This is a genomic window from Arenimonas fontis, from assembly GCF_008386465.1.
GTDB classification, from domain to species: Bacteria; Pseudomonadota; Gammaproteobacteria; order Xanthomonadales; family Xanthomonadaceae; genus Arenimonas; species Arenimonas fontis.
Map to the genome: position 1 here is coordinate 1 of NZ_VUOD01000008.1, position 55,919 is coordinate 55,919.

The 55,919-nt window shown below is 70.8% G+C and carries 51 protein-coding genes and 1 pseudogene; 28 read left to right on the forward strand and 24 right to left on the reverse strand.

Annotation, left to right across the window (positions count from 1 at the left end; translation table 11 throughout):
- Positions 1-245: 245 nt before the first annotated feature.
- On the reverse strand, positions 246-1,460 hold the full coding sequence (gene tyrS, locus F0415_RS10035; protein ID WP_149861088.1) for a tyrosine--tRNA ligase: 1,215 nt from the start codon (positions 1,458-1,460) through the stop codon (positions 246-248).
- 171 nt (positions 1,461-1,631) lie between these two features.
- On the opposite strand from tyrS, the gene F0415_RS10040 reads away from it, so the two are divergent.
- Together F0415_RS10040 and F0415_RS10045 are read left to right on the forward strand one after the other, a co-directional pair.
- The gene (locus F0415_RS10040; protein WP_149861089.1) at positions 1,632-2,936 is read left to right on the forward strand and encodes a peptidoglycan DD-metalloendopeptidase family protein; all 1,305 of its coding nucleotides are present in this window, start codon (positions 1,632-1,634) and stop codon (positions 2,934-2,936) included.
- Positions 2,937-2,940: 4 nt separating this feature from the next.
- Positions 2,941-4,065, forward strand: coding sequence for an anhydro-N-acetylmuramic acid kinase (locus tag F0415_RS10045; protein WP_149861090.1), 1,125 nt, complete (start codon positions 2,941-2,943; stop codon positions 4,063-4,065).
- Between the two features lie 7 nt (positions 4,066-4,072).
- Here F0415_RS10045 and F0415_RS10050 read toward each other — a convergent pair whose 3' ends face one another.
- The 3 genes from F0415_RS10050 to F0415_RS10060 form a co-directional block, all read right to left on the reverse strand.
- The gene (locus F0415_RS10050; RefSeq protein WP_149861091.1) at positions 4,073-4,354 is read right to left on the reverse strand and encodes a hypothetical protein; all 282 of its coding nucleotides are present in this window, start codon (positions 4,352-4,354) and stop codon (positions 4,073-4,075) included.
- 74 nt (positions 4,355-4,428) lie between these two features.
- Positions 4,429-5,730, reverse strand: coding sequence for an AmpG family muropeptide MFS transporter (locus F0415_RS10055; RefSeq protein ID WP_149861092.1), 1,302 nt, complete (start codon positions 5,728-5,730; stop codon positions 4,429-4,431).
- Positions 5,727-6,494, reverse strand: coding sequence for an exodeoxyribonuclease III (locus tag F0415_RS10060; RefSeq protein ID WP_149861093.1), 768 nt, complete (start codon positions 6,492-6,494; stop codon positions 5,727-5,729). Before F0415_RS10060 ends, F0415_RS10055 begins: the two co-directional genes overlap by 4 nt.
- 110 nt (positions 6,495-6,604) lie before the next feature.
- Between F0415_RS10060 and pyrE the strand changes: the two genes are divergently transcribed.
- Both pyrE and F0415_RS10070 read left to right on the forward strand, forming a co-directional pair.
- Positions 6,605-7,252, forward strand: a complete 648-nt coding sequence (gene pyrE, locus F0415_RS10065; protein WP_149861094.1) for an orotate phosphoribosyltransferase — start codon at positions 6,605-6,607, stop codon at positions 7,250-7,252.
- A gap of 16 nt (positions 7,253-7,268) precedes the next feature.
- Positions 7,269-8,006, forward strand: coding sequence for a DUF4124 domain-containing protein (locus F0415_RS10070; RefSeq protein ID WP_188310358.1), 738 nt, complete (start codon positions 7,269-7,271; stop codon positions 8,004-8,006).
- Positions 8,007-8,016: 10 nt separating this feature from the next.
- On the opposite strand, the gene F0415_RS10075 is transcribed toward F0415_RS10070, so the two are convergent.
- Genes F0415_RS10075 through coaBC form a run of 3 tightly spaced genes read right to left on the reverse strand, consistent with a single transcriptional unit; the run spans position 8,017 to position 12,063 of the window.
- The gene (locus tag F0415_RS10075) at positions 8,017-10,353 is read right to left on the reverse strand and encodes a phosphomannomutase/phosphoglucomutase (protein ID WP_149861096.1); all 2,337 of its coding nucleotides are present in this window, start codon (positions 10,351-10,353) and stop codon (positions 8,017-8,019) included.
- 28 nt (positions 10,354-10,381) lie between these two features.
- Positions 10,382-10,840 carry a dUTP diphosphatase gene (dut, locus tag F0415_RS10080; RefSeq protein ID WP_149861097.1) on the reverse strand — a complete coding sequence of 153 codons (459 nt, stop codon included), beginning with the start codon at positions 10,838-10,840 and terminating at the stop codon, positions 10,382-10,384.
- A complete protein-coding gene (coaBC, locus tag F0415_RS10085) occupies positions 10,837-12,063 on the reverse strand; it encodes a bifunctional phosphopantothenoylcysteine decarboxylase/phosphopantothenate--cysteine ligase CoaBC (protein ID WP_425457844.1) in 1,227 nt (408 codons plus the stop codon). The genes dut and coaBC overlap by 4 nt, the downstream gene beginning before the upstream one ends.
- Before the next feature lie 70 nt (positions 12,064-12,133).
- Between coaBC and radC the strand changes: the two genes are divergently transcribed.
- The 4 genes from radC (at position 12,134) to F0415_RS10105 (ending at position 16,467) form a co-directional block, all read left to right on the forward strand.
- Positions 12,134-12,808 carry a RadC family protein gene (gene radC / locus F0415_RS10090; protein ID WP_149861098.1) on the forward strand — a complete coding sequence of 225 codons (675 nt, stop codon included), beginning with the start codon at positions 12,134-12,136 and terminating at the stop codon, positions 12,806-12,808.
- A gap of 66 nt (positions 12,809-12,874) precedes the next feature.
- Positions 12,875-13,906: a hypothetical protein gene (locus tag F0415_RS10095; RefSeq protein WP_149861099.1), complete on the forward strand. Its 1,032-nt coding sequence runs from the start codon at positions 12,875-12,877 to the stop codon at positions 13,904-13,906.
- Between the two features lie 210 nt (positions 13,907-14,116).
- Positions 14,117-15,880 (forward strand): arginine--tRNA ligase, encoded by a 1,764-nt coding sequence (gene argS / locus F0415_RS10100; protein WP_149861100.1) that lies wholly within the window; start codon positions 14,117-14,119, stop codon positions 15,878-15,880.
- A complete protein-coding gene (locus F0415_RS10105) occupies positions 15,880-16,467 on the forward strand; it encodes an SPOR domain-containing protein (protein WP_342780505.1) in 588 nt (195 codons plus the stop codon). Before argS ends, F0415_RS10105 begins: the two co-directional genes overlap by 1 nt.
- 99 nt (positions 16,468-16,566) lie before the next feature.
- Here the strand turns inward: F0415_RS10105 and F0415_RS10110 are convergent, their stop codons facing one another.
- Positions 16,567-17,421: an NAD(P)-dependent oxidoreductase gene (locus tag F0415_RS10110; protein WP_149861102.1), complete on the reverse strand. Its 855-nt coding sequence runs from the start codon at positions 17,419-17,421 to the stop codon at positions 16,567-16,569.
- On the reverse strand, positions 17,418-19,307 hold the full coding sequence (speA, locus tag F0415_RS10115; protein WP_149861103.1) for an arginine decarboxylase: 1,890 nt from the start codon (positions 19,305-19,307) through the stop codon (positions 17,418-17,420). Before speA ends, F0415_RS10110 begins: the two co-directional genes overlap by 4 nt.
- Before the next feature lie 106 nt (positions 19,308-19,413).
- On the opposite strand from speA, the gene speE reads away from it, so the two are divergent.
- On the forward strand, positions 19,414-20,268 hold the full coding sequence (speE, locus tag F0415_RS10120) for a polyamine aminopropyltransferase (protein WP_149861104.1): 855 nt from the start codon (positions 19,414-19,416) through the stop codon (positions 20,266-20,268).
- Positions 20,269-20,304: 36 nt separating this feature from the next.
- On the opposite strand, the gene F0415_RS10125 is transcribed toward speE, so the two are convergent.
- Positions 20,305-20,643 (reverse strand): P-II family nitrogen regulator, encoded by a 339-nt coding sequence (locus F0415_RS10125; protein ID WP_149861105.1) that lies wholly within the window; start codon positions 20,641-20,643, stop codon positions 20,305-20,307.
- 166 nt (positions 20,644-20,809) lie between these two features.
- Here F0415_RS10125 and ubiK point away from each other — a divergent pair, with 166 nt between their 5' ends.
- From ubiK to F0415_RS10140, 3 genes are read left to right on the forward strand one after another with little or no spacing between them, the layout of a single operon-like run.
- A complete protein-coding gene (gene ubiK / locus F0415_RS10130) occupies positions 20,810-21,079 on the forward strand; it encodes a ubiquinone biosynthesis accessory factor UbiK (RefSeq protein ID WP_149861106.1) in 270 nt (89 codons plus the stop codon).
- Between the two features lie 17 nt (positions 21,080-21,096).
- Positions 21,097-22,614 (forward strand): YifB family Mg chelatase-like AAA ATPase, encoded by a 1,518-nt coding sequence (locus tag F0415_RS10135; protein WP_149861107.1) that lies wholly within the window; start codon positions 21,097-21,099, stop codon positions 22,612-22,614.
- Positions 22,615-22,638: 24 nt separating this feature from the next.
- Positions 22,639-23,046: a GFA family protein gene (locus tag F0415_RS10140; RefSeq protein WP_149861108.1), complete on the forward strand. Its 408-nt coding sequence runs from the start codon at positions 22,639-22,641 to the stop codon at positions 23,044-23,046.
- Positions 23,047-23,061: 15 nt separating this feature from the next.
- On the opposite strand, the gene F0415_RS10145 is transcribed toward F0415_RS10140, so the two are convergent.
- Positions 23,062-24,246 (reverse strand): putative peptide maturation dehydrogenase, encoded by a 1,185-nt coding sequence (locus F0415_RS10145; protein ID WP_149861109.1) that lies wholly within the window; start codon positions 24,244-24,246, stop codon positions 23,062-23,064.
- 134 nt (positions 24,247-24,380) lie between these two features.
- On the opposite strand from F0415_RS10145, the gene F0415_RS12620 reads away from it, so the two are divergent.
- On the forward strand, positions 24,381-24,650 hold the full coding sequence (locus F0415_RS12620; protein ID WP_188310360.1) for an NHLP-related RiPP peptide: 270 nt from the start codon (positions 24,381-24,383) through the stop codon (positions 24,648-24,650).
- A 24-nt stretch (positions 24,651-24,674) separates the two neighbouring features.
- Here the strand turns inward: F0415_RS12620 and F0415_RS10155 are convergent, their stop codons facing one another.
- The 4 genes from F0415_RS10155 to aceB form a co-directional block, all read right to left on the reverse strand.
- Positions 24,675-27,317, reverse strand: a complete 2,643-nt coding sequence (locus F0415_RS10155; protein WP_188310361.1) for a putative peptide modification system cyclase — start codon at positions 27,315-27,317, stop codon at positions 24,675-24,677.
- Between the two features lie 52 nt (positions 27,318-27,369).
- On the reverse strand, positions 27,370-28,398 hold the full coding sequence (locus F0415_RS10160) for a GGDEF domain-containing protein (protein WP_188310362.1): 1,029 nt from the start codon (positions 28,396-28,398) through the stop codon (positions 27,370-27,372).
- 96 nt (positions 28,399-28,494) lie between these two features.
- Positions 28,495-29,808 carry an isocitrate lyase gene (aceA, locus tag F0415_RS10165; protein ID WP_149861113.1) on the reverse strand — a complete coding sequence of 438 codons (1,314 nt, stop codon included), beginning with the start codon at positions 29,806-29,808 and terminating at the stop codon, positions 28,495-28,497.
- A 120-nt stretch (positions 29,809-29,928) separates the two neighbouring features.
- Complete coding sequence (gene aceB / locus F0415_RS10170; RefSeq protein ID WP_246149939.1) at positions 29,929-31,542, reverse strand: malate synthase A; 1,614 nt, start codon at positions 31,540-31,542, stop codon at positions 29,929-29,931.
- A gap of 130 nt (positions 31,543-31,672) precedes the next feature.
- On the opposite strand from aceB, the gene F0415_RS10175 reads away from it, so the two are divergent.
- Both F0415_RS10175 and F0415_RS10180 read left to right on the forward strand, forming a co-directional pair.
- On the forward strand, positions 31,673-32,632 hold the full coding sequence (locus F0415_RS10175) for a LysR family transcriptional regulator (RefSeq protein WP_149861114.1): 960 nt from the start codon (positions 31,673-31,675) through the stop codon (positions 32,630-32,632).
- Positions 32,633-32,906: 274 nt separating this feature from the next.
- Positions 32,907-33,713: a spore germination YkwD domain-containing protein gene (locus F0415_RS10180; protein ID WP_149861115.1), complete on the forward strand. Its 807-nt coding sequence runs from the start codon at positions 32,907-32,909 to the stop codon at positions 33,711-33,713.
- Positions 33,714-33,798: 85 nt separating this feature from the next.
- Here F0415_RS10180 and F0415_RS10185 read toward each other — a convergent pair whose 3' ends face one another.
- From F0415_RS10185 to arfB, 3 genes are all read right to left on the reverse strand, one after another.
- Positions 33,799-35,067 (reverse strand): mechanosensitive ion channel family protein, encoded by a 1,269-nt coding sequence (locus F0415_RS10185; RefSeq protein ID WP_149861116.1) that lies wholly within the window; start codon positions 35,065-35,067, stop codon positions 33,799-33,801.
- 74 nt (positions 35,068-35,141) lie between these two features.
- On the reverse strand, positions 35,142-35,723 hold the full coding sequence (locus F0415_RS10190) for a 1-acyl-sn-glycerol-3-phosphate acyltransferase (RefSeq protein WP_149861154.1): 582 nt from the start codon (positions 35,721-35,723) through the stop codon (positions 35,142-35,144).
- Between the two features lie 11 nt (positions 35,724-35,734).
- Positions 35,735-36,160, reverse strand: coding sequence for an alternative ribosome rescue aminoacyl-tRNA hydrolase ArfB (arfB, locus tag F0415_RS10195; RefSeq protein WP_149861117.1), 426 nt, complete (start codon positions 36,158-36,160; stop codon positions 35,735-35,737).
- A gap of 68 nt (positions 36,161-36,228) precedes the next feature.
- On the opposite strand from arfB, the gene F0415_RS10200 reads away from it, so the two are divergent.
- The 5 genes from F0415_RS10200 to plsB all read left to right on the forward strand — a co-directional run bounded on the left by F0415_RS10200 (position 36,229) and on the right by plsB (position 43,773).
- The gene (locus F0415_RS10200) at positions 36,229-38,208 is read left to right on the forward strand and encodes a UvrD-helicase domain-containing protein (protein WP_149861118.1); all 1,980 of its coding nucleotides are present in this window, start codon (positions 36,229-36,231) and stop codon (positions 38,206-38,208) included.
- Between the two features lie 126 nt (positions 38,209-38,334).
- Positions 38,335-39,246: a 5'-nucleotidase, lipoprotein e(P4) family gene (locus F0415_RS10205; protein ID WP_149861119.1), complete on the forward strand. Its 912-nt coding sequence runs from the start codon at positions 38,335-38,337 to the stop codon at positions 39,244-39,246.
- Positions 39,243-39,968: an orotidine-5'-phosphate decarboxylase gene (gene pyrF, locus F0415_RS10210; RefSeq protein ID WP_149861120.1), complete on the forward strand. Its 726-nt coding sequence runs from the start codon at positions 39,243-39,245 to the stop codon at positions 39,966-39,968. Before F0415_RS10205 ends, pyrF begins: the two co-directional genes overlap by 4 nt.
- A 239-nt stretch (positions 39,969-40,207) precedes the next feature.
- Positions 40,208-41,203, forward strand: coding sequence for a hypothetical protein (locus F0415_RS10215; RefSeq protein WP_149861121.1), 996 nt, complete (start codon positions 40,208-40,210; stop codon positions 41,201-41,203).
- 5 nt (positions 41,204-41,208) lie between these two features.
- Positions 41,209-43,773 (forward strand): glycerol-3-phosphate 1-O-acyltransferase PlsB, encoded by a 2,565-nt coding sequence (plsB, locus tag F0415_RS10220; protein WP_149861122.1) that lies wholly within the window; start codon positions 41,209-41,211, stop codon positions 43,771-43,773.
- 126 nt (positions 43,774-43,899) lie between these two features.
- Here the strand turns inward: plsB and F0415_RS10225 are convergent, their stop codons facing one another.
- Together F0415_RS10225 and F0415_RS10230 are read right to left on the reverse strand one after the other, a co-directional pair.
- Positions 43,900-45,984 carry a S8 family serine peptidase gene (locus F0415_RS10225; protein WP_188310363.1) on the reverse strand — a complete coding sequence of 695 codons (2,085 nt, stop codon included), beginning with the start codon at positions 45,982-45,984 and terminating at the stop codon, positions 43,900-43,902.
- A gap of 95 nt (positions 45,985-46,079) precedes the next feature.
- Positions 46,080-46,289: a YdcH family protein gene (locus tag F0415_RS10230; RefSeq protein ID WP_149861124.1), complete on the reverse strand. Its 210-nt coding sequence runs from the start codon at positions 46,287-46,289 to the stop codon at positions 46,080-46,082.
- Positions 46,290-46,373: 84 nt separating this feature from the next.
- On the opposite strand from F0415_RS10230, the gene ttcA reads away from it, so the two are divergent.
- The 3 genes from ttcA to F0415_RS10245 all read left to right on the forward strand — a co-directional run bounded on the left by ttcA (position 46,374) and on the right by F0415_RS10245 (position 49,015).
- Positions 46,374-47,240: a tRNA 2-thiocytidine(32) synthetase TtcA gene (ttcA, locus tag F0415_RS10235; protein WP_149861125.1), complete on the forward strand. Its 867-nt coding sequence runs from the start codon at positions 46,374-46,376 to the stop codon at positions 47,238-47,240.
- Between the two features lie 64 nt (positions 47,241-47,304).
- Complete coding sequence (locus tag F0415_RS10240) at positions 47,305-48,216, forward strand: recombination-associated protein RdgC (RefSeq protein ID WP_149861126.1); 912 nt, start codon at positions 47,305-47,307, stop codon at positions 48,214-48,216.
- Positions 48,217-48,247: 31 nt separating this feature from the next.
- On the forward strand, positions 48,248-49,015 hold the full coding sequence (locus F0415_RS10245; protein ID WP_149861127.1) for a M48 family metallopeptidase: 768 nt from the start codon (positions 48,248-48,250) through the stop codon (positions 49,013-49,015).
- 88 nt (positions 49,016-49,103) lie between these two features.
- Here the strand turns inward: F0415_RS10245 and F0415_RS10250 are convergent, their stop codons facing one another.
- Together F0415_RS10250 and hemH are read right to left on the reverse strand one after the other, a co-directional pair.
- A complete protein-coding gene (locus F0415_RS10250; protein WP_149861128.1) occupies positions 49,104-49,952 on the reverse strand; it encodes an alpha/beta fold hydrolase in 849 nt (282 codons plus the stop codon).
- Positions 49,949-50,959 carry a ferrochelatase gene (gene hemH, locus F0415_RS10255; RefSeq protein ID WP_149861129.1) on the reverse strand — a complete coding sequence of 337 codons (1,011 nt, stop codon included), beginning with the start codon at positions 50,957-50,959 and terminating at the stop codon, positions 49,949-49,951. Before hemH ends, F0415_RS10250 begins: the two co-directional genes overlap by 4 nt.
- Positions 50,960-51,096: 137 nt before the next feature.
- Here hemH and F0415_RS10260 point away from each other — a divergent pair.
- The 5 genes and pseudogenes from F0415_RS10260 to F0415_RS10280 all read left to right on the forward strand — a co-directional run.
- Positions 51,097-51,762, forward strand: a pseudogene (locus F0415_RS10260) (lipid-binding SYLF domain-containing protein); the annotation flags it as partial.
- Between the two features lie 75 nt (positions 51,763-51,837).
- Positions 51,838-52,077: a Sec-independent protein translocase subunit TatA gene (gene tatA / locus F0415_RS10265; protein ID WP_149861131.1), complete on the forward strand. Its 240-nt coding sequence runs from the start codon at positions 51,838-51,840 to the stop codon at positions 52,075-52,077.
- A 36-nt stretch (positions 52,078-52,113) separates the two neighbouring features.
- Positions 52,114-52,623 (forward strand): Sec-independent protein translocase protein TatB, encoded by a 510-nt coding sequence (gene tatB, locus F0415_RS12720; protein ID WP_246149940.1) that lies wholly within the window; start codon positions 52,114-52,116, stop codon positions 52,621-52,623.
- Complete coding sequence (tatC, locus tag F0415_RS10275; protein WP_149861132.1) at positions 52,620-53,360, forward strand: twin-arginine translocase subunit TatC; 741 nt, start codon at positions 52,620-52,622, stop codon at positions 53,358-53,360. Before tatB ends, tatC begins: the two co-directional genes overlap by 4 nt.
- A gap of 4 nt (positions 53,361-53,364) precedes the next feature.
- Entirely contained in the window at positions 53,365-54,054 is a 690-nt protein-coding gene (locus tag F0415_RS10280; RefSeq protein ID WP_149861133.1) for an RDD family protein, read from the forward strand.
- A 114-nt stretch (positions 54,055-54,168) separates the two neighbouring features.
- Here F0415_RS10280 and F0415_RS10285 read toward each other — a convergent pair whose 3' ends face one another.
- Positions 54,169-55,116 carry a hypothetical protein gene (locus F0415_RS10285; RefSeq protein ID WP_149861134.1) on the reverse strand — a complete coding sequence of 316 codons (948 nt, stop codon included), beginning with the start codon at positions 55,114-55,116 and terminating at the stop codon, positions 54,169-54,171.
- Positions 55,113-55,856 (reverse strand): glutamine amidotransferase, encoded by a 744-nt coding sequence (locus F0415_RS10290; RefSeq protein WP_149861135.1) that lies wholly within the window; start codon positions 55,854-55,856, stop codon positions 55,113-55,115. The genes F0415_RS10285 and F0415_RS10290 overlap by 4 nt, the downstream gene beginning before the upstream one ends.
- Between the last annotated feature and the right edge of the window lie 63 nt (positions 55,857-55,919).

Sequence of the window (55,919 nt, forward strand, 5' to 3'; positions counted from 1 at the left end):
CAGGCGCCCGCACAAATTTCCTGCGCACACTGTCAAAGATCCAACCCGCCAGGCCTTCGCCCACGGCCCGGGCATTTCGCCCGAGGGAGCCGCACATTATACGGCGCTTTCCAGAACCGTCAACACCGGAAACCGGTGTTTTCCGAGCCGTCCGGCGTCCCTTCAGATAAGGGCACCGACAGCGGGGCGCGAATCCTAGTCACGTCCCCCCGAGGGGCGCAAGCCCCCCGCGCCGTTGCGCGCTTTCAGCCGCCCCGGACCAGCCGAACCCGGGCAAAATTGCGCTTGCCGACCTGCAGCACGCCCTCGAAACCGGCCGTGAAGGCGCGCTGGCCGTCCTCCAGCACTTCGCCGTCGACGCGCACCGCCCGCTCCTTGAGCTTGCGGTTGCCCTCGGAATTGGAGCCGGCCAGGCCGGCCGCCACCAGCAGCGGAGCAATCCTCAACCCTTCGACCGGCACGGCGATCTCGCTCAGCGGCAATACCGAGGTGTCGCCCTCGCCGCGCACCACCGCATGCCACCCCGCCACCGCCCGCTCGGCTTCGGCCGCACCGTGGAAGCGCGCGGCGAGCTCCCGGGCCAGCCGCAACTTGGCATCACGCGGATTGAGCCGGCCGGCCGCCACGTCGGCCTTCATGCGCTGCAGCTCGGCCAGCGAGACCTCGAAGCTCAGCAGCTCGTACCAGCGCCACATCAGCCCGTCGCCGATCTTCATCGCCTTGGTGACGATGTCTATGGCCGGCTCGGCGATACCGATGTAGTTGCCCAGCGATTTGCTCATCTTGTTGACGCCGTCCAGGCCTTCGAGCAGCGGCATGGTCAGCACGATCTGCGGCGGCTGCCCGAAATGCTCCTGCAAGCCGCGGCCCATGAGCAGGTTGAACTTCTGGTCGGTGCCGCCGAGCTCGACATCGGCCTGCAGCGCCACCGAATCGTAGCCCTGCACCAGCGGATAGAGGAATTCGTGGATGGCGATGGATTGCTGCGCGGCGTAACGCTTGGCGAAATCGTCGCGTTCGAGCATGCGCGCCACGGTGTGCTGGGCCGCCAGCCGGATCATGTCGGCCGCGGACATCTTCCCGAACCACTCGCTGTTGAACCGCACTTCGGTACGCTCGCGGTCCAGGACCTTGAATACCTGGGCCGCATACGTCCCGGCATTGGCCAGCACATCCTCGCGCGACAGCGGCTTGCGGGTCGCGTTCTTGCCGGTCGGGTCGCCGATCATTCCGGTGAAGTCGCCGATCAGGAAGATCACCTGGTGCCCCAGGTCCTGGAACTGGCGCATCTTGTTCAGCAGCACCGTGTGGCCAAGGTGCAGATCGGGCGCGGTCGGGTCGAAGCCGGCCTTCACCCGCAGCGGCCGGCCGAGTTTCAGCCGCTCGGCGAGCTCTTCGGGCTTGAGTATCTCCTCGGCGCCGCGGCCGATGAGTTCGAGGGCGTGCTGCAGATCAGACATAGATGATGTGGAGGCGGCCGGGCGGGCGCGCCGGCGTTAAGTCGGGGTTAAAGGGACGTTAAACCTGGCGAACGGAAAAATCCAGCCGCAACAAGGGTTTGACGCACGATTTTCGCTCTGGTTATCGTACCGCGACTCCAGCCCCCGGGGACGACTCCATTGCACCAGCCCGTGCGCCAGCCCGCCCGCTCGCCCCTGTCCCGCTGGTCGCACCGGCACTGGCTGCTGGCCGGCCTGCTGGTCTTCCTGACTGCCCTGGTCGCCACCATCGTCCCCGGCCTGGCCAAGGCCACCCGCAAACCCCCGGCGCAGACCGGCCTGGCCACCGTCGAGCTGCCGTTGCCGGCCCCGGCGGCCCTCCCCGCCCCGGATGCCCGAGCGGCCGAGGAATGGCTGCCGGTGACCGTCGAGGCCGGGCAAACCCTGGGCGGCGTCTTCGAGGAGCTGGAACTGCCGGCCAGCCTGATGTACGAAGCCCTGGACGTGCCGGGCATGCGCGAGCCCCTGGTCCGGCTGCGGGCCGGCGCCGTACTGGAGTTCCAGCTCGGCGGCAAGGATGGCCTGCGTGCCTTGCGCTTCGAGCGCGACGAGGCCAGTCGGGTCGAGTTGCGCCGCCAGGAGGGCCGGTTCGTCGCCAGGGTGATCGAACGCCCGCTGGAAAGGCGGGTGATGACCGCCAGTGGCGAGATCACCAGCTCCCTGTATGCGGCCGGTCACCGCGCCGGGCTCGGCGACGCGGTCATCCACCAGATGGCCAATGCCTTCTCCTACGACATCGACTTCACCCAGGACTTGCGGGTCGGCGACAGCTTCAAGGTGATCTACGAAGAGATCTGGCGCGACGGCGAACGCCTGCGCAGTGGCGGCGTGGTCGCCGCCAGCTTCACCAACCGCGGCAAGGAGTTCACCGCGGTGCGCTGGGAACGCAACGGCAAGATGGAGTACTTCGACCTCGAGGGACGGCCGCTGAAGAAGAGCTTCATGCGCATGCCGATCGAGTTCGCCCGGATCAGCTCGCGCTTCAACCCGCGTCGCAAGCATCCGGTGCTGGGCACGGTGCGGGCGCACAAGGGCGTGGACTATGCCGCCGCCACCGGCACGCCGATCATGGCCGCCGGTGACGGCCGGGTCAGCTTCGCCGGCTGGCAGAACGGCTACGGCCGCACGGTCATCATCGATCACGGCAAGGGCGTCACCACCCTGTATGCGCACATGTCGCGGCTGGGCAAGCACAAGGTCGGCCAGCGTGTGCAGCAGGGCTCCATCATCGGCTATGTAGGCGCCACCGGCCTGGCCAGCGGTCCGCACCTGCACTACGAGTTCCGGGTCAACGGCGTTCATCGCGACCCGCTCACGGTCACCATGCCCAAGCCGGATCCGTTGACCGGCGCCGAGCTGGCAGCCTTCCGGGCCGCCACCGCGCCCGCCGTCGCCCAGCTCAAGCGTGTGGGCGGCGTGCAGCTCGCGTCGCGCTGAACCCATGGCTGCCGCAGAGACGGAGGCGCCCGATGGCGGCTGCTTCCTGGGCCTGATCTCCGGCACCAGCGTGGACGGCGTGGACGCCGCCCTGGTGCGCTTCTCGCCGGCGCCGCATGTCCTGTTCGCCCGCACCTACCCGCTGCCCGAGGATCTGGCGGCCGAGGTGCTGCGCCTGTCCCAGGCCGAGGCCCGGCTGAGCCTGGACGACGCCGGCCGGCTCGACACCCGCCTGGGCCAGGCCTTCGCGGCCGTCGCCAGGCAGGCTCTGGCCGAGGCTGGGGTGCCGCTGTCGGACGTGCGCGCGATCGGCTCGCACGGCCAGACCCTGCGCCACGACCCGCGCGGCGATGCCCCCTTTACCCTGCAGATGGGTGACCCGAACGTGATCGCCGAGGCCACCGGCCTGTGCACGGTGGCCGATTTCCGCCGTCGGGACGTGGCCGCGGGTGGCCAGGGCGCGCCGCTGATGACCGCCTTCCACGCCGCCGTCCTGCGCGCCGAAGACGAGGACCGGGCCGTACTCAACCTCGGTGGCATCGCCAATCTGACCCTGCTGCCGCGCCGGGGCGAGGTGGTCGGCTTCGACACCGGCCCGGCCAACGGACTGATGGATGCCTGGTGCCTGCGGCATCGGGGCCGGCGCTACGACCGCGATGCCGCCTTCGCCGCCGAAGGCCGGGTGGATGCCGCCTTGCTGGAACGCCTGCTGGCCGAGCCCTGGTTCGCCCTGCCCCCGCCCAAGAGCACCGGTCGCGACCAGTTCCAGCTCGACTGGGTGGGCGCCCGGCTGGCGGGAAACGAGGCACCTGCCGACGTGCAGGCGACGCTGTGCGAACTTTCCGCGGTCACCATCGCCGAGGCACTGCGGCGCACCCAGCCCGGCACCCGCCGCCTGATCGCCTGCGGCGGCGGCGTGCACAACCCGTTGCTGATGCGGCGCCTGGCCTACCACCTGCCCGGCATCGTGCTGGAAACCAGCGCCACGCATGGCCTGGACCCGGATTTCGTGGAGGCCGCCGGCTTCGCCTGGCTGGCCCGGCAAACCCTCGCCGGCCGCCCCGGCAACCTGCCTTCGGTGACCGGCGCGCGTGGCCCGCGCGTGCTGGGCGCGATCCATCTCGCCTGAACCGGCCTCACTTCTTCTTCCGGTCCAGCATGTAGGACGGGGCATCGTCCGGCAGGCTGTTGAGCGCGGCCATGGCCTCGGCGAAGGCCCTGGTTTCGTCGTCGCTCCAGGCCCCTGTCAGGCGAGCGATGTCCCCGGGCTCCGGCGGCGGCTCGGGCTCGACCAGGCCCAGAGCCTGCTTGAGCAGCAGCAAGATGACATCGTTGAGCGGCCAGCCCTTCTGCCGGGCGATCTCCTTGATGCGCTCGGCTACCCGCTCATCAATGTCGCGCAACAGGAAGTCGGCCATTGCCTTGCTGAGTCCGGGGGGTAGGACAGCATAAGCCAGAGGGGCGCTACTGCAAGCCTTGGCCCCGCGCCGGTTCAGGCTTCCGGTACGCGGCCGGCATCGCCCAGCGACCGGTCCACCAGCCCCGCCCGCAACATGAACAGGTACAGCAACACGCCCGGCATCGCCACCAGGGCGGTCAACAGATAGAACTGCACGTAGCCCATCGCCTCGATCAGGGCGCCGGCCGTGGTGCCGGTGACCAGCCGCCCGACCACGCTGGCCGCCGCGCTGAGCAGGGCGAACTGGGTGGCAGTGAAGGCAAGGTTGCACAGGGCCGACAGGTAGGCCACCACGACCACGCCGCCGATGCCGCTGGCCAGGTTCTCGAAGCCGATGGTGAAGGCCAGCAGCAGGTTGGAATGCCCCACCGACGCCAGCCAGGCGAAACTCAGGTTGGACACCGCCATCAGCACCAGGGCCACCAGCACGGAGCGCTTCATGCCGATGGCCGCATACATCATGCCGCCGAGGAAGATGCCGGCCAGCATGGCAAAGAAGCCGAAGCCGACGTCGTAGGTCGCGATCTCGTCGTTGCTGAAGCCCAGGTCGTTGAGCAACAGGCGCAAGGTCAGGTTGGCCAGGGTATCGCCGACCTTGTGCAGCAGCACGAACAGCAGCACCAGCAAGGCGCCACGTCGGCGAAAGAACTCCAGCAGTGGGCCGGCCACCGCGTCCCAGGCCTGGCGCAGCCCGCGCCGCGCCGACACCACCACGTGCCTGGCTGGCTCGCCCAACAACAGCCCGGTCAGCATCGCCGGCAGCGCGAAGCCGGCACACAGTAGGTAGGCGAGGGTCCAGCCGTGCCGTGCCGCCACGTACAGGGCCAGGGAACCTGCCGCCACCGAGCCGATGCGCCACCCGTACTGCGACATCCCCGAACCGACACCCAGTTGCTCCGGCCGCAGGGTTTCGATGCGGTAGGCATCTATGACGATGTCGAAGGTGGCGCCGGTCACTCCCACTGCCACGGCTGCGGCAGCGAACACCAGCAGGTTGGCATTCGGGTCAAGCACCGCCAGCCAGGCCACCGCCAGCATCACCAGCAGCCCGGCCAGCAGCAGCCAGGACACGCGCTGGCCCAGCCGCCCCAGCACGGGGAGACGGGCGCCGTCCACCACCGGTGCCCAGAGGAACTTCAGGTTGTAGGCGAGGAAAGCCAGCGAAAACGCGGTGACTGCCTTCTTGTCTATGCCGTGCTGGGCCAGGCGGGTGGTCAGGGTGGCGCCGATCATGGCGTAGGGGAAGCCCGAGGAGACACCCAGCGCCAGCGCGGCCAGCGGCTCGCGCTGCAGATAGGGCCGCAGGCCGGCCTGCAAGCGCCTGGCCAGGCTCACGCGTAATCCACCACGTAGGGGGCGTGGTCGCTGAAGCGCGGTTCGGGGTGGATCGCGCAATCCTTGAGCCTGTCGCGCAGCGAAGGCGTCACCACCTGATAGTCGATGCGCCAGCCGACGTTCCTGGCGCGGGCGGCGCCGCGCTGGCTCCACCAGGTGTAGTCCTCGCCCTCCGGACGCAGGTGCCGGTAGCTGTCCACCCAGCCACGCTCGTTGAAAAGGAGATCCAGCCAGGCGCGCTCCTCGGGCAGGCAGCCCGAGTTCTTCTGGTTGGAGCTCCAGTTCCGGATGTCCTTGCGGGTATGCACGATGTTCCAGTCGCCGCAGATGACGTAGTCGCGGCCGCTGACCAACCACTGGTCGAAGATCGGCGTGATCCAGTCCATGCAGCGGAACTTGAACCGTTGGCGCTCCTGGCCGGAAGAGCCGGAGGGGAAATACAGCGAGACCACGCTGAGCTTGCCGTAGCGCGCCTCGATATAGCGGCCTTCTTCGTCGAAATCGCTCCAGCCCAGCCCGGTCAGCACCTGGTCGGGCTCACGCCGGCTGTAGATGGCGACGCCGCTGTAGCCTTTCCTGGTGCTCGCGTCGCGGAAGAAGGCATGGTAGCCGGCCGGGCGCAGATCGGGCGCGCCCAGCTGATGTTCCTGCGCCTTGGTTTCCTGGATGCAGACGATGTCGGCGTCCTGTCCGGGCAGCCAGTCGAAGAAGCCCTTGCCGGCGGCCGAGCGGATACCGTTGGCGTTGAAGCTGATGATCCTCACGTGCCGTCCATGTCCGTGGCCCGCCGGCAGCTTAGCCCAAACCCCCGCGCCCGGGTGCGGCCGCCGCCGCCACTGCGGCACAATGGCGCCGGTCCAGCACGGTGCCTTCCATGCAGCCCCACCAGTCCCGCTTCCTCGACCTGGCCCTTTCGCGCCAGGTGCTGCGCTTCGGCCAGTTCACCCTCAAGTCCGGACGTGCCAGTCCCTACTTCTTCAACGCCGGCCTGTTCGATTCCGGTGCCGCCCTGGCTGCGCTGGGCGAGTGTTACGCCGACACCCTGCTGGCCTCCGGCCTCGGCTTCGACATGCTGTTCGGACCGGCCTACAAGGGCATCCCGCTGGCCACCGCCCTGGCCGTGGCCCTGGCGGCACGTGGCCGGGACGTACCGGTAGCCTTCAACCGCAAGGAAGCCAAGGATCATGGCGAGGGCGGCCTGCTGATCGGGGCGCCGGTGCGCGGCAGGGTGTTGGTAGTGGACGACGTGATCACCGCCGGCACCGCCATCCGCGAATCCGTCGGCCTGATCCGCGCCGCTGGCGGCGAGCCCTGCGGCGTGCTGATCGCCCTGGACCGGCAGGAGCGCGGCCAGGCCGGCGAGCGCTCGGCCGCCCAGGAGGTGAGCGACGAGTTCGGCATCCCTGTCCTGGCCGTGGCCAGCCTGGACGACCTGCTGGCGCACGCCGACGAGCGGCCGGACCTGGCCGCGCACAAGCCAGCCCTGCTGGCGTATCGTGAACGGTATGGAGTGCGCCGCTGAGCGCGGGAGGTTGCCCATGATCCGCAAGCTGACCGGCCTGAGCCTGATCACCGCCATCGCCGCCACCCTGCTGGCCGGCGCCGATGCCGGCGCCGAGGAGAAGAAGAAGCTCTATCGCTGGGTGGACAAGGACGGCAAGGTGCAGTTCTCCGACAGCCTGCCGCCGGAAGCGGTGGACCAGGCCCGCACCGAGATCAATGCCGAGAGCGGCCGCGCCACCGCCGTCGTCGACCGGGCCATGACGCCGGAGGAACGCGCCGCCTGGGAGAGGGAGCAGGCCGAGCTGGAACGGATCCGCAAGCAGGAGGAGCTGGCCCGGCAGACCGAGGAGGCGATGATCTCCTCGTTCCAGACCGAGGACGAACTGCGGGCCGCCTTCGCCGAGCGCATCGAGCTCAAGCGCCAGAACATCGAGGCCATCGAAGCCGGCATCGCCGGCCAGCGGGCCAGCCTGGCCCGCCTGCTGGTCGAGGCCTCCGAATCCGAACTCGCCGGTACCGCGGTGAACCCGCGCCATGCCCAGACCATCGCCGAGCTGCACCGCGAGATGGGCCGGCAGCAGCAGATGCTGATCGTGCGCGAAGCGGAACTGGCGGGAATGGACGCCCAGTTGGCGCACCTGCTCGAGCGTTTCCGCGAGGCCAAGGGCCTGCCCCCGGCGCCGGACGACGCGGCCGATGCGCCGGCCGCCGCGGAGCCGGCCGCCGAGCCAGCACCCGACGCCGATGCCGGTCCCGCCGGCGGCGCCGGCTGATCGCGCCGGCTCAGAAGGGAAGCTGCAGGCCCGGCTCCACCGCCAGCAGCTGCGCCCGGAACGTCTCCTTGATGCGTTCCAGCGCCTCGGCATCCTTGCCGTCGAAGCGCAGCACCAGCACCGGCGTGGTGTTCGAGGCCCGCACCAGGCCCCAGCCATCCGGCCAGTCGGCGCGCAAGCCGTCGATGGTGGCGATGCGGGCGCCCTCGAACTTGGCCTGGGCCACGAACTTCTCGATGAAGGCGTACTGCTGGCCCTCCTCGACGTGGATCTTCAGCTCCGGCGTGGAAGTGCTGCGCGGCAGGGTCTCGAACACCTCCTCCGGCGTCTCGCCGCGGCTGGACAGGATTTCCAGCAGGCGGGCGGCGGCGTAAAGGCCGTCGTCGAAGCCGTACCAGCGCTCGCGGAAGAAGAAGTGGCCGCTCATCTCGCCGGCCAGCTCGGCCTCGGTTTCGCGCATCTTGGCCTTGATCAGCGAGTGGCCGGTCTTCCACATCAGCGGACTGCCGCCGTGGCGCAGGATGTGCGTGGCCAGGTGGCCGGTGCACTTGACGTCGTAGATGACGCAGGCGCCCGGGTTGCGCTCCAGCACGTCGGCGGCGAACAGCATCAGCAGCCGATCGGGATAGACCATCTCGCCGCCGCGGGTGACCACGCCCAGGCGATCGCCATCGCCGTCGAAGGCCAGGCCCAGATCGGCTTCGACCCGCTGGACCACGCTGATCAGGTCCTTGAGGTTGTTCGGATCGCTGGGATCGGGGTGGTGATAGGGGAAACTGCCGTCCACTTCGCAGTACAGCGGCTCGACCTCGGCACCGATCGCTTCGAGCAGGCGCGGCGCCACGACGCCGGCGACGCCGCTGCCGCAGTCCACCACCACCCGCAGCTTGCGCTCGATCTGGATGTCGCCGGCGACGCGCTGGATATAGTCTTCGGTGATGTCGCGGCGGCTGACCAGGCCGGGGGCCGGATCCTGGTGCAGGCGGTTCTCGGCGATGCGCGCGTACAGGCCCTGGATGGCCTCGCCCGACAGCGTTTCGCCCTCGATCACGATCTTGAAGCCATTGTAGTCCGGCGGGTTGTGGCTGCCGGTCACCGACACGCAGGAACCGCTGCGCAGGTGAAAGGCGCCGAAGTACACCAGCGGCGTCGGCGCCAGGCCGATGTCGATGACCTCGCGGCCGGCATTGCGCAGACCCTCGATCAGGGCGTCGGCCATTTCCGGCGAGGACAGGCGGCCGTCGCGGCCGACCACGATGCTGCGCGCGCCCTGTTCGTGCATCACGGTGCCGATGGCCTGGCCGATCAGCCGGGCGGTGCCGGCATCCAGGGTCTGGCCGACGATGCCGCGGATGTCGTAGGCGCGGAAGATGCTGCGGTCGAGCGTGGCGGCGCGTACCGGTGCGGAGGCGGCGACGTGCGCGGCGTGGGCCAGTTCCGCCTCGGCGACCGCCTTGGCCTCCGCTTCGGCCTGTGCCTGCGCTTCCAGTTGTCCGCTGGCCTGCAGCTCACCCAAGGTCGGGGTCGGTTCGAGCGAGGCTGCCGCCGCGCCCGCCTGGCGCCGCGCCTGCAGGCGCGGCAACAGCGCCAGACCGGCCGCCGTCGCCAGGCACAGCAGCGCAAGTCCGGCCAGGCTCATCGTCCCCAGCCCGGCGTCGCCGGCGGGCGCGGCCGCGACCACGCGCATGTTCGTGCCGGGCAGGGCGATGGCGCCCAGCTCGGCCATCGGCGCCAGCGCCGCGTCGCCCGCTTCGAACACGTTGTAGCGGCCCTGGCGCAGGGCCAGGTAGGTTCCCGGCAGGGCCGCCGCCTGCAGCGGCGAGGTGAGGGTCTCCAGACCCAGGCGCACGTAGGCCAGACCGAGCACCTGGCCCTCGTCCAGCACCGGCACCGCCAGGCCGAGCTTCACCCCGCCATCGCGCAGCACGGCGATCTGCACCGCGTTGGCCTGCAGGGCGGCTTCCAGCAGGCCGAGCTTGCCGTAACCGAAGGCCCGGGGATCGGCGAAGCCTTCGGCCAGGTCCGGCGCATGCCACTCGACCGCCTCGACGCCGCTCCAGCCCTCGCGCATCACGCTGGTGGCGGTGTCCTGGTCGCCGCGGCGCAAGGCCGACAGCAGTTCCGGCCGGCTGCGGCGCTTCTCCAGCTCCGCCACGGCGGCCTGCAGGGCCAGTCCGACCTGGCCGGCTGCCTGGCTGCGCATCTGCTCCGCCTGCCCGGCCAGGGCTTCCAGCCTATGCGCCTGCCACGCCGACCACGCGAACCACAGCCCCACCAGCACCATCAACCCGGCCAACAGCCAGGCAGGCTTGATCGCGCCCAGCGCATTGCCGCCCTTGACCTTCATGCCCGTTCCTTCCCCCTGGAATGCCCGTTCATCGTACGCCGGTGTGACCGAAGCCGCCCTCGCCGCGAGCGCTTTGTTCGAACTCGTCCACCTGACGCAGCACCACCCTGGCCACCGGCAGGAACACCAGCTGGGCGACCCGGTCCCCGGGTGCGATCCGAATGGTAGCGCCACCGCGGTTCCACAGGCTCACCATCAGCGGCCCCTGGTAGTCGGCGTCGATCAGCCCGACCAGGTTGCCCAACACCAGGCCCTGTTTGTGGCCCAGGCCGGAGCGCGGCAGGATCGTCGCGCACAGGCCCGGGTCGCCGATGTGGATGGCCAGGCCAGTCGGCACCAGCCGCGCCTCGCCCGGCGCCAGTTCGATCGGCTGCTCGACCATGGCGCGCAGGTCCATGCCGGCGGCCTGGGCGGTGGCATAGTCCGGCAGCGGAAAATCCCGGCCCAGGCGCGGGTCCAGGCATCTGAAATCCACGGTGCGGTTCACTGCGCCTCCAGCCGGTCCGCGATCAGGTCGAGCAACTGCCGCGCGACCTCGCCCTTGGCGGCGCGCGGAATGTCGTGCCGGCCGCCGCGCCAGAACACCGCCAGCGCGTTGTCGTCGGTCTCGAAACCCTGGCCGGCACGGCCGACCTCGTTGGCGGCGATCATGTCCAGGCCCTTGCGTTCCAGCTTGTCGCGCGCGTAGGCCTCCAGCTCCTCGGTCTCAGCGGCGAAACCGACCACCAGGCGCGGTCGCTGCGCGTGCGCCGCCACCTCGGCCAGTACGTCGGCCGTGCGCACCAACTCCAGCACCAGGGTCTCGCCGGTCTTCTTGATCTTGTGTTCGCGCACCTGGACCGGGGTGTAGTCGGCCACGGCGGCGGTGCCCAGATAAACGTCCTGGCCCGGCGCCGCAGCCAGTACCGCCTCGCGCATCTGGGCGGCGCCGCGCACGTCCAGCCGGCGCACGCCCGGCGGCGTGGCCAGCGCGACCGGCCCCGCCACCAGGGTCACCTCGGCGCCCATCGCGGCGGCGGCGGCGGCGAGGGCGAAGCCCATCTTCCCGGAGCTGCGGTTGCCGATGAACCGCACCGGATCGATGTCCTCGTAGGTGGGACCGGCGCTGACCAGCACCCGCCGCCCGGCCAGGCGCGGCGGCGCCAGCGAGCCTTCCAGCGCTTCGACCAGCTGCATGGGTTCGAGCATGCGCCCTTCGCCCACCTCGCCGCAGGCCTGGTCGCCGGCACCGGGGCCGAGCACGCTGACGCCCCGGGCCTGAAGGGTGGCGACGTTGGCGCGGATGGCCGGATGCGCCCACATGAGCCGGTTCATGGCCGGCGCCACCAGCAGGGGCGCCTCCGTGGCCAGGCACAGGGTGCTGAGCAGGTCGTCGGCCTGGCCGTTGGCCAGGCGTGCCAGGGTATTGGCGCTGGCCGGCGCGATCAGCACCCGGGTCGCCCAACGGGCCAGCTCGATATGGCCCATGGCCGCCTCGGCGGCCTCGTCCCAAAGTGAGCTGCGCACCGGATTGCCGGACAGGGCCTGGAAGGTGGCGGCGCCGACGAAGCGCTGCGCCGCCCCGGTCATCACCACCCGGACCTCGGCCCCGCGCTCGCGCAGCCGGCGCACCAGCTCGGCCGCCTTGTAGGCGGCGATGCCGCCGCTGACGCCCAGCAGGATCCTTTGCCCTTGCAGTCCGGCCACCTGGCAGTCCTTACCCGTGTGCACGCGCCTAGCTTACCCGATGCCCCGCCGGCCACCGACCCCGGATCCCGCTCCCGCGCGGCAGGCTGATGGCATGCAGATCCGCGAATGGCCCCCGAGCGAACGCCCGCGCGAGCGCCTGCTGGCCGCCGGCGCCGGCGTGCTCACCGACGCCGAATTGCTGGCCCTGTTCCTCGGCTCCGGCCTCTCCGGAATGAACGCCGTGGACCTGGCCCGGCGGCTGCTGGACCAGGCCGGCGGCCTGCGCGGCCTGCTGGACCGGCCCCCGGCCCGGCTGGCCGAACTGTCCGGCCTGGGGCCGGCCCGGGCCGCCTTGCTGGCGGCGGCACTGGAGCTGGGCAATCGCCACCTGGCCCAGGGCCTGGCCCGGGGCGAGGCGCTCACCGATCCGGGTCGGGCCGGCCAATACTTGGCCCGACGCCTGCGTGCCCTGCCCTACGAGGTGTTCGCCTGCCTGTTCCTGGACACCCGGCACCGGGTGGTCGCCTTCGAGGAACTGTTCCGCGGCACGCTCGACGGCGCCGAGGTGCATCCGCGCGAAGTCGTACAGCGCTGTCTGGCCCACCATGCGGCAGCCGTGATCCTCGGCCACAACCATCCCAGCGGCAGCCCCGAGCCCAGCGCCGCCGACCGCGCCGTCACCGCGCGCCTGCGCCAGGCGCTCGGGCTGGTGGACGTGCGTGTGCTCGACCACTTCATCATCGGCGACGGCGAGCCCTGTTCCATGGCCAGGCTGGGCCTGCTGTGAGCCTGGCTGGGCCGGCCCCGCCGCTGCGTATACTGCCCCGGTGGCATTCCGCCGCCGGGAGCGCCCGTGATCCTCGGCTACGCCAGCCTGTATGCCGCCGATGCGGCCGAACGCATCCTGCCGGACCCGTCCTCGGCCCGGCGTTTGCTGATGGACCGGCGCCCCGACATCCCCGGGCGCATCGAAGCCGTGGTGGCCCGAGCCACCGCCGGCGAAGGCTCGCCCCAGCATGCCGACGCGGCCCTGCTGGGCCTGGCACGGCTGGGCCTGCGCCATGGCGGCTTCGGCGACGACCCGCACGACTACCACAACGAAGAGCATGTGCTGGAACTGGCCGAGCGCCGCCTCGGCCGGGTCATGGACCACCTGGGCGAAACGGCGCTGCCGGCTGCGGACTGGCTGGCCCTGCTGCTGTTCGCCGCCTGCCACGACCTGCGCCAGCGCGAGCGCTTCGACGTGCCGGGCCCGGTCGGCGGCAACGAAGCCGCCAGCATCGCCGAGACCTTCCGCATCCTCGACCGCTGCGGTTTCGCTCCGGACCGGGACCGCGACCTGTACGTGGCCCTGGAGCTGATGATCGCCGGCAGCACCTTCGACACCCGACCGGGAGCGCACGGCGACGGCGAGCAGGTGGTGGCCGCCGGCGGCGCCCTGGCCCGCAGCCTGGGCGTGTGGCTGGACGCCGAGCGCCCGGACTGGACCGGCGACCCGGCCGCCCGCCGCGGCGAGCGCCTGGCCCGCCTGGCCGCCGACCTTGACACCGCCAATGTCGGCGAGCCTTTCCCCTTGCTGGCCGGCAGCGCCTTGCGCCTGTGCCTGGAACGCGAGCGCCTGGCCGGCCGGCCGCTGGACAAGGCCGTCAGCGGCGGCCCCTGCCTGGATTTCCTCGGCCGCGGCCAGATGCATTATTTCTTCGAACTGCACCGCTTCTGCTCACGCGAGGGCCAGCAGGTGTTCGGCGCCGCCAAGGAGGCCAATGCGCCGGCGGTGCGCCGGGTCAGCGGGCAGTTGCTGGCCCGGTTCGAGGAGGTGCCGCCGGCCAGCGGACAGGCAGTGGTCGAGGCGTTCAGGGATCTGTGCGCCCGGGAGGCCGCCTGAGCCGCCCGGTCCGGAAAAAAAAGAAGACCGGCCCGGAGGCCGGTCCTGCCCCGATTCCGGCCTGGTGGCCGAACCGTCGAAACGCGTGGGAGAGATACGGTGTCCCGCCGTACGCCGGCCAGTATCGTCTCCCCGGGTGACGGTCGCGTGACAGCAGCGGCCGGCCGGGCCGGCTAGAATACGCGGCTCCCCTTTGCGGAAGCGGATCCAGTGAAAGAACACATTCGCGAACTGGTGGAGCAGGCCCTGCTGGACCTGCGCCGTCTGGGCCGCCTGGCCCAGGACCTGCCGACTCCGGCCTATACGGTCGAGCGCACCCGTTCACGCGAACACGGCGACTACGCCACCAACATCGCCCTGCTGCTGGCCAAGCCGGCCGGGATGAAGCCGCGCGAGCTGGCCGAGCTGATCGCGGCCACGCTGCCGGCCACCCAGCAGGTGCGCAAGGTGGAGGTGGCCGGGCCCGGCTTCATCAATTTCACCCTGGCGGCCGCCTGCCGGCTGGGTACGCTGCGGCGCATCTTCGAGCTGGGCAAGGACTACGGTCGCGCCCCGGCCGGCAGCCGCGAGTCGGTGACGGTGGAGTTCGTCTCGGCCAATCCGAACGGCCCGCTGCACGTCGGCCACGGCCGCGGCGCCGCCTACGGCGCCTCGGTGGCCAGCCTGCTGGACGCCGCCGGCCACAAGGTCCAGCGCGAGTACTACGTCAACGACGCCGGCCGGCAGATGGACATCCTGGCGGTGTCGGTCTGGCTGCGCTACCACGAGCTGGGCGGCGTCAACGTGCGTTTCCCCGACAACGGCTACAAGGGCGAGTACGTGGTGGACATCGCCCGCGAGCTGCGCAGCCGCGCCGGCGACAGCCTGCGCCGCAGCGCCATCGAGATCACCGACGGCCTGCCGGCCGACGAATCCCAGGGGGGCGACAAGGAAACCCATGTGGATGCCCTGATCGCCCGCGCCAAGCAGTTGCTGGGCGAGGCCGGCTACCGGCAGGTGTTCGAGGCCGGCCTGGCCTGGTGCCTGCAGGACATCCGCGACGACCTTGCCGGCTTCGGCGTGCACCACGACAACTTCTTCTCCGAACGCTCGCTGATGACCGACGGTTACATCGAGCGCGCCATCGGCATCCTGCAGGAGAAGGGCCACCTGTACGAGCAGGACGGCGCGTTGTGGTTCCGCGCCACCGCTTTCGGCGATGACAAGGACCGGGTGGTCCGGCGCGACAACGGCGTCACCACCTATTTCGCTTCCGACCTCGGCTATCTGCTCAGCAAGTTCGAACGCGGGTTCGAGCGTGCCATCTACATCTTCGGCGCCGATCACCACGGCTACGTCGCCCGTCTCAAGGCGGCGGCCGAGGGCCTGGGACTGGATCCGTCGAAGATCGAGGTGCAGCTGGTCCAGTTCGCCATCCTGTTCCGCGGCGGCCAGCGGGTGCAGATGTCCACCCGCGCCGGCAGTTTCGTCACCCTGCGCGAGCTGCGCGAGGAGGTCGGCGCCGACGCCGCCCGCTTCTTCTACGTGATGCGCGGCAACGACCAGCACCTGGACTTCGACCTGGACCTGGCCAAGAGCCGCAGCAACGAGAACCCGGTCTACTACATCCAGTACGCGCACGCGCGGATCTGCTCGCTGTTCCGGCAGCTGGCCGAGAAGCAGCTCGGCTACAACCGCAGCGCCGCCGAGGCGGCCCGTGCCCGCCTGGTCGAGCCACAGGAGGAACTGCTGCTGGACGAGCTGATGCGCTTCCCGGAAGTGGTGGAGTCGGCCGCCGACAATCGCGCGCCGCAGCTGCTGGCCAACTACCTGCGCGAACTGGCCGCCGCCTTCCACGGCTTCTACAACGCCCTGCCGATCCTCAACGCCGAGGAAGAACTGCGCAACGCCCGCCTGGGCCTGTCGAACGCCACCCGGCAGGTGCTGGCCAACGGCCTGGCCCTGCTCGGCGTGTCGGCCCCGGAGAGCATGTGATGGCGCGCAAGGGCAAGCACCAGGCGCGCCGCAACGGCAGCCGTGGCATTCCCGGCTGGGCCATGCTGCTGCTCGGCCTGTTGGCTGGCCTGCTGATCGCCGCCGTCTACCTGTTGCGCGACGACTGGGGCGAAGACCACCCGTCGTTGCCGCGTCCCGATCCGGAGGCCCGGCCGCCGGCGGCGGCGGCCCGCGAGGAGGTGGCGCCGGAGCCGCGCCGCACCAAATACGATTTCTACGACGTGCTGCGCGAGCGCGAGGTGGTGATTCCCGACGCCGAGCTCGACGCCCAGGCCCGTGCCGAGACGGCCACACCGCCGCCGCCAGGCAGCGCCGAACCGCCGGCGGAAGCGCAGGTGCGTTACCTGCTGCAGGCCGGCGCATTCCGTTCCGCTGCCGACGCCGAGGCGCTGAAGGCGCGCATCGCCCTCACCGGCGAGGTGGCGCGGGTGGAATCGGCCCAGATCGAAGGCGGCATGATCCACCGCGTGCGCTTGGGGCCCTACCCGAACGCCGCCGCCCTGGCCCGCGCCAAACAGGCCCTGGCCGGGCACGGCATCGAGGCCATCGCCATCAAGGCACGGTAAGCGGCGAACGCGGCCCGAAGCCGGCAATCGGCGCACATCCGCAGGCCTGCGGGCGACGGGGCCGCAGCGAGGAAGGCGGCCTCCGGGCCGCCTTCGTGTTTACGCCTCGCGTTTCAGCATGATCAGCGCCGAGGTGTCGGCCTCGGCCTGGCCGCGCTCGACCAGCGTCGCGTAATCGGCCTCGGCCAGTTCGACGGCCGGCAGGCGCAGGCCGACGCCGGCGGCGATGCCGCGGACGATGCGCAGGTCCTTGAGCAGGTGGCCGCACTTGAAGCCGGGCGTGAACCGGTTGGCCAGCATCGTCGCGCCGCGCTTGTCCAGGAACCAGTTGCCGGCGGCGCCCGCCATCAGGGTCGGCAGCAGCTTCTCCGGATCCAGGCCCAGCTTTTCGCCGAGGGCCAGGCCCTCGCAGACCGCCTCGTTGATGCCGGCCACCAGCACCTGGTTGACCGCCTTGGTGGCCTGGCCGGTGCCGCTGTCGCCCATGTGGGTGATGCGGGCGGCGTAGGCCTCCAGCACCGGCCGCGCCTTCTCCAGGTGCTCGGCCGCGCCGCCGACCATCACCGACAGCCTGCCGTTGCGCGCACCCTCGACGCCGCCGGACACGGGCGCGTCCAGGAAGCCGATGCCGTGTCCGGCCAGCAGCGCCTGCGCGCGCCGGGCCGTGTCCACCGACACCGTCGAGTGGTCCACCACCACCGCACCCGGCGCCAGCACGCCGGCCATGGCCTCGACCTGCTGCAGCACGTCGGCATCCATGGACACGCACAGCGCGACCACGTCGCAGCCGGCGAAACCGGCAGCCGACGTCGCCGCCTTCACGCCCAGCCGCGCCGCCAGCGCTTCCGCCTTGGTCTGGCTGCGATTGCCGACCACGGCCAGCAGGCCGCGAGCGGCCACGTGGCCCGCCATCGGCGCGCCCATGGCACCCAGTCCGATGAAGCCGGCCTTCATGCGTTCTCCTCGTGCAGGTAGGTGTAGCCGGTCAGGCCGGCTTCCAGGTCCACCAGCAGCCGGGCGGCCTCCACCGGCTCCAGGTTGGCGGCGTCCACCTTCTGTTTGTAGGCGGCGCGCAGCTCCTGCAGGTCGTAGCCGACGTAGTCGAGCATCACGTCGGTGGTGTCGCCCTTGCGCTGGCGGCTCAGGCTGTAGCTGCCGTCGGCATCGAGCACCACGTTGGCGGTGTCGGTGTCGCCGAACAGGTTGTGGATGTCGCCCAGGGTCTCCTGGTAGGCGCCGACCATGAAGATGCCCAGCCGGTAGCTCTCGCCCGGCCGCGGCGCGTGCAGCGGCAGCGAGGAATCCAGGGCCTCGGACTCGACATAGGTGTCCACGCGGCCGTCGGAATCGCAGGTCAGGTCGGCGATCACGCCGCGCCGTTCCGGCTTCTCGTCCAGGCGGGCGATCGGCACGATCGGGAAGACCTGGTCGATCGCCCACACGTCGGGGATGGACTCGAACACCGAGAAGTTGACGAAGTACTTGTCCACCAGCCGCTCGTTGAGCTCGTCCAGCACGTCGCGGTGGCTGCGTTCTTCGGCGGTGAGGCGGGCGCGCACGGCGTGGGCGACGGCGTAGAACAGGTCGTCGAGCATGGCCCGCTGCGGCAGCGTGAGCTGGCCGAGCGCGTACAGGGCCTGACCCTCGGCCAGGTGATGCTGCGCCTCGTGGTACAGCTCCAGCGGCGGCCGCTGGCCGAGCGCGGCATGGGTCTCGCGCAGGTGCCGCAGCACCGGCGGCTCGTCCGGCTGTTCGGGCGGCACCGCGCCTTCCGGCGCCGGCTCGACTTCCGATACGTTCACCACCATCACCGCGTGGTGCGCGGTCATGGCGCGGCCGGCCTCGGTGACCAGGCGCGGCGGCGTCAGGCCGTGTTCGGCGCAGGCCTCGGCCAGCGGCTGCACCAGGGTGTGCGCATACTGGTCCAGGCCATAGTTGATCGAGCAGAAGCCGCGCGAGCGGGTACCTTCGTAGTCCACACCCAGGCCGCCGCCGGAATCCATGTAGCGGATCCCGCAGCCCATCTTCGACAGCTCGACGAAATAGCGCACCGCCTCGCGCATGCCGTTGGCGATGTCGCGCACGTTGCTGATCTGGCTGCCCATGTGGAAATGCAGCAGGCGCAGGGCCGGCAGCATGCCGGCGGCGCGCAGGCGCTCGACCAGGTCCAGCACCTGGCGCGGCGAGAGGCCGAACTTGGCCTTGTCGCCGCCGCTGTTCTGCCACTTGCCGGCGCCGATCGAAGCCAGGCGCATGCGCACGCCCAGGCCGGGCTGCACGCCGAGGTCGCGGGCCTGCTCGATCACCAGGTCCAGCTCGCTGGGCTTCTCGATGACGATGAAGGTCTCCAGGCCCAGCTTGCGGCCGATCAGGGCCAGGCGGATGAACTCGCGGTCCTTGTAGCCGTTGCAGACCACCAGGCTGCCGGGCCGGGCCAGGCCCAGCACCGCCATCAGCTCGGGCTTGGAACCGGCCTCCAGGCCGAAGCCCTCGCCGCCGGCCGCCGCCAGGGTACCGGCGACGCCGCGGTGCTGGTTGACCTTGATCGGATAGACGGCGGTGTAGCCGCCGGCGTAGTCCAGTTCCGCCATGGCGCGGGCGAAGGCGGCCCGCAGCTTGCCCAGGCGGTCGCCGAGGATGTCGGCGAAACGCAGCAGCAGCGGCAGCTTCAGGCCCTCGGCGGTGGCGCGTTCGACCACCTCCGGCAGCGCCAGCTCCGGGCCGCCCGGACCGCGCGGACGCACCACCATGCGACCGGCGGCGTCCACGTCGTAGTAGCCCTCGCTCCAGTAGGGAATGGAGTAGGTGTGTCGGGCTTGGTCGAGCGACCAGGCGGGCATGGGCGTGCTTCCGGGTGGCGAGGGGGCCGCATTGTACCCCCGGGGCGGCGCCGACCGCGGGCCAAGGCTACAATGCGCCCCCTTTCAGGCCCCACCGGATCCAGCGATGAGCAAGCCCACCTGGCTACACGAGAACTTCGAGCACACCGGCTCGGCCTTCGGCCTGCGCGTGACCCGCAAGCTGGACGAGGTGCAGTCGCCCTTCCAGAAAATCGAGATCTGGGAGAGCACCGACTGGGGCAAGGTCATGCTCATCGACGGCGCGATGATGGTCACCACGCGCGACAACTTCTTCTATCACGAGATGATGGCGCACGCGCCGCTGTACACCCACGCCGATCCGAAGGACGTGGTGATCATCGGCGGCGGAGACTGCGGCACCCTGCGCGAGGTGCTGCGGCATCCGGGCGTGCAGCGCGCCGTCCAGTGCGACATCGACGAGCAGGTCACCCGCATGGCCGAGAAGTACTTCCCGGAACTGTGCGAGAGCAACAACGACCCGCGCGCCACGGTGATGTTCGACGACGGCATCGCTTACATGGCCAATGCCGCGCCGGAATCGGTGGACGTGATCATCGTCGACTCGACCGACCCGGTCGGCCCCGCCGAGGGCCTGTTCAACCGCGCCTTCTACGCGAACTGCCTGAAGGCGCTGCGCCCGGGCGGCCTGCTGGTACAGCAGAGCGAGAGCCCGCTGGCACTGATGGACCTCATCCTGGACATGCGCCGGGCGATGCAGGACGCCGGCTTCGCCAGCTTCCGCACCCTGCCCTTCCCGCAGCCCTGCTACCCGACCGGCTGGTGGAGCTGCACCATCGCCGCCAGGGAACCGCGCGACCTCACCCGCTTCCGCGAGGCCGACGCCGAAGCCAAACCCTTCGACACCCAGTACTACACCGCCGCCATCCACCGCGGCGCCCTCGCCATGCCGCCGATCATGGCGAAGGCGCTTGGGGAGTGAGTTCTTGGCCGCGGATATGCGCGGCCAATACCCCTCTCAAAGGGCATCGGCATCCAGTTCACCGGTGCGGATGCGCATGACGCGCTCGAGGCCGTAGACGAATATCTTGCCGTCACCGACCTTGCCGGTGTTGGCGGCAGCCTGGATGGCCTCGACGACACGCTCGACCTGGTCGTCGGTGACCGCGACCTCGAGCTTGATCTTGGGCAGGAAGTCCACCACGTACTCGGCGCCGCGGTAGAGCTCGGTATGGCCCTTCTGCCGGCCGAAGCCCTTGACCTCGGTGACCGTCACGCCCGACACCCCGGCCTCGCTGAGCGCCTCGCGCACGTCGTCGAGCTTGAAGGGCTTGATGATGGCCATGACCATTTTCATCGGCGGCGACTCCGGTGGGCTGCCCGGAAGAATACCCGGCGGCCGCCGGCACGGGGAGCGTTCGGACCGCGATTGCCGGATAATGCCCAAGCCCGGCGCCGGCGATTTCCGGCTCCCTCCGCGGCGGTGGCCGGCGACACTGGCCTCCCCATCCAGGACCGCGACCATGATCGACCTCGCCACCCTCGACGACCTCGCCCGCAAGCTCAGCGACCTGGTGCCGCCCGGCCTCAAGGACGCCCGCGCCGACCTCGAGCAGAACTTCCGCGCCACCCTGCAGGCCGGCCTGTCCCGCCTCGACCTGGTGACGCGCGAGGAATTCGAGGTGCAGCGCGCCGTGCTGCAGCGAACCCGCGAGAAGCTGGACGCCCTGGAGCGGCAGCTGGCCGTGCTCGAGGCCCGCGCCGCCCAGCGTCCCGACGGCGCCGCCCACTAAGCCTTCCCGGTTCCGCCATGAACCTGGCGCTGGCCTACAGCCGCGCCCGGGTGGGCGTGCACGCGCCGGAAGTCCGGGTCGAGGCGCATCTGGGCGGCGGCCTGCCCAATTTCACCCTGGTCGGCATGCCGGCAACCGCGGTGCGCGAAAGCCGCGAGCGCGTGCGCGCCGCCATCATCAACGCCCAGCTGGAATTCCCGCAGCGGCGCATCACGGTGAACCTGGCGCCGGCCGACCTGCCCAAGGAAGGCGGCCGCTATGACCTGGCCATCGCCCTCGGCCTGCTCGCCGCCAGCGGCCAGTTGCCGCTGACGGCGCTGTCCGAAGTGGAGCTGCTGGGCGAGCTGGCCCTCACCGGCGAGCTCAAGCCGGTGGACGGTGTGCTGCCGGCGGTACTGGCCGCCGCGCGCGCCGGGCGCCTGCTGATCGTGCCCGCCGGCAACGGCGCCGAAGCGGCGCTGGCAGGTGAAGGGCGGGCGCTGGTGGCGCGCACCCTGCTCGAAGTCTGCGCACACCTGCAGGGCCGCAAGCCGTTGCTGCCGGCACGGGCACCGGAGGGCCCGGCCACGCCGTCCTACCCTGATCTCGCCGACGTGCGCGGCCAGGCCACGGCCCGGCGGGCGCTGGAAGTGGCGGCGGCCGGCGGCCACGCCCTGCTCTTCATAGGCCCGCCCGGCTGCGGCAAGACCCTGCTGGCCTCGCGCCTGCCCGGCCTGCTGCCCGAACCCACGGAGGAGGAAGCGCTGGAAACCGCTGCCGTCCACTCGGTCAGCGGCCAGGGGCTGGATCCGGCGCACTGGCGGCAGCGGCCCTTCCGCGCCCCGCATCACCTCGCCAGCGCGGTGGCGCTGACCGGCGGCGGTGGCAATCCACGGCCCGGGGAAATCTCCCTCGCCCACCACGGCGTGCTCTTCCTCGACGAGCTGGGCGAATGGAGCCGCTACGCCCTGGACAGCCTGCGGCAGCCGCTGGAAAGCGGTGTGGTGACGGTGTCGCGGGCGGCGCGGCAAGTGCAGTTCCCGGCCCGCTTCCAGCTGGTGGCGGCGATGAACCCCTGTCCCTGCGGCTGGGCCGGCGATCCTTCCGGCCGCTGCGGCTGCAGCGCCGAGGCGGTGGCGCGCTATCGCGCCGGCGTGTCCGGCCCGCTGCTGGACCGCATCGACATCCAGCTGGCGGTGCCGCGGCTGCTACCGGAACAACTCCGCCCCGAAGCGCCGCCCGGCGAACCCACCGCCACCGTGCGCGAACGCGTGCTGGCCGCCCGTGCCCGGCAGATGGCCCGGGCCGGCGTCGCCAATGCGCAGCTCGACCAGGCCGGCACCGAACGCCACTGCGCCCTGGCCACGCCGGAACGCCGGCTGCTGGAACGGGCCATCGAACGCCTGCAGCTCTCCGCCCGCGCCGTGCACCGCATCCAGCGCGTCGCCCGCACCCTGGCCGACCTGGAAGGCGCCGAACACATAGGCCGCGCCCACGTCGCCGAGGCCATCGGCTACCGCCTGCTCGACCGCCGCCCCGTCCCGGGCCTGGGCTAGGATTGGCGGCGGGAGGAACCTGCCATGAGCACAGCCAGCGGAAGCTGCCTCTGCGGCGACCTGCGTTTCGCGGCGCAACTGCCCAGCAAGTGGGTGGCGCACTGCCATTGCACGATGTGCCGGCGCGCGCACGGCGCCGGCGTCGTCACCTGGGCCGGCTTCCAGCAGCAGCGGGTCAGCCTGCACGACCCGCAGGGCCGCCTGCACTGGTACGCCTCCAGCCCCTGCGCCGAGCGCGGCTTCTGCAGCCGCTGCGGCAGCACCCTGTTCTTCCGCTCGCAGCGCTGGCCCGGCGAGCTGCACATCGTCGTTGCGAACTTCGACGACCCGCTCGACCGCGCCCCGCAGGTGCACGTCTTCTACGACAGCCACGTGCACTGGCTGCCCATGCCCGAGGACGGGCTGCCGCGCAAGGGCGCTCCGGGCGGCTAGGGCATACAGGCCGCCTCAGCGACCGAGGCGGCGTGTTGCCGGGCTTGGCACCACAGGCTCCAGCTCGATGTTGCGGGCCTCGCCTGTGGCCGGCCCGAAGCCGACGATCGCCAGCGTGCCTTGCCGCATGGGTGGAAGCCGCAGTTCCTCGTCAATCTCGGCGTCGTTGATCGCCGCGGTGACGAAGGCACCCAATCCCAGCTCGGCCGCCGACAGGTACATGGTCTGGGACAGATGGCCCGCCTCCAGATGCAGCACCCGCCAAGCCTTGGCATGCCGGCGGTACTTCCAGAACAGCCGGTCGAAGCGCGCGACCATCACCACCAGCACCGGCGCGTCAAGGAACCAGTCCTGACCGGCCAGGAAGCGGTACGCCATCGCGGCGGCTTCCTCGCCTGTCAGCTTGCGCAGCGGTTCGACTGCGTGGTGCATGGCCCGGTAGTGATAAAGACCGGGCGCCAGGCCCTGCACCCGGCGCACGAGAACGAATGCCTCCAGCGCGTGCAGGCCGCCGCCGGCCGGCGAGCTCTTCTTGACGGCGACAGCGCCCGGCGCCAGCTCGCGGGTCCCGATGACTCCCCATACCCGACGCAGCATCGCCGAGAACGCCGACATGGGCAGCTCGGCCCGGGTATCGAAGTTCCTGCAGGTGCGGCGACGCTGCAACAGGTCGTCCAGAGGACCGGCTGGTGGCGGCGGCAATTCGATCATGGAGCCGGCGCCGGGCACCGCGTAGTCGTGCGTGGGTGCCGGACCGAACTCGGCCACGCGCTCGCTCGTGCTCGTGGTCTTGCCGTCGTCACGACGCCTGGCGATGTCCACCCCGCGCCAGGCACCGGCCAGATGCGCCAGCCGGGCGGGTGGCCACCAGTCCACCGCCCCGCCGTCGCCACCCGGTACAGGCGCGCCTTCCTTCGCCACCGCAGGCACCAGCAGCCCACGTTCGAGCAGCGCCATGATCGTGTCGGCGCCATGACGGCCGGCCAGAACCGCCTCGTCCACGGCCTCGCCCGCGGCCATGCCCGCCAGTGCCGCCAGCTGCGGCACCGACAGCTCGGCCGGCTCCGCCAGCGTGGCGGCATAGGCCAGAATGCGGGGGCGCGTGTCCAGGCCGTCGCCCCCCGCCAGCACGGAAGCCAGGTCGAACCGCGGTGAATCATCCAGCGCGAACTGGATGTCCGCACATCGCAACAGTTTCATTTCTTTCCCCGGAATGCCGGCCCGGATCCGGGCCCGCGAAGAAACATGCCGGGGCAGGGGGTGGCCTGACAAGCGACCTGGCCGCCGCTAGACTGGGTACGCGCCGATTGGCGCCAAACCCAGGGGAATTCCAGGTGTCCAACAAGCTCGCTCCCGAAACCGTAGACGCGCTGATCGACAAGCTGGCCAATGACGACGCTTTCCGCGCCCAGTTCATGGCCAACCCTCGCGCCGCCACCCGTTCCCTCGGCACCGCCGACCCGGCGGTGGAATCCCTGCCGGAAGCACCGATCCGTCGACTGGCCGACAAGGAAGTATTCCAGCGCTCCGGCGCCACCATCCGCCAGTCGCTCATCAGCTCGAAGTTCCCCTTCGAGCCGATCACCCTGGAAATCAACCGCTGAAGGCTGCCCCCGGGGTCCCGAGGATCAGTCCAGGGCGGCGTCGCGGCGCTTGACGACCTCCAGCGCCTCGTCGCCCGGCCAGGCCTTGGCGAACGCGGCCTCATAGGTACGCACCATGTCCGGCAGCCCCTGCCGGCGCGCGATCTCGACCGCGGCGCGGATCGCCAGCCCGTTCTCGACCACGTTCGCCGGCTGCCAGGCACTCAGCAGCGTAGGCTCGCCCAGGGCGCGGCCGCGGTTCTCGATCAGCCAGTCCGCCACCAGCGCCGCCTCGGCGTCCCGCCGCGTCGCCAGCAATGCCCGCAGCAGGACCGCGCGGGAGAAGTACAGGCCCGTGTTCCTGGCATGGTCCGGAAGCAGCAGTTCCACTGCCTTCCCGGGCTCGCCAGACGCCAACGCCAACTCTGCCCTGGCGATCCGGAGCATCGCCGCGTTCGCCGGGTACCGCTCGATCGAGAAGTGCGACTCCAGCTTGGAGACGAGGTGCTTCGCCAGGGGCTCGTTGCCGGTATGCGCCGCCACCCAGGCGCCACCCAGGAGATGGAAGGCCAGTTGGCGGGCCGGCCAGGGCTGGGCCTGATCGAACTCCGCCTCGACTTCCTTGACCCATCCCTCCAGATCCCTGCCCAGGGTCTCGTCCGGTGCGTAAGCGCGCAGCGAGAAGACGGAGAGCTGGTAAGCCCGCGCCAGAAGCTTCCGGTCCCTGGCCATGGCCTCTTCGGCCAGGCGCTGCATGGCGGCAAGCGCCTCGCGGTAACGCCCCTGATCCAGCGGCAGGGAGACTTCGACCAGCCGCGCCTCCAGGTCTGGGGCTACCACGTTGGAGCTCGTCTGCAGGCTTTGCAGCCGGGCCGCCTCCGCGTAGTCACGCTTGGCGATGTAGGCCTCGACGAAATCGCGAGCGTAGCCTCTGACACCGAGGGTCTCCGCCTTCTCGAACAGGGTGATGGCCCGATCGATCTGGTTGGCGCTCAGCGCGATGCTTCCGGACAGGTATGCCGCGCTTGCCTGGGCCGGATTCTGCGAGAAGATGGCTCCCTCCAGCTGCTCCAGCGCCCGATCGCCCTCCAGCAGGTCGAAATGGGCGAAATAGGCGTAGTTGTAGCGGCCGCGGTAATCATCCGGGTACAGCGCCACCAACGTGCCGAACCGCTCCACCGCCTTGCGAGGGTCCGACAGGGTGGCTTCCGCCCCTTCCAGGAACAGACGTTCGCGATGCGTCAGGTGCTCGCTGTGCGCCAGGGCCTTGTCCAGATAGGCGCGCGTCCCCTCCGCATCCACTTCCACATAGCGCATGAACGCCAGGCGCAGCCACGCCATGGCGAACTCCGGATCAAGCCGCACCGCTTCCTCGAACAGCGCCTGCGCCTCGGCGGCCCGGCCCGTGTAGCGCATCCGCACGCCCATCGAGAACGCCTTGAGCGCCTCGAGGTTGCTGGTGGTCGCCTGCTCCAGCGGGATGCGGTTGGCCTCGATGCTGGACATCGTCTCGCCGAGACGGCCGCGCACCTTGGTCAACGCCGTATCCAGCGAAGGCAACACGCTTTCCACGCCGACGCCGTCGGCGCTCTCGCTGTAGACCGTCACGCCGCTGTGGGGGTCGATCACCTCCAGGCTGACCCGCACCCGGCCGCCGACCTCGGCGACGGTCGGCAGGATCACCGCGCGGGCGCCTTCGCGCAGCGCCACTTCCGAGGCCACCTGGCGGTCCAGCGGCTGGCCCTGGCGCTGCATGCGCTCCAGGGTGCGATCGACCTGCAACTCGGAAATGATGTTGACGTGCCGCGACTGCTCCAGGCCGACGCGCAGGGCCACGTCCAGGGCGTCGTCGAACAGCGGCTCGTCGGTGCGGTTCTGCAGATCGGCCACCACCACCCAGTCGCGCTCGGCGAAGGCGATGGCCGGCGGCGCCCGCAGCGCGGTCCAGAGGCCGGCCACGGCCAGGGCGCCCACCACCAGCATCTCCATGGCCAGCATCGGCGGTCGCCGCCACAGCGGCAGCTCGCGCCAGGCCTTGGCGCCGGACTCCGGCGGCCGCAGCGGCGCCAGGCCGACCTCGCCGACCTCGTGCACCAGCATCGGCGCCGGCACACCCTTGAAGCGGTAGCGGCCGTGCATCAGCCAGCGCAGGCGCGCGGCGGTGTCCTCCCCCAGTTCGCCGACGGCGCGCTGGGCCAGGTTCTGCGCCATGCCCGACATCAGGATCTGCCCGGGCAGGGCCAGGCCCATCAGCCGCGCCGCCACCGGCTTGGCCAGGCCTTCCACCTCGAAGGGCTTGGCGCCGGCGCGGACATCGGCCGGGGCGTTGGCCCACATCATCACGTCGCCGACGTGGATGCCGATGCGGGCGCGCAGGTCCACGCCTTCTTCCCGGCCCAGCTCGCGCAGGCCGCGCTGGTAGCGCAGGGCGAAGTCCAGGGCCTGGATCGGCCGTTCGAACAGGGCCAGCACGCCGTCGGCGCGGTCTATCAGCTGCCCGTGGCACAGGCGCAGGGCGTCGCGGAGCATGCGGTCGTGCCGCTGCATCAGCGCCGACCAGCGCTGGTCGCCCAGGCGCTCGGTCGCCGCGGTGGAGTCGACGATGTCGCACAGCAGGACGGCGCGCAGCACCGGCGTCACCGGGACGCCGGCCGGCGGGGCTGTCGTGCTGGTCAGGGTCGCTTCCATCCGAATCCTCGGTTCGGCGGGGCTACCGGGGTGAACGCAGGCTCCCCGGGTCTCAGGCCACGCCCTGCAGGGGGGCCAGCCGCCAGTGATCACCGCCCCGGCGTTTGGCCTCATAGAGAGCGCCGTCGGCCTGGCTGTACCAGGCCGACCAGCCGCCCGGGTCGGCGCAGAAGGCGCCGCCCACGGAGACCGACAGGCGGTGTTCCCGCAGGCTGGGCAGGCGCAGGCTGCGGATGGCCCCCATCAGACCCAGGGCGCGGTTGGCGAGTTCCCCGGCATCGGCCACCCGCAACACCAGGGCGAACTCGTCGCCACCCAGCCGGCAGGGCAGTTCCAGGGGACCGGCCAGGCGGCGCACCTCCTCGGCGACGGCGCGCAGGGCGGCATCGCCGGCCAGGTGGCCGCTGCGGTCGTTGATGGTCTTGAAGTGGTCGATGTCGACCAGCAGCAGGGCCAGCTTCATGCCGTCCAGGGGCTGGCGGCCCAACTCGTCCAGATAGCGGTACAGACCGCGGCGGTTGGCCAGGCCGGTCAGGTCGTCGGTGCGGACCAGCTGCTGGGCGACGGTCAGTTCGGTGCGGGTCTGGCGCAGGGTGTCCAGCGTCTGCAGCAGATCCTCGTTGCGGCGCTTGAGGTGCTGCACCAGCTGGTGCTCGCCGGCCACCAGGTAGGCGAAGCTGCGCTGCATGAAGCGGGCCACCACCGCCGGCTCCCGCTGCAGCAGGGCCTCGAAGGCGGCCTGGGTGATCTCGTAGAGCACGCCGGCGGTTTCCGCCACGGCCCTGGCGAAACGCTGGTGCTGGCCGATGAATACCGCCAGCTCGCCGAAATACTGGCCCGGCCCGAGCAACTTGTCGGCCAGGCCGTCGTCGAAGCTCAACCGCACCTCGCCGGTGTCGATGAGGAACATGCTGGCGGCGGCCTCGCCGCGCCGGAACAGTTCCTCGCCGGGCAGCACGGCCCGGCTCGTGCCGGCCGAGGCCAGCACCCGGAATTCCTCGGGGGCGAGTTGTGAGGGCAGGCGGGCGTCGGCCCCCTGCCCCGGACGGAGTTCCCCGTCCAGGGCTTCGGCTGGGTTCACGGCTCGTTCAGGCCAGGAAGATCGGCCGACTATACCCAAGCCGGGCCCCCGCCACACCTGCCGCGGCCGGCAAGGACCGTGAACCCGCTCACGGTATCAGGCCGCGGCGGCCGCCCGCCCCCGGGTCCGGTCCTGAAACTGTTCCTCCTCGGTCGAACCCTTCAGGGCCACGGTCGAGCTCTGCCCGCCCTGGATGGTCTGGGTGACGGCGTCGAAGTAGCCGGTGCCGACCTCGCGCTGGTGCTTGACCGCGGTGAAGCCCAGCTCGGCGGCGGCGAACTCCTTCTCCTGCAGCTCGACGAAGGCGCTCATCTGCCGGCGGGCATAGCCGTGCGCCAGGCTGAACATCGAGTAGTTCAGGGCGTGGAAGCCGGCCAGGGTGATGAACTGGAACTTGTAGCCCATGGCCGCCAGCTCCTTCTGGAAGCGGGCGATGGTGGCGTCGTCCAGGTTTTTCTTCCAGTTGAAGCTGGGCGAGCAGTTGTAGGCCAGCAGCTTGCCCGGGTACTTCGCGTGGATGGCCTCGGCGAACTTCCTGGCGAAGGCCAGGTCGGGCTTGCCGGTCTCGCACCACACCAGGTCGGCGTAGGGCGCGTAGGCCAGGCCGCGGCTGATCGCCTGGTCGGCGCCGGGGCGGGTGCGGAAGAAGCCTTCGACGGTGCGTTCGCCGGTCAGGAAGGGCCGGTCGTTGTCGTCGATGTCCGAGGTGATCAGGTCGGCCGCCTCGGCATCGGTGCGGGCAACGATCAGGGTCGGCACGTTCATCAGGTCGGCGGCCAGGCGCGCGGCCACCAGCTTCTCGATCGCCTCGCGGGTCGGCACCAGCACCTTGCCGCCCATGTGGCCGCACTTCTTCACGCTGGCCAGCTGGTCCTCGAAGTGCACGCCGGCGGCGCCGGCCTCGATCATCGCCTTCATCAGCTCGAAGGCGTTGAGCACACCGCCGAAGCCGGCCTCGGCGTCGGCGACGATGGGCTGCAGGAAATCGATACCGCCGTCACCCTCGGCGTGCTGGAGCTGGTCGGCGCGCAGCAGGGTGTTGTTGATGCGCTTGACCACCTGTGGCACCGAGTTGGCCGGATACAGCGACTGGTCGGGATACATCTCGCCGGCCAGGTTGGCGTCGGCGGCGACCTGCCAGCCGCTGAGGTAGATGGCCTTGAGGCCGGCCTTCACCTGCTGCATGGCCTGGTTGCCGGTGAGCGCGCCCAGCGCGTTCACGAAGGGCAGCTCGTGCAGGTAGCGCCACAGCTTCTCAGCGCCCAGCCGGGCCAGGGTGTGCTCCACCGGCACGGTGCCGCGCAGGCGCACGACTTCCTCGGCGCTGTAGGGGCGGCGGATGCCGGCCCAGCGCGGATCCTGGGCCCATTGCTGGCGGAGCTGGTCGGCGGTCGGAAGGGTGCGGGTCATCATCGTGTCCTCGTGTGCTGGGGTGCGGGTGTGCATGTGCGGAGGGTGGTGCGGCGGGTGCCCGGTACCCGGCGTGGTCGGTGTCGTCCTGGTGCGGACGCGCGCCGACCGCATCGGCGCTCAGGGCAGGCGTTCGTAGGCGACCTCGGTGAAGAAGGGGGCCAGGGTGTCGGCCTGGGTGAATTCGTCCAGCAGGGCGATGGCCGCGTTCAGGCGGGAAGCACCCGGCAGCTTCATGCGGTCGGCGAGCCTGGACGGCAGCGCCAGCAAGGCGCGGTCGAACAGCGAGAAGTCCACCGGCGTGCCATCGTCCAGGTGCAGGTCGCCGTGGTGCAGCCACTGCCAGAGCTGGGCGCGGGCGATCTCGGCGGTGGCGGCATCCTCCATCAGCCAGTGGATGGGCACGCAGCCGTTGCCGTCCAGCCAGGCCGCCAGGTAGCGCACGCAGACCTCGACGTTGTTGTCGAAGCCGGCGCGGGTGATCGTGCCCTTGCTGGGTTCGATCAGCCGGTCGCGCCCGGCGACCACGTCCTCGCGCAGCACGTGCTGCTGGTGCGGGCCAGTCATCACCGCGTCGAACTCGGCCCTGGCCACCGGGATCAGGGCCGGATGCGCCACCCAGGTGCCATCGTGGCCGGCACCGGCTTCGCGGCGCTTGTCGGCGCGCACGCGGGCCAGGGCTTCCTCGTTGGCGATCGGGTCGCCGGCGATCGGGATCTGCGCCGCCATGCCGCCCATGGCGTGGGCGCCGCGGCGGTGGCAGGTGCGGATCAGCAGTTCCGAGTACGCCTTGAGGAAGGGCTGGGTCATGCCGACCTGGCCGCGCTCGGGCAGCACCCGGTCACGGTGCCGGCGGAAGGTCTTGAGGTAGCTGAAGATGTAATCCCAGCGCCCGCAGTTCAGGCCGGCGATGCGGCCGCGCAGGGCGTGCAGGATCTCGTCCATCTCGAACACCGCCGGCAGCGTCTCGATCAGCACGGTGACCTTCATGCACTGCTGCGGCAGGCCGAGATCGCCCTCGATGAAGGCCAGCACCCGCTCCCACAGCGCCGCCTCCTCCATGCATTCGAGCTTGGGCAGGTAGAAGTAGGGGCCGCGGTCGCGCGCCTGCAGGGCGCGGGCGTTGTGGAAGGCGAACAGCCCGAGGTCGAAGAGGGCGCCGCTCATGCGCCGGCCGTCCACCCAGACGTGCTTCTCGTCCAGGTGCCAGCCGCGCGGGCGGACGATCAGCACCGTGCGCGAGGACGGGTCCAGCACGTAGTGCTTGCTGCCGTCCGGCGCCATCCAGTCCAGGGTGCCGGCCACGGCCTTGCGCAGGGCGCGCTGGCCGGTCAGCAGGTTCTCCCAGGTCGGGCTGGTCGAATCCTCGAAGTCGGCCATGTAGCAGTTGGCGCCGGAGTTCAGCGCGTTGATCACCATCTTCGGCTCGACCGGCCCGGTGATCTCGACCCGGCGGTCCAGCAGGGCCTCGGGCAGGGGCGCCACGGTCCAGTCGGCCTCGCGCAGGGCGCGGGTGTCGGCGCGGAAGTCGGGCAGCTCGCCGGCGTCGAAGCGGGCCTGACGCTGGCGGCGGGCGGCCAGGCGGGCCTGGCGCTCCGGCTCGAAGGCCCGGTGCAGGCGGGCCAGGAAGGCCAGGGCGGCCGGGCTCAGCAGGTCTTCCTGCCCCGCCAGGGCGCCTGTCACCTGTACCGGGGTCTGCTCGGGGATCCGTGCCGCCATGCCTGCCATCGCCATCTCGCTCCCGGGCCCTGGGCCCATCGGTGGGGGATGACCCGACCCTAGGCCCGGAAAATTGGCTTTGACAAAGCAAATGTTTTGATAGCTAGTATTAGCTTTCAAAATACTGCGCTTCCGGCAAAGGCTTATGGCGCGTTCCAGCCCCCGCTTCTATTACAAGGGCGACCGGCTCAAGCCCCTTCGCGCCTTCTGCCAGGTGGCCCGCCTGGGCTCGATCTCGCGGGCGGCCGAGGCCCTGTTCCTCAGCCAGCCGGCCGTGACCCTGCAGGTCCAGGCCCTGGAGCGGGAGCTGGGCCAGCCCCTGTTCGAGCGCATCGGCCGCCGTTTCAGCCTGACCCGGGAAGGCCAGGTGCTCTACGAGCTGGCCCGCCCCCTGGTCGAAGGCCTGGACGGGCTGGACGCGGAATTCCGCAACAGGATCAAGGGCCTGCAGGCCGGCGAACTGCACGTGGCGGCCGGCACCTCGACCATCCTCTACCTGCTGCCGCCACTGGTGCAGGCCTTCCGCGAGCAGCACCCGGAGGTGCAGCTGGTGCTGCACAACGTCACCGGCCAGGACGGCCTGGGCCTGCTGCGCTCGGACGCCGTGGACCTGGCCGTGGGCTCGATGCTGGACGTGCCGGCCGACCTGGCCTACGAGCCGGTGCAGTCCTTCGACCCCATGCTCATCTGCCCGCCGGGGCATCCGCTGGCCGACAAGCCCGAGATCGCCCTGGAGGATCTCTCGCCCTACGGGCTGATCCTGCCGCCGCGGCGCCTGACCACCTACCGGCTGGTCGACCTGGTCTTCCAGCAGCGGCGCGTGCCCTACACGGTGGCCCTGGAGGTCGGCGGCTGGGAAGTGATCAAGCAGTACGTCGCCATGGGCCTGGGTATCAGCATCGTCACCAGCATCTGCCTGACCGAGGCGGACAAGGGCCGGCTGGCGGCGCGCAACCTGCGCGCCTACTTCCCGCCGCGCAGCTACGGCGTGGTGATGCGCAAGGGCAAATACCTCAGCCCGCAGGCGCGCGCCTTCGTCGACCTGGTCAAGCCCGGCCTGTTCGAGCGCCGCGACTACTTCGCGCCCGGCCACTCCGAACGCTGAGCGGCCAGGGCCTGCTTGCGCGACACTCCCCCGCGGATCAGGTCTTCGTCCCGGCACGTGGCTGACGCAAACATCTTTTGTCCACGTGTGCTAACCGCCAAACACTGGAATCCAGTTATTGCACGGGGCTCCGGCACTCGGGGTTAGCAATGCTGAACCAGGATCTGCCGCCTGCGCGACACCCGATGTCTTGACGCTCAAGAACACTCATCCCACGCTCACACCTCCGCCGCACCTGCAGCACCCGGGCTTGTCCCAGCCCAGTAGGATCGTCATGAGCAAGAAACTTCTGCTTGTCGTTGTCGGCGTCGCCATGCTGGTTGCGTCTGCTTTCTACATAGGCAGGCGCTCGGAGCAGAACACGCCCAGCTGGCTGACATCAGCACCGGAGGCGACCCCGCCACTCCCGGCGACCGAAACGGGGGCCTATCGTGAAGATCGCTCGGCCGAGCAGAAACATCACCAGGCCGGCGAGCGGGATGAGATCACGCCAGCCGCCCTGGAGATGGTGCAGCGCTACGACATCTGGGGCGCGCGGAATGTTGAAGAGGCCCGCTGGCTTGCCGAGCAGGGATATCCCGATGGCGAAACCGCCGAACGCTATTCGCAACTGAGCGACCAGGCACTGGAAACCTTGGCCAACGAGGGCGACTCACTGGCCAGGCTGTTGCGCGCGGAACGAATGGCTGCGAATGGTGATTTCCGAAACGCAGTGGACGATATGTACGCCATCGCCTCCGATGGATCGGTGTACTCACTCGAGCGGCTGGCGCTGCTGCACGGAACGGGTCCACACCGCGATCCGCTGATGTCGGAGGCCTATCTGCAGGCGGCTCGCCTGCGTGGCAACTATCTTGCACCGCAGCGTCTGGATGTACCTGCGGATCCCATGGTCGCAAGCATGACCAGTGCCATGGCCCAGGCCATCATCGACCGCCTGAACCAGATGCGGCAGCAGCGAGGCTTGCCGCCGCTCCCCTACTCCCCCAGGCCCGGCGCGGCCCGCGCCTTTGAAGAGGCCTACATCGAATGGCATGCGCTGATGGGCACCGAACCGGCGTCAACCCCCGGGGGAAATTGATCGCTAGACGCGCGATACCGCCACCAAGCCTGATCACCTGCCGGCTGGACGACCTGGTCAAGCCCGGCCTGTTCGAGCGCCGCGACTACTTCGCGCCCGGCCACTCCGAGCGCTGAGCGGCCAGGGCCTGCGCCGCCGCCGCGACGTCGCCGCCACCGGGCGCCTGGAAGGCGCGCAGGCCGAACTCCGGCAGAATGGCCAGCAGGTGGTCGAAGATGTCGGACATGATGTCCTCGTACTCGGCCCAGGCCGTGGTGGCGGTGAAGCAGTAGATCTCGATCGGCAGGCCCTGCGGGCCCGGCGGCAGCTGCCGCACCAGCAGGGTCATGTCCTGGCGCAGCTTGGGATGCGCCTTCAGGTAGGCCATGGCGTAGGCGCGAAAACTGCCGATGTTGGTCAGCCGACGCAGGTTCACCGGCGCCTCGCCTTCGTGCCGGGCGTTCCATTCGGCCAGCTCGGCGGCCTTGCGTTGCAGATAGGGACGCAGCAGCACGAAGCGGTGCAGGGCCTTGTGCTCATCCGGCTCCAGGTAGCGGATGCCACCCTGGTCGATGTGGATGGCGCGCTTGATGCGGCGGCCGCCGGACTCGCTCATGCCGCGCCAGTTGCGGAAGCTCTCGCTGACCAGGCGGTAGGTGGGGATGGTGGTGATGGTCTTGTCCCAGTTCTGCACCTTCACCGTGTGCAGGGCGATGTCCACCACGTCGCCGTCGGCGCCCAGTTGCGGCATCTCGATCCAGTCGCCGACCCGCACCATGTCGTTGCTGCCGAGCTGCACGCTGGCCACCAGCGAGAGGATGGTGTCCTTGAACACCAGCATCAGCACGGCCGCCATCGCGCCCAGGCCTGACAGCAGCAGCAGCGGCGAGCGCTCGATCAGCGCCGCCACCATCAGCACGGCGGCGACCACGAAGACGACGATGCGCGCCACCTGCAGGTAGCCCTTGATCGGCCGGGTGCGGGCCCGCTCGGGGTCGGCGTCGTGGTACAGGTCCCGCAGCACCGACAGGAAAGCGCTCAGGGCCCGGGCCACGCTCAGCACCACCCAGGCGGTGGCGACGTTGCGCAGCACGGCCGCGACGCCGCCGGACAGTTCCGGCACGAACTGCACACCCAGCACGATCACCAACGCCGGCACCGCCTGCGCCAGCTTGCGGACGACGCCGTGCGCCAGGATCGCGTCGTCCCACTTCACCGGCGAAGCCCGCACCAGCCGGTGCAGCACCCGCAGTAACACGCGCCGGGTCAGCCGGTCTGCCAGCCAGGCGGCGGCCAGCAGCAGCGCCAGGCTGGAGAACATCGGATACTGGGGGTGCGCCGAGAGCGCGGCGCCGACGTCACTGAGCCATTGCATGCCTACAGGCTACCGGCGATGTCCGGCCCAGGCCACCCGCGAACCGGCGCGGCGAGGGTAGGCAGCGGGCTGCCTCAGGTGGTACCGCGGTTCTTGCCGACGAAGGGCCGGTAGATCCCGCGGATGGCGGCCATGTCGGCCTCCAGGTCCTCGCCGGGCTGAAACACCGTCACCAGCTCGATGCTGCGCTCGGGATAGTGGAAGGCGGCACAGAGCACCGGCACGCCGGCGCCGCGGGCGATTTTCCAGAAGCCCGTTTTCCAGCGTTCCACCCGCTTGCGCGTGCCTTCCGGCGCCAGCAGGAACCACAGGCGCCCGGCCTCGCGCAGGCGGGCGATGCTCTGCTCGACGATGCCGCCCGGCGCCTGCCGGTCCACCGGGATGCCGCCGAGCCGGCGCAGCAGCCAGCCCAGCGGGCCGCGGAACAGTTCGGCCTTGGCCATGAAGCGGATGTCCAGGCCCAGGGCCAGCTTGGCCGCCAGGCCCCAGACCGCGTCCCAGCCCGAGGAATGCGGCGCGACGATGATGACCATACGCTCGAGGTCGGGAAATTCGCCGCGCACCCGCCAGCCGCCCAGGCGCAGCAGGCTGCGGCCGAACCAGCGGCCGAAGGCATTGCCGGTACGCGGGGCCCCCGGCGGCAGGCTCGGCAACATGCGCCCGTCGCTCACTCGCGCTCCCAGGCCGCGGCGCTGCGCTGGCGCTTGATGCTGGCGCGCTGGCGCTTGCTGCCCAGCCGCCGTTCCTTCGACGCACGGGTCGGCTTGGTGGCCAGGCGCGCCTTCGGGGCCTTGGTCGCGGCCTCCAGCAGGGCGGCCAGGCGGGCGCGGGCGTCCTCGCGGTTGCGCTCCTGGGTGCGGTAGCGCTGGGCGCTGATCACCAGCACGCCTTCGGCAGTGAGCCGGCGGTCACGGCGGGCCAGCAGGCGTTCGCGCACGACCGGCGGCAGCGACGGCGAGCCGGCCACGTCGAAACGCAGCTCCACCGCGGTGGATGCCTTGTTGACGTTCTGCCCGCCGGGGCCGCCGGCGCGCACGAAGCGCTCGACGAGCTCCTGTTCGGGGATGGCCAGGCTTGGGGTCACTTGCAGCATGGGCGGATTCTAATCCAGCTACAATCGCGCCCCCTTGACCGCAGCTTTACGCGCCCGTCCCCGCGCCCATGTCCGGCCTGAACCCGCAACAACGCGCCGCCGTCGAATACCTGGGCGGCCCCCTGCTGGTGCTGGCCGGCGCCGGCAGCGGCAAGACGCGCGTCATCACCGAGAAGATCGCCCACCTGATCGCCGGCCGGCATGTCGAGGCCCGGCACATCGCCGCCATCACCTTCACCAACAAGGCGGCCCGGGAGATGCGCGAGCGCGTGGCCAAGCGCATCAAGGGCGATGCCGCCGAGGGACTGACCGTCACGACCTTCCATTCCCTGGGCCTGCGTTTCCTGCAGATCGAACATGCCCGGGTCGGCCTGCGCCGCGGCTTCTCCATCTTCGATGCCGACGACCAGATGGCCATCATCAAGGACCTGGCGCCGCCGGGCCTGAAGAACGATGCCCTCTACGCCCTGCAGAGCCTGGTCAGCGCCGCCAAGAACAACGGCCTGACGCCGGAGCAGGCGGCGGAGCTGGCGCGCAGCCCGCGCGAACGCGAGGCCGCTTCCGTCTACGCCCGCTACCAGGCGCGGCTGCAGGCCTTCAACGCGGTGGACTTCGACGACCTGATCCGGCTGCCGCTGCAGTTGCTGGAAGGCGATGCCGGACTCGCCGCCGGCTGGCGCGAGCGCATCCGCTACCTGCTGGTGGACGAGTGCCAGGACACCAACGGCGCCCAGTACCGCCTGCTCAAGCAGCTGGCCGGTCCCAGGGGCCGCATGACCTGCGTGGGCGACGACGACCAGAGCATCTACGCCTGGCGCGGCGCCCAGCCGGAGAACCTGGACCTGCTGGCCGAGGACTACCCGGACCTCAAGGTCATCAAGCTCGAGCAGAACTACCGTTGCAGCGGCCGCATCCTGCGCTGCGCCAACACCCTGATCGCGAAGAACCCGCACAAGCACCTCAAGCAGCTCTGGAGCCAGCACGGCGAGGGCGAGCCGGTGCGGGTCTGGCAGTGCCGCAACAACGAGCACGAGGCCGAGCGCGTCGCCGCCGAGATCCACTACCTCAAGCAGGCCAGGGACATCCCCTGGGGCGAGTTCGCCATCCTGTTCCGCGGCAATCACCAGTCGCGGCCGCTGGAGAAGGCGCTGCAGCTGCTGCGCATTCCCTACCATCTCAGCGGCGGCACCGCCTTCCTCGATCGTGCCGAGGTCAAGGACCTGCTGGCCTGGCTGCGGGTGATCGCCAACCCCGACGACGACACCGCTTTCCTGCGCGCCATCGCCGCGCCCAGGCGTGAGGTCGGCGCCACCACCCTGGAGAAGCTGGCGGCCATGGCGCAGACCGCCGGCCTGCCGATGTCGGTGGCGGCCGGGCAGGTGGGCTTCCTCAAGCAGCTGAGCGCGCGCGCCGCCGCCGGCCTGGACGAGTTCTCCCGCATCGTCGCCGGCCTGCGCGAGCAGGCGGAAACGCTGACGCCAGCCGAGCTGGTGCCGGTGCTGGCCGAACGCAGCGGCCTGCTGGCCATGATCCGCAGCCAGTGCAAGGACGAGGCCAGCTTCGCGCGGCGCAAGGCCAATCTCGAGGAGCTGGCCTCGTGGTTCGAGGGCGCCCGCGGCGGTGGCCCCGGCGAACTGGCGGCGCAGCTGGCCCTGCTGTCGAACGCCGACCGCGGCGAACCCGGCAACGCGGTGCGGCTGATGAGCCTGCATGCGGCCAAGGGCCTGGAGTTCCGGGTGGTGTTCGTGGTCGGCTGCGAGGACGGCAACCTGCCGCACGAGGCCAGCCTGGAGGAAGACCGGCTGGAGGAAGAGCGCCGGCTGATGTACGTCGGCATCACCCGCGCCAGGGAACGGCTGTACCTGTCGCACAGCGCCGAGATCAAGCGCTGGGGCGAAGTGCAGCACCTGCTGCCCAGCCGCTTCCTCGACGAACTGCCGGCCGGCGACCTGCTGCGCGACGGCCTCGACCCCAAGCGCGAGGCCGAGGAGAAGAAGCAGCGCGGCCGCGCCCATCTGGACGCCATCGCCGCGCTGCTGGGCGACTGAAACCGGCACGCGCGCGTCGCCAGGCCGACGCTCACGACGTTCGCGGCCCCGGGGTGGGTACGGCCGCGCCACGGGACGGAAACCCTGCTCGGCTACACTTTACGGCCCCCAATCGCGAGTCATCCCATGAGCTTCCCGCGCACCCTGATGCTGTCGGCCGCGCTGGCCCTGGGCCTGGCGGCCTGCCAGAGCCTGCCGGATCGCAGCGGATCCGCCGCCGGGCCGCTGCCCGCTCCCGTTCCGGTAGCCGAGCCTGCCGGGCCACCGCCGAACGACAACCTCAACGCCACCGCCTGGATGCAGACCGCCATCGAGTACCGGCTGATCGCCGGCCAGACGTATCGGGCCGCCCTGGCACAGCTGGACCGCGCGCTCGAGACTCCCGGCTGGGACGCCCTCACCGCCGAGGATCGCGACACGCCCGCCGAGGGCCTGCCGCCGGCGGTGATCGTGGACATCGACGAAACCGTGCTGGACAACTCGCCCTACCAGGCCCGGCTGGTGCGCGACGGCGCCAGCTATGACGAGGTCAGCTGGGACGCCTGGGTGCGCGAACAAAAGGCGAGGCCGGTGCCCGGGGCGCTGGAGTTTGCCCGGGCGGCGGCGGCCCGCGGCGTCACCGTGTTCTACCTGAGCAACCGCGCCGCCCACCTCGAGCAGCCGACCCTGGCCAACCTGCGCGCGCTCGGCTTCCCGATCGAGCGGCCGGAGCAGTTCCTGGGTCTGGGCTTCTTTCTCGAAGGCTGCGAACAGGAGGGTTCGGAGAAGGGCTGCCGGCGCCGGCACATCGGCCGCACGCACCGGGTCTTGATGCAGTTCGGCGACCAGATCGGCGACATGGTCACCATCACCGCCAACACCCTCGAGGGCCGGGAGCAGGCCGTGGCACCCTACCTGGCCTGGGTGGGCGAGCGCTGGTGGGTGCTGCCCAACCCGAGCTACGGCAGCTGGGAGCCGGCCCTGTTCAACAATGCCTGGACACTGCCGGAAACCGAACGCCGCCGGATGAAGCTGCAGGCCCTGGACTACGCCGAATGAGCGCCGCGACGCCCCCTGCCCCGCGCGACCGCCTCATCTTCGCCCTGGACGTGCCCACCGCCGCCGAGGCCCTGACCTGGGCCGACCGGCTGGGCGCGGCGGTGGAGTTCTACAAGATCGGCATGGAGCTGCTGACCAGCGGCGACTACTTCCGGGTCCTCGAGGCCCTCGCCAGCCGGGGCAAGCAGGTCTTCGTGGACCTGAAGTTCCATGACGTGCCGGCCACGGTGGGGGCCACCCTGCGCGGACTGCGCCGCCATCCGGTCTCGTTCTGCACCATCCACGGACAACATGACGCCATGATGCGTGCAGCTTCGCAGGAGAAGGGCGATATTCGCCTGCTGGCGGTGACCGTGTTGACCTCGATGGACCGGGAGGATCTTCGCCGATTGGGCATCGATCGCGAGCCGTCCGAGGTGGTGGTCGAGCGGGCCCTGGCCGCCCGCGAGGCCGGCTGCGACGGCGTGATCGCGTCCGGCCGGGAGGCCGCCGCCCTGCGCAGGGCCTGCGGACCGGACTTCCTGATCGTCTGCCCGGGCATCCGCCCGGCCGGCCCGGCCGGCGACGACCAGAAGCGGGTGATGGACGTGCCCGGCGCCTTCGCCGCAGGCGCCAGCCATATCGTGGTCGGCCGGCCGATCCGCCAGGCTGCCGATCCGCTGGCCGCAGCCGAGGCCATCCAGGCCCAGATCGCTGAACATTTTGGAAAATCAATGGCTTGAGACAAGATTCTCAAGGTATTGCATAAATTCTGGGGCGTGGCTAATCTGCCGGCGTCGTCGGGCCCCGGCCCGTCCGGAACCCACAACGACGTCCCATCCTCCGGATCCGTCCGGTTCTTGCGGGAGGCCTCGGCCTCCCGTTTTTTCTGACCCGACCCGCCTGACGGCCAGGCCGCCCGGCACGGGGCCGGCGGACCCGATCTGCTAGATTTCGCCCAGCCCCTATCGCCCACCCTGCCATGACCCGACGCCCGACCCGCTGGGCCCTGAGCGCCCTGTTCCTGCTGCTGATCGCCCTGGGCGCCTGCCGGCGCGAAGAGACCGGATCCGAAACCGTCGGCGCCCCGGACGATCCGGTGGCCGCCGTCCAGGCCCAGGCCGCGGCCCTGCGCGACAACGACCTGGCCCGTTTCGCCCGGCTGAGCCTGCCGCCGGACCTGTACCGGCGCAGCGCCGAGCTGTGGGACCGGCGGGTCGCCCTGGCCGAGCCGGCGGACCCGGCCGACGCCGCCGAGTACGAGCAGCTGATGTCGCGCCTGCTGGCCGACGATGCCGAGGAAGCGCTGATGCGCGACCTGGAGCCGAAACTGGCCCAGCTGGAGGCCGAACTGGCCGGGCAGTGGCCGCTGATGCAGGCCACTGCCGGCATCTTCCTGGCAGCCGCCGTCCAGGCCAGCGAAGATCTCAGCCCCGAGCAGAAGGCGCACGCCAGCGAGCTGATCACCGCCCTGCTGGCCTGGCTCAGGCCCGAGCTGATCACCGACCGGCAGCGCGCCCGCCAGGCCATCGCCGCCGCTGCCCGCACCGCCCGCCAGCTGGACCTGCCCACCCTGGAGCAAAGCCGGGCCCTCGACCACGAGCAAGCCCTGGCCAAGGGCTCGGTGGCGCTGGCCGGCGCCAAGGAGATCGCCCGCGCCTACGGCCTGGATCTGGACCGGGCCCTGGACGGCATGCAGGCGGAACTGGTGTCGCAGGAAGGCGACCGGGCCACCGTCCGGGTCCGCTACCCGCTGCTGGGCACGACCCTCGCCTTCGAGCGGGCCATGGTCCGGCGCGAGGGCGGCTGGTACGCCGCCGAGGATATCGCCCAGGCCGAGGCCGAACTGGCCCAGGCCGAAACAGAGCTCGCCGACCCGGCCGCGGCTGCCGGCCAGGACGCGGAGGGCGACTCCGCCGCTCCGGCGGCGAGCGATCCCCAGGCCTCCATGTCCGGCGCGGACACCGCCGCCGACTGACCGGCATGAACGAGCAACACCTTCCGCCGGTCGCCCCCCCGGGCAAACCCCTCCGCCGCCCGCGGCCGCCGCTGTGGGCGCGGCTGATGGAAAAACTGCTGTCGCTCTGGATCGAGATCAAGCGCGAGCCGGCGGTGCCGCCCTTCACCCTGGACCGGCCGGTCTGCTACGTGATCGAGAACTACGGCCTGTCCAACGCCCTGATCCTGGACCGGGCCTGCCGCGAGGCCGGCCTGCCCTCGCCGCTGGCACCGCTGCCCGGCGATCCGCTGGGCCGCAAGCGCGCCTACGTGGCGCTTTCGCGCCGCCGCGCCGGGCTGTTCGGCCGGCCGCGCAACCGCAGCCATTCCGACGCGCTTTCGCGCCTGCTGATGGCGCACCGGCTGTATCCGGACCAGGACGTGCAGCTGGTGCCGGTGTCCATCTTCGTCGGCCGCGCGCCCTCGCGGCAGAGCGGCTGGTTCTCGGTGTTGTTCTCGGAGAACTGGGCCCTGGTCGGCCGCTTCCGCCGCCTGCTGGCCATCCTGCTCAACGGCCGCGACACCGTGGTGCAGTTCTCGCCGGCGGTGCGGGTCTGGGAGATCCTGGCCGATGACCTGCCGCACGAGCGCCAGGTGCGCAAGGTCAGCCGCCTGCTGCGCGCGCACTTCCGCCGTATCCGCACCGCGGTGATCGGCCCGGACCTCTCGACCCGGCGCCTGCTGGTGGACCGGGTGCTGAACGCCGAGCCGGTGCGCAAGGCGATCGCCGACCAGGCCCGGCGCGACGGCAGCGATTACCTGGACGCCTGGAAGAAGGCGCACCGTTTCGCCTGGGAGATCGCCGCCGACTATTCCAACCCGGTGGTGCGCTCGGCATCCTTCGCCCTGACCGGGTTCTGGAACCGCATCTACGACGGCGTCAACGTCAACCACCTGGACACGCTCAAGCAGGTCGCGCCCGGGCACGAGGTCATCTACGTGCCCTGCCATCGCAGCCACATGGACTATCTGCTGCTGAGCTACCTGCTCTACACCCGCGGCATCGTGCCGCCGCACATCGTCGCCGGCGTCAACCTGAACATGCCGGTGATCGGCTCGATCCTGCGCCGCGGCGGCGCCTTCTTCATCCGCCGCTCGATCAAGGGCAACGCCCTGTACGCGGCGGTGTTGGGCGAATACGTGGCGCAGCTGGTCGGCGAGGGCTTCTCGCTGGAGTACTTCATCGAGGGCGGCCGCTCGCGCACAGGCCGCCTGCTGGCGCCCAAGGGCGGCATGATCGCCATGACCGTCAAGGCCTTCCTGCGCGCGCCGCGCCGGCCGGTGGTGTTCCAGCCGGTGTACATCGGTTACGAGAAGCTGATCGAGGGCAAGAGCTACCTGGACGAACTGACCGGCCAGCCCAAGCGCAAGGAGACCATCGGCGCCCTGGTGCGGGCCGGCATGGAGGTCCTGCGCGAGCGCTACGGCAAGGTGGCGGTGAACTTCGGCGAACCGATCTTCCTGGACGAGGTGCTGGCCCGGCACGCGCCCGATTGGCGCGAGCGCAACCAGGCGGCGCCGGACGACAAGCCGGCCTGGCTGGGCGATGCCGTGGACGAGATCGCCCGGCGCATCCAGGTCAACATCAACCGCGCCGCCGACGTCAACCCGATCAACCTGCTGGCCGTGGCCCTGCTGTCCACCCCCAAGCACGCCATGTCCGAGGCCGACCTGCTGGCGCAGCTGGCCCTGCAAAAGAAGCTGCTGGCGGCCCTGCCGTACTCCGACCGGGTCACCGTCACCGAGCTGGGGCCGGCCGAGATCATCGCCTACGGGGAAAGGATGGGGGTGCTGACCCGCACCGAGCATCCGCTCGGCGACGTGCTCGGCATCGAGGGCGAAACGGCGGTGTTGCAGAGCTACTTCCGCAACAACGTGCTGCACCTGTTCACCGCCGCCAGCTGGGTGGCGCTGTGTTTCCAGAACAACCGCCGGATGAGCCGCAACGGCCTGCTGCGACTGGGCCGCACCATCTATCCGTTCATCAAGGAAGAGCTGTTCCTGCCCTGGACCGGCGACGAGTTCGCCCAGCGCCTGGACGCCACCATTGACCTGTTCGTGACCGAAGGCCTGCTGACCGTGGCCAGCGACGAGGAGGGCGGCATCATTTCCCGCGGACCCGGCCAGACCGACGAGGTGTTCCGGCTGCGGGCCATCTCGCACAGTCTGCAGCAGGCCTTCGAGCGCTACTTCATCGCCGTCACCACCCTGGTCAAGAATGGTCCGCGTGCCCTCAGCGCCGGCGAACTGGAGACTCTCTGCCAGCTCACCGCCCAGCGCCTGAGCCTGCTGTACGCGCCGGCGGCACCGGAGTTCTTCGACAAGTCGCTGTTCCGCGGCTTCATCCAGAAGCTGCGGGAAATGAAGCTGGTGTGGACCTGCCCGGACGGCAAGCTCGACTACGACGAAACCCTGACAGCCTGGGAGAAGGACGCCAAGGTGGTGCTGGGCCGCGAACTGCGCCACACCATCGCCAAGCTGTCGCCGGAAGCGGTAAGCAGGATGACCGGCGCGCAGCCGGCGGTACAGGCGCGGCCGGAAGGCGAATGAGCGGCGCGACGCTTCCCGGGCGAGGCACCCCGGAAGTCGGCCCGGCGAGCTGCCACCTGACCGGCACCCCGAAGAAAACGGGCGGCGAAGATCGCCGCCCGTCCGTTCATGCCAACTGGCGCCCGCTCAGTTGCGAAGGTGCCACTGGTTGATGTGCCCCGTATCGGCAGGCCCGTCGTCGCGAACGCGCAGGTACCAGGTGCCGTTGGCGGTTTCGCTGGAAGCGTCCACCCAGAACTTCTTGATGATGTGGGGGGTGGATCCACCCTGGTTCTGCTGCAGCGGGAACACCCGGCCGGAGGGGCCGATCAGGTCCAGCGTCAGGTCGCCGCTGTAGGAATGGGAGATTTCCACCCGCACCAGCGTGCGTGGCGAGGCCATGCCCGTGCGCCGCAGGACGAGGATCGGCGACTGCACGGAGCCGCCGCCCTGATCGGGAATGATGTAATCGTCGCGATTCAGGAAGACCCGGGCGTAATGGCTGACCAGCAGCCTGGCGCCGCTGTGCGCGGACGCTCCGTGGACGTATACGTAGTAGTTGCCCTCCTGCATTTCCTCGAACTTGCAGGTTTCCGTGTTGGTCGGGCCGCTGGACTTGCAGTCGTAGTCCGTCAGGGTCGGCGGCGAGCCGAATTTGACGTAAAGGTCGGCATTGCCGGTGCCATACTGCAGCTTGAAGCTGATGTTCATGCCCCGCGAGATGTTCGGGATCGCGTAACGGATCCACGAGCCCTGGCTGCCCGCCGGCACCTGCACCGGAATGCCGTTGCGCAGCGTTTCGATCGGCCGGGCGGGCAGAAATCCCTGCACGCCGCGCAGCGCGGCATAGGCATTGATCTTGCCGGCGCCGCAACCACCCGGGCAGTCGAACGGCGGCACTGCCTTGGCCGTCTGCTTGAGGATGGATTCGACCTCGGCCGGCGACCTGGGTGACAAGGCCTGCATCATGGCCACCACGCCGGCGACATGCGGCGTCGCCATGGAGGTGCCCTGGTAGTAGTAATAGGCCGGAGCGCCGGGCGTGGTGGTGCCGTCGTTGGCGGTCGAGGCAATTCCCACCTGGGCCCCGCTGCCGGTGGTGCCGCCGCCGCCCGGTGCGGCGACGTCTATGGCTGCGCCGGCGTTGGAGAAGCTCGACCTCGTTCCGTCCAGGTCGGTGGATGCGACGGCGATCACGTTGCCGCAGTTCGCCGGCGAATGATTTTCGACGCTGGTGTTGTCGTTGCCCGCCGCGACGACCACGACGCTACCGCGCGACACGGCAAAGTTGATCGCGTTCTGGTAAGTCGCTCCGCAAGGTCCCTCGCCGCCCAGGCTCAGGTTGATCACTTCGGCGGGGTTGGCATTGGCGGGTACGCCGGACACGCTGCCGCCCGCCGACCAGACGATCGCGTCGGCAATGTCGGAGGTCCAACCACCGCACTTGCCCAGTACGCGCACCGGCAGGATCTTTGCCAAGGGCGCCACGCCCGCAACGCCGATACCGTTGTTGGTATGAGCGGCCACCGTACCGGCGACATGGGTGCCATGCCAGGACGAATCCTCGGCTTCCTCGCCGTCACCGCACTCGTTCTCTTCGACCCAGTCGCCGGGATCGGAAGGATCCGCATCGCGGCCGTTGCCGTCGTTGGCCGTGGCCAGGTCGGCGATGAAGTCGTAGCCGGGAACGAGCTTGGCTTCCAGGTCGGGGTGGCTGGTGATTCCGGTGTCGATGACGGCCACCACGACCCCGTTGCCACGACCGATGTCCCAGGCTCGCGGCAGGTCTATGCCGCCGACGGGGTCGAAGTAGTGCCACTGGTTCTGGTAGCTGGGGTCGTTGGGCACGAACGCCGGCCGCATGCGCCGATCCGGTTCCGCGTATTCGACCGCGGGATTGGCCCGCAAGCGCTGCAGGAAGGCCTCCGTCTCCATGTGTCCGAGCCGGCGGGTCAGTTTCACCACGTCCGCGCCCATGGCCGTCTCGCGCAAGCGCTGGACCTTGAAGCCGAAGCCGGCCGCCGCCTGATCCAGCGCACGCTGCCGGGCGGCAACCACCCGTGGATCCTGGCCGGAATCACGGAACTTGACGATGAAACGGTCCGACGCCGCGGCTTCCGGTCGGGCCAGCTGCTTCGGCGCAGGCTCCGGCGAGCGCTCGATGGCGAGCGTGGCGCCCGCGAGCATGGAGGTGATGGCAGCCGCTAGCAGGCTCCTGGCAACACTGTTCACTTTCCTGACCCCCTGTTGACAAATCTGAACGGCCCGTCTCCGCAGACACGCGCCGCCAGGCCAAGTTTGCGCCAGTTGCCGCCGCGAGAAAACCCTCAGGCGTCCAGGTCCGGAATCAGCCGGCTCTCCAGCGTCGCGATCATGTCCTTGAGCCGCAGCTTGCGCTTCTTCAGCCGCTTGAGAGTCAGCTCGTCCACGCCGCGGTCGGCCGAGAGACGGGCGATGGCCTCGTCCAGATCGCGGTGCTCCAGCCTGAGCTCGGCAAGCCGGGCGGCGATCTCGGCCGGGTCTTGGCTGCTGGACATGCGGGTCCTCCCTGGGCCGAGCTTACGCCGGCCCCGGCCGGCGGGGGTAGTAGAATGCCGGCCCCGTCCAGCCGCCCGCCGCCGATGAACCTGCCATTGCCCGATCCCGTCCCGCGCAAGGCCGCCCACGAGCGCAACAAGCTCGCCAAGCGTCTGCGCCGCCAGGTCGGCCAGGCCATCGCCGACTACGGCATGATCGAGGCCGGGGACCGGGTCATGGTCTGCCTGTCCGGCGGCAAGGACAGCTACACGATGCTGGACATCCTGCTGCAGCTGCAGAAGAAGGCACCGGTGCCCTTCGAGTTGCACGCGGTCAACCTCGACCAGAAGCAGCCTGACTTCCCCGAGCACGTGCTGCCGGACTACCTGCGTTCGATCGGCGTGCCCTACACCATTCTCGAGCAGGACACCTATTCGGTGGTCAAGCGGGTGGTGCCCGAAGGCAAGACCATGTGCTCGCTGTGCTCGCGCCTGCGCCGCGGCGCCCTGTACAGCTTCGCGAAGGAGCGGGGTTTCAGCAAGATCGCGCTCGGCCACCACCGCGACGACCTGGTCGCGACTTTCTTCCTGAACCTCTTCTTCCATGCCAGGCTGGCGGCGATGCCGCCCAAGCTGATGAGCGACGACGGCGAGCACGTGGTGATCCGCCCCCTGGCCTACAGCCGCGAGGCCGACATCGCCGAGTACGCGCAGTGGAAGCAGTTCCCGATCATTCCCTGCAACCTGTGCGGCTCGCAGGAGAACCTGCAGCGCAAGCAGGTCGGGCGCATGCTGGCGGCCTGGGACAAGGAAACCCCCGGTCGCGTGGACACCATCGCCCGCGCCCTGGCCGACGTGCGGCCCTCGCAGCTGGCCGACCCGAAGCTGTTCGACTTCCTGGCCCTGGGCCGGCGCGATCCGTCCGGCCTGGCCGATGCCCGCGCCTGGCTGGCCGGCGAGCCGGACGCCTGATTCCCCCAATGCCCGACCCCGGCGCCGCCGGCCGCGGCGCCGCCACCACCGGAATGGATTCTTGATGTTTTTTCGCAACCTGAGCTTCTTCCGCTTCCCCGCCAGCCTCGCCAAGACCCTCGACGACCTCGACGCCCGCCTGGAGGATTGCCGACTCAGGCCGGTCGGCCCCTCCGAGCCGATGTCGCGCGGTTTCGTCTCGCCCTTCGGCCGCGACGAGCCGGCCATGAGCCACCGCGTCGGCGACGCCATCTGGATCACCCTGGGCGGCGAGGACCGGCTGCTGCCGGCGGCCGTGGTCAACGACGCCCTCGCCCGCAGGGTCGCCGAGATCGAGGAAAAGGAAGGCCGGCGCTTGGGCGGACGCGCCCGCAAGCGCCTGAAGGAAGACCTGGTGATGGAGCTGCTGCCGCGCGCCTTCGTGCGGCCGACCCGGCTCAACGCCAGCCTGGACCTCGGGCACGGCTTCATCGCCGTGGACAGCGGCTCGCGCAAGGCCGCCGAGGCCCTGGTCTCGGAACTGCGGCATGCCCTGGGCAGCTTCCCGGCCCTGCCGCTGAACGCCGAGGTGGCGGTGCGGGCGGTGATGACCGGCTGGCTGGCCGGCGAACCGCTGCCGGCCGGGCTGGCCCTGGGCGACGAATGCGAACTCAAGGACCCGGTGGACGGCGGCGCCGTGGTCCGCTGCAGCCGGCACGAATTGCAGGCAGACGAGATCCGTGGCCATCTGGAGGCCGGCAAGCAGGCCACCCGCCTGGCCCTGGTGCTGGACGATCACGTCTCCTTCGTCCTCGGCGAGGACCTGGTGCTGCGCAAGCTGAAGTTCCTCGACGGCGCGGTCGAGCAGCTGGAGAACACCGAGCGCGACTCCCTGCACGCCGAACTGGATGCCCGCTACGCGCTGATGGCCGGCGAGCTCAAGCGCCTGTTCGCGGTGCTGGAGCAGGCGCTGAAGTTCAGCCGCGCCGAGGCTTGAGTCCCGGCCGATACCGCGCCAGCATCCGCGCATGCCACTGCTGCGCACGCCGCGCCCCGTTCCGCCGGCCGAGGAGATCCGGCCGCTGCGGCTCGCCGACGGCCGTGAAGTCCCGGTGCGCTGGGTCCGGCACCCGCGCGCCCGCCGACTGCGTCTGTTGGTGGGCGAACGCGGCGCCCGGCTTACCCTGCCGCCGCGCGCCTCCATCGGCGCCGCCGAGGCCTTCCTGCACGAACACCGCGACTGGCTGGCGGCTCAGCTGGCCGCGCACGCGGCGAACACGCCCGCGCCGCTGGCCCTGTGGCGGGAAGCGCGACTGCCGCTGCGCGGCGCCCAACTGCCGTTGCGCTGGCAGCCCGGCCGCTACGCCCGGGCCGTGCTGGACGAACACGGCGTGTTGCTGCAGTTGCCCGAACGCGCCGGCGAAGGCCAGGCCCGGGCGGCGCTGCGCGAGTTCTACGGCCAGCAGGCCCGGGCCGACCTCGGCGCCTGGCTGCCCAAATACCTGCCGGCCCTGCCGCGGTCGCCGCTGTCGTTCCGGCTGCGGCCGCTGTCCTCGCTCTGGGGCTCGCTCAGCCCCGGCGATGCGCTGAGCCTGGACCTGGCCCTGGTGCTGGGCCGGCCCTCGGCCTTCGAGCACGTGCTGGTGCACGAGCTCTGCCACCTGATCCACGCCAACCACTCGCGCGCCTTCTGGCGCGAGGTGGAAAAGCGCTGGCCGGACTGGCGCGACGAGCGCGACTACCTGCGCGCCGAGGGCCCGGGCCTGAAGGCGGCGCTGGCGCGACTGGCGGGCTGAATCCGCGGGCGCGGGCGCGCCGCAAGCCGAGCCCGCCCAGTCCGACCGCTCCCGTTCCGAACGCGCCCCAGGCCGCTCGCGCCCCGCATCAGCCGGCAGCGAGGAAGTCGCGCAGCCTCGGTCCGACCTGCCCGGGCTGTTCCATGTGCAGGTGATGGCCGCCCGGCACCCGCTCCAGGCGGACGTCGGCCATGCAGGCGGCGCGCTCGCGCAGGACGTCCCAGGAGAACCACGGCGGCGAGGGTTCGGCGGCGATCACCAGGGTCGGGGCCTCGATCAGCCGCAACATGGAGCGGATCGCCGGTTCCGGCAGGCGGCTCGAAGCCGGCAGGGTCAGGCGCGGATCGCTGCGCCAGGCAAAACCGCCCTCGACCGGGCGCAGGTTGCGTTCGACGATCAGCCGGGCGGCGGCCGGCGCCATCTCGGTGGCGGCCAGGCGGGCGGCTACCGCCGCGTCGAGGTCGGGGATGAGCCGCGACGACCGCCCGCGCACGGCCCGGCGCGCGAGCACGGCTTCACGCAGTCGCGAGCCGGCGCCGTCCGGATCGCCCGCCACCGGGCCCAGGGCCTCGACCAGGGCCAGGCGCCGCACCCGCGCCGGTACTGCCGCCGCCAGCAGGCAGGCGATCGCCCCGCCCATGGAATGGCCGAGCAGGTCGGCCCGCGCCCAGCCCAGCGCATCCAGGGCGTCCAGCACGTCGTGGATCCAGTCCACGAAGACATAGTCATACCCTGGCGCCCGATGCTCCGAGGCGCCGTGCCCGGGCAGGTCGAGCGCGACCCAGCGGAAGTCCGCCAGCCAGGGCGCCAGCGGCAGGAAACTGGCGGCATTGTCCAGCCAGCCGTGCAGGCAGAGCAGGGGCCGGCCGTCCTCGCGGCCGCCGCTCAGGGCCGCCAGCCTGCCGCGGGCGGCCGGAAGGCTCAGCTCGCGGATCATGCGTGCCGCCAGCCCTGCAGGTGCCGGCGCGCCAGGGCAGCCAGGGCGGCGACGTGGCCGGGGCCGTCGTTGAGCGCGGCGATATAACGCAGTTCACCGCCGCCGGCCGCGCGGAACAGCGCGGCGTTCTGCGCCGCGATCTCCTCCAGCGTCTCCAGGCAGTCGGCGGCGAATCCCGGGCAGACCACGTCGAGGGTCTTCACGCCCTCGCCGGCCAGGCACCGCAGGGTTTCGTCGGTGGCCGGCCCGAGCCAGGGCTCGCGGCCGAAGCGCGACTGGTAGCCAAGCAGCCATTCGCCCTCGGCCAGACCCAGGCGCGCGGCCAGGGCACGGGCGCCGGCCTCGCACTGGCGCGGGTAGGGGTCGCCCGCGGTTTCGAAACGCTTGGGCAGGCCGTGGAAGGACATCAGCAGGCGCTCGCCGCGACCATGCAGGTCCCAGTGTTCGCGGATGCGCGATTCCAGGGCGTCCAGCCAGCCGCTATCCAGGTGGTAATCGGCGACGAAGCGCAGCTCGGGCAGCCGTCGCCAGCTGCCGATCTCCCGGACCACGGCATCGAACACCGAAGCCGAGGTGCTGGCCGAGTACTGCGGATACAGCGGCAGCACCAGCAGCCGGGTCATGCCTTCGGCCTCCAGGGCCCGCAGGGTGTCCGCGATCGCCGGCCGGCCGTAACGCATCGCCAGCCTTACCGTCACCTCCGGCAGGGCATGCTGCAGTTGCTCGGCCAGCCGGCGGCTGTACACCAGCAGCGGCGAGCCTTCGTCCATCCAGATCGAGGCATAGTTGCGCGCCACCTTGCCCGAGCGCAGCGGCAGGATCGCGAAATGAAGGATCGGGCACCACAACCAGCGGCTGAGTTCGACCACCCGGTAGTCATGCAGGAATTCGCCCAGGTAACGCCGCACCGCGCCGCGGGTGGGCGCTTCCGGCGTACCCAGGTTGACCAGCAGCAGGGCCGTGCGGCCGGGGCCGGTCTGGCGCGGGGAGTCTCGGAAAGCGGTCATCGGGGGTTTCCTGGCCGGGCAGCCGGCAAATTATCATCGCCGCCACGGAAGACGGCGTGCCTGCCGGCTCACCGCCGGTTCATGCCGCCCGCACATACTCGACCCGACGCCACCCGCCGAAAGGCCCGGAGAATGCGATGAAGCTCGTCCGCCTCGCCCTGCTGTCCCTGCTGCTGGCCGCCCTGCCCGCCGTCGCCGGCGAGAAGGAGGAAGCGCGCGCCGCCGATGCCGCCCGCGTGCTCGGCGAGATCATGCGCATCCCGGAAACGGCCGTGCCCGAGAAGCTGTTCTCCGAGGCCCATGCCATCGCCGTGATCCCGGACGTGGTCAAGGCCGGCCTGTTCGTCGGCGGCCGCGGCGGCAAGGGCCTGATCGCGGTGCGCGGCCCGGACGGCACCTGGTCCAATCCCAGCTTCATCAAGCTCGGCGGCGGCAGCTTCGGCTTCCAGGCCGGGGTGCAGTCGGCCGACGTGATCCTGGTCTTCCGCAGTCCGCGCGGCGTGGACGGCATCGTCAACGGCAAGTTCACCCTCGGCGCCGATGCCAGCGTGGCTGCCGGCCCGGTCGGCCGCAGCGCCCAGGCCAGCACCGACGAGCAGCTCAAGGCGGAGATCTACAGCTACTCCCGGGCCCGCGGCCTGTTCGCCGGCGTCGCCCTGGATGGCACCTGGCTGCGCATCGACCACCGCGCCAACGAGGCCGTCTACGGCCGCGGCACCACGCCGCGGATGATCTTCGAGGGCCGGGTGGACCCGCCGCCGACCCCGGTGGTGGATTTCCGCGACCGGCTCGAAGAGAACACCGTCCCGCAGGAGTGATGGCAGGGGGCCGGCTGCGCTAGACTGCCCGGCATTACCTTGACCGCGGGAAGCACGGACATGGGCAGCTTCAGCATCTGGCACTGGATCATCGTCCTGGTGGTGGTCGTGCTGATCTTCGGCACCAGGAAGCTCGGCAGCATCGGCAAGGACCTCGGCGAAGGCATCCGCGGCTTCAAGAAGGGCCTGAAGGACGGCGACGAGTCCGAGGCCGGTCCGCCAGCCCAGCTGGGCAACGAGCGCAAGGACGCCGGCGCCGAGAACTCCCGCCAGGAGTCGGGTTCCGGCAAGGGCGGCTGATCCCGGCCGCTCCGCGGCCCGGATCCGCCTGGCGCCATGTTCGATATCGGGTTTTTCGAACTGCTGGTCATCGGCGTGGTGGCCCTGGTGGTGCTCGGCCCCGAGCGCCTGCCCCGGGCCGCGCGCATGGCCGGGCTGTGGGTGCGCAAGGCGCGGGCGCAGTGGTACTCGGTCAAGGCCGAGTTCGAGCGCGAACTGGCGGCCGAGGACATGCGCCGCAGCATCGGCGACCCGGGCCGGGCCTTGCGTGACGAGCTCGGCGAGACCGGCCGCGCGCTGAAGCAATCGCTGGACGAGGCCGCCCGCGCTGCTGGTCCGGACCGGTCCGGGAGCCCGGTTCCCGCCGGGACGGGCTCCGCCGCTCCAGCGCCCGTCGAGCATGGCACTGTCGGGCCGGGCGAGCCGGACCGCGCCGACCGCGATGCCGGCGCCGTGAACAGGGACGCGGCGAGCGGCCCGGACGCGACCGGCCCGGACGCTGCCGGCCAGGCCGCAGCCGAGCACGGCGACGGCCCTGGGCCGCGGCGGGAGCCGCCCGCGCCATGAACCGCACCGGCGAACTGCCCGAAGACAGCCTGATGGGCCACCTGCTGGAGCTGCGTGCGCGCCTGCTCAAGGGCGTGCTGGCGGTGCTGCTGGTGTTCGTGGCCCTGCTGCCCCTTGCCGAGCCGCTTTACGCGCGTTTCGCCGCGCCGCTGCTGGCCAAGCTGCCGGCCGGCGGCCAGCTGGTGGCCATCGACGTGGCCTCGCCCTTCTTCACGCCGATCAAGCTGGCCTTCTTCGTCGCCCTGCTGCTGGCCATGCCCTGGCTGATCTACCAGGCCTGGGCCTTCGTCGCGCCCGGCCTGTACCGGCACGAGCAGCGGCTGGCCCGGCCGCTGCTGGGCTCGGCCCTGCTGTTGTTCTACGTGGGCTGCGCCTTTGCCTGGTTCCTGGTGTTGCCGGCGGTGTTCGGCTTCCTCACCGCGGTCACGCCCGAGGGCGTGGCCATGATGACCGACATCAGCCGCTACCTGGACTTCGTGCTGGTGATCCTGCTGGCCTTCGGCCTGGGCTTCGAGCTGCCGGTGGCGGTGGTGGTGCTGGTGCTGCTGGGCGCGGTGACCCCGGCGCAGCTGCGCGAAGCGCGCGCTTACGTCATCGTCGGCATCTTCATCCTGGCCGCCATCGTCACGCCACCGGACGTGATCTCGCAGCTGTTGCTGGCCATCCCGATGTGCCTGCTGTACGAGGCCGGCATCGTCGCCGGCGTGCTGCTGAAGCGCCGCCGGGAGGGCGGCTGAGGCCATGGCCACACCCGCGGGGTTCTGGCGCCGCTACGCCGCCTACAGCCTGGATGCCGTCGCCATTGCCCTGCTCGCCCTGCCCCTGGCCTGGCCCCGGCTGAAGGCGGCGAAGCTTGCCTACGACGCCGGCCTGACCGCCCTGCAGATGCGCCTGTGGGAGCTGCTGGACGCCGCCTTCCGCGCCGGCCTAGATCCCGGCACGCAGTTGCTGGACTGGTCCCGTGACCCGGTGCTGCGCGCCGGCCTGCTCGACCTGGCAGGCGTGCTGGCCGGCGCCGCGCTGGCGACGGCCGCCTGCCTGATGGCGGTGGCGGCGCTGTGGTTCGTCGCCGGCGAGGCCTCGCCCTGGCAAGCCAGCCCGGGCAAGCGCGCGCTCGGCCTGAAGGTCACCACCCTGGCGGGCGAACGCCCCGGCCTGTTGCGGGTGATCGGCCGCTTCCTTGCCGGCCTGCCCTCCTGGCTGCTGCTCAACCTCGGCCATGCCCTGGCGGGCTGGCGCAAAGACAAGCGCGCCCTGCACGACCTGATCGCCGGCACCCGGGTGATGCTTGCCGACGGCGCGCCAGTGCGCATGCCGCGCTGGGCGCGGGTCTGGCTGGGCGCGCAGGCGGTGCTGTTTTTCGCCGGGGTCGGCTGGGTGCTGCTGAATTACCTGCGGCTGGCCTGGGAGGTACTGCGCGACGCGCTTTAGCAGGCTCCGGAAAACGGCCTGCCGGCGCCGCCGGAACAGCAGCGCCAGCGGAGCCCGCGCACGGGCGACCGGCTCGTCGGGAGCGGAATCCGGCCGGGTTTCCCCGGCCCCCGCTCACACTTCCAGCTGCGCCGGCGCCGCCGGCGGAGCCCTGCCCGGGGCACCGAACTGGTCGCGCCAGGCGTAATAGCCGATGCCGTGGTAGATCACGAACAGCACCACCATCAGCGCGAAGGCCAGCACCAGCATCAACGGCACGCCCAGCACCGGCACCAGGCCGGCCAGCAGGGCCAGGATCATCAGGCCGATGGCCAGCACGATCGCCAGCACCAGGGCCGCCGCCAGGCCCAGGGCCAGTGCCGTCAACACCGCGCCGGGATTGCGCGCCATCATCCGGAAGCCGTCGGCGATCGCCCCCAGGGTGCCGCGCCCGGACAGCTGCACCAGCGGCACGGTGATCAGCTGCAGTACCGTCTGCACGGCGTTGATCGCCATGCCGACCAGGAACAGCAGCGCCGGCGAACGCACCTCCGGCGGCACCGGCTGGCCGCCACGGGTCATCTCCTCGAGCATGGCCACGTACTGGGCGAAGTACTCCGGGCCGCCGAACACGTGATAGTTGGCCAGGGTCAGGGCCAGGCCGGCCAGCGGCAGGATGGCCAGGCCGGCCAGCGAGCCGAACCGGCCGCCGACGAAGCCGGCGAAGATGTCGCCGGCGCCGACCGGGCGACCGGCCTCGGCCTGGTGCAGCACCTGCTGCATGCCGCCGCCAAACACCGGCATCAGCAGCGAAAACAGCAGGATGATCGGCAGCGCCACCAGCATGCTGCGGCCGATGTCCGGCTTCTCGCCGGGCGACAGGCCGGCCGCCACCAGCACGGCCAGCAGCAGGGCGGCAACCATGGCGGCCGCGCCCATCGCCAACACGCCCAGGGCGGCGGCGGCGAACAGGCCGCGGGCCTGGCGCCCGCCCACGTCCACCGCCCGCGTGAACCAGGACAGCGCGCTGCCCGCCTCGATCTTGCGGATCCCGTCCATCCCGCCTTCCGTTTCGCTGCTCATGCCTTTTTCCTGTCTCCCTGGCCATGCAGGCGACGCTGCGCCACCTGGACGAAGCGCCGCAGGACGCGGCGCGAATGCGGTGCCGGCCGCACCTGGGCCAGCAAGCGGCGGTGGCAACTGCCTTCCTGCGCCAGCGCCTCGGCACGGCCGCGGATGTAGCCGCGCATCATGCCGGTGCTGAACTCCGGGTGGAACTGCAGGCCCCAGGCCGCCTCGCCCCAGCGGAAGGCCTGGCAGCCGTCGCGGTCGGATTCGGCCAGCACGGTCGCGCCCGGCGGCGGCGACAGTACCGTCTGCAGGTGGGTAGCCTGGGCCGGGATGGCCGCCGGCAGGCCGGCGAACAGCGGGTCGTGCGCCGCGTCCGGCCTCAGCCGCACTTCCACCGTGCCCATTTCGCGGCCGCGCGGGTTGTAGTCCACCCGGCCGCCCAGGGCATGGGCGATCAGCTGATGGCCGTAGCAGATGCCCAGCATCGGCAGGCCGGCCTCGGCGCCGACGCGCAGCCAGTCGGCGCTGCGTTCGCTCCAGTCCAGACGCTCGGTGACCATGGCGCCGGAGCCGGTGACCAGTACACCGGCCCAGTCGTGATGGCCGGGCAGGGCTTCGCCGTCGAGCACGTGCACATGCCGCACCTGGCGGGCATGCAGGCCGGCGGCGACGCGGATCCAGTGGCCGAAGCCGCCGTGGCGGCGCAGCGATTCGATCGGCCGGCCGGTCTCGAGGATGAGAAAGGGTTTCATGGCGCTGTCGGGTCCGGGCCCGGGGCTGTCGCGGGCGGCGGCTATACTAGCGCCCTTTGCACC

Bases quoted from the DNA above. Each gene is read 5' to 3' on its own strand.
- F0415_RS10105 (WP_342780505.1), top strand. From the start codon at position 15,880: ATGGCGCGCAAGGGCAAGCACCAGGCGCGCCGCAACGGCAGCCGTGGC.
- F0415_RS10185 (WP_149861116.1), bottom strand. From the start codon at position 35,067: ATGCAATGGCTCAGTGACGTCGGCGCCGCGCTCTCGGCGCACCCCCAG.
- F0415_RS10110 (WP_149861102.1), bottom strand. From the start codon at position 17,421: ATGAAGGCCGGCTTCATCGGACTGGGTGCCATGGGCGCGCCGATGGCG.
- F0415_RS10140 (WP_149861108.1), top strand. From the start codon at position 22,639: ATGAGCACAGCCAGCGGAAGCTGCCTCTGCGGCGACCTGCGTTTCGCG.
- F0415_RS10290 (WP_149861135.1), bottom strand. From the start codon at position 55,856: ATGAAACCCTTTCTCATCCTCGAGACCGGCCGGCCGATCGAATCGCTG.
- plsB (WP_149861122.1), top strand. From the start codon at position 41,209: ATGAACGAGCAACACCTTCCGCCGGTCGCCCCCCCGGGCAAACCCCTC.
- F0415_RS10215 (WP_149861121.1), top strand. From the start codon at position 40,208: ATGACCCGACGCCCGACCCGCTGGGCCCTGAGCGCCCTGTTCCTGCTG.
- F0415_RS10050 (WP_149861091.1), bottom strand. From the start codon at position 4,354: ATGGCCGACTTCCTGTTGCGCGACATTGATGAGCGGGTAGCCGAGCGC.
- tatC (WP_149861132.1), top strand. From the start codon at position 52,620: ATGAACCGCACCGGCGAACTGCCCGAAGACAGCCTGATGGGCCACCTG.
- F0415_RS10155 (WP_188310361.1), bottom strand. From the start codon at position 27,317: ATGGAAGCGACCCTGACCAGCACGACAGCCCCGCCGGCCGGCGTCCCG.
- pyrE (WP_149861094.1), top strand. From the start codon at position 6,605: ATGCAGCCCCACCAGTCCCGCTTCCTCGACCTGGCCCTTTCGCGCCAG.
- F0415_RS10240 (WP_149861126.1), top strand. From the start codon at position 47,305: ATGTTTTTTCGCAACCTGAGCTTCTTCCGCTTCCCCGCCAGCCTCGCC.
- F0415_RS10045 (WP_149861090.1), top strand. From the start codon at position 2,941: ATGGCTGCCGCAGAGACGGAGGCGCCCGATGGCGGCTGCTTCCTGGGC.
- ttcA (WP_149861125.1), top strand. From the start codon at position 46,374: ATGAACCTGCCATTGCCCGATCCCGTCCCGCGCAAGGCCGCCCACGAG.
- aceA (WP_149861113.1), bottom strand. From the start codon at position 29,808: ATGACCCGCACCCTTCCGACCGCCGACCAGCTCCGCCAGCAATGGGCC.
- tatA (WP_149861131.1), top strand. From the start codon at position 51,838: ATGGGCAGCTTCAGCATCTGGCACTGGATCATCGTCCTGGTGGTGGTC.
- arfB (WP_149861117.1), bottom strand. From the start codon at position 36,160: ATGCTGCAAGTGACCCCAAGCCTGGCCATCCCCGAACAGGAGCTCGTC.
- F0415_RS10245 (WP_149861127.1), top strand. From the start codon at position 48,248: ATGCCACTGCTGCGCACGCCGCGCCCCGTTCCGCCGGCCGAGGAGATC.
- tatB (WP_246149940.1), top strand. From the start codon at position 52,114: ATGTTCGATATCGGGTTTTTCGAACTGCTGGTCATCGGCGTGGTGGCC.
- F0415_RS10200 (WP_149861118.1), top strand. From the start codon at position 36,229: ATGTCCGGCCTGAACCCGCAACAACGCGCCGCCGTCGAATACCTGGGC.
- F0415_RS10145 (WP_149861109.1), bottom strand. From the start codon at position 24,246: ATGAAACTGTTGCGATGTGCGGACATCCAGTTCGCGCTGGATGATTCA.
- F0415_RS10070 (WP_188310358.1), top strand. From the start codon at position 7,269: ATGATCCGCAAGCTGACCGGCCTGAGCCTGATCACCGCCATCGCCGCC.
- speA (WP_149861103.1), bottom strand. From the start codon at position 19,307: ATGCCCGCCTGGTCGCTCGACCAAGCCCGACACACCTACTCCATTCCC.
- F0415_RS10075 (WP_149861096.1), bottom strand. From the start codon at position 10,353: ATGAAGGTCAAGGGCGGCAATGCGCTGGGCGCGATCAAGCCTGCCTGG.
- F0415_RS10135 (WP_149861107.1), top strand. From the start codon at position 21,097: ATGAACCTGGCGCTGGCCTACAGCCGCGCCCGGGTGGGCGTGCACGCG.
- F0415_RS10125 (WP_149861105.1), bottom strand. From the start codon at position 20,643: ATGAAAATGGTCATGGCCATCATCAAGCCCTTCAAGCTCGACGACGTG.
- hemH (WP_149861129.1), bottom strand. From the start codon at position 50,959: ATGACCGCTTTCCGAGACTCCCCGCGCCAGACCGGCCCCGGCCGCACG.
- F0415_RS10205 (WP_149861119.1), top strand. From the start codon at position 38,335: ATGAGCTTCCCGCGCACCCTGATGCTGTCGGCCGCGCTGGCCCTGGGC.
- F0415_RS10230 (WP_149861124.1), bottom strand. From the start codon at position 46,289: ATGTCCAGCAGCCAAGACCCGGCCGAGATCGCCGCCCGGCTTGCCGAG.
- F0415_RS10175 (WP_149861114.1), top strand. From the start codon at position 31,673: ATGGCGCGTTCCAGCCCCCGCTTCTATTACAAGGGCGACCGGCTCAAG.
- F0415_RS10280 (WP_149861133.1), top strand. From the start codon at position 53,365: ATGGCCACACCCGCGGGGTTCTGGCGCCGCTACGCCGCCTACAGCCTG.
- speE (WP_149861104.1), top strand. From the start codon at position 19,414: ATGAGCAAGCCCACCTGGCTACACGAGAACTTCGAGCACACCGGCTCG.
- aceB (WP_246149939.1), bottom strand. From the start codon at position 31,542: ATGGCGATGGCAGGCATGGCGGCACGGATCCCCGAGCAGACCCCGGTA.
- tyrS (WP_149861088.1), bottom strand. From the start codon at position 1,460: ATGTCTGATCTGCAGCACGCCCTCGAACTCATCGGCCGCGGCGCCGAG.
- F0415_RS10190 (WP_149861154.1), bottom strand. From the start codon at position 35,723: ATGTTGCCGAGCCTGCCGCCGGGGGCCCCGCGTACCGGCAATGCCTTC.
- F0415_RS10285 (WP_149861134.1), bottom strand. From the start codon at position 55,116: ATGAGCAGCGAAACGGAAGGCGGGATGGACGGGATCCGCAAGATCGAG.
- F0415_RS10180 (WP_149861115.1), top strand. From the start codon at position 32,907: ATGAGCAAGAAACTTCTGCTTGTCGTTGTCGGCGTCGCCATGCTGGTT.
- pyrF (WP_149861120.1), top strand. From the start codon at position 39,243: ATGAGCGCCGCGACGCCCCCTGCCCCGCGCGACCGCCTCATCTTCGCC.
- ubiK (WP_149861106.1), top strand. From the start codon at position 20,810: ATGATCGACCTCGCCACCCTCGACGACCTCGCCCGCAAGCTCAGCGAC.
- F0415_RS10250 (WP_149861128.1), bottom strand. From the start codon at position 49,952: ATGATCCGCGAGCTGAGCCTTCCGGCCGCCCGCGGCAGGCTGGCGGCC.
- radC (WP_149861098.1), top strand. From the start codon at position 12,134: ATGCAGATCCGCGAATGGCCCCCGAGCGAACGCCCGCGCGAGCGCCTG.